The organism is Fibrobacter sp. UWEL (genome assembly GCF_900142535.1).
In the GTDB taxonomy this organism is placed as follows: Bacteria; Fibrobacterota; Fibrobacteria; order Fibrobacterales; family Fibrobacteraceae; genus Fibrobacter.
In genome coordinates this window covers 1-57671 of record NZ_FRBE01000013.1, presented here as the reverse complement: position 1 = coordinate 57671, position 57671 = coordinate 1, and the positions used below count along the sequence as shown (strand labels likewise).

Here is a 57671-nt window from a genome sequence, read left to right as displayed (position 1 = left end):
CCGTTCCAAACGATGGTCTTGGAGGACTTGATAGCGTCAACGAAGAGCTTGGTGGATTCTGCACCAACGTCCAGACCCATCCAGCCAGCGGGGATACCTTCAGCGTCAGAAACAGCCTTGGTAGCAGCGTCAGCAGCGAACTTGTCAGCAGCAACGTAGTCAACCGGGAGGATGATTTCCTTGCCGGCAGCCTTAGCCTTGGCAATGAGTTCCGGAACCAGCTTTGCGCCTTCTTCGTCAAACAGAGAAGAACCGATTTCGATGTTGTTCAGAACCTTCTTGAAGGTGAATGCCATGCCACCGCCGATGATGATCTTGTCGGCCTTGTCCAGGAGGTTGTTGATGAGCTGGATCTTGTCAGCAACCTTAGCACCGCCGAGGATAGCCAGGAACGGACGCGGGGGGTTGTTGAGAACAGCGTCAAATGCCTTGAGTTCCTTGTTCATGAGGAAGCCAGCAGCACGCTGCGGAAGTTCAACACCAGCCATGGAGGAGTGAGCGCGGTGTGCGGTACCGAAAGCGTCGTTGACATAAACGTCGGCGAGCTTGGTGAGAGAAGCGCGGAATGCCTTGACAGCTTCCTTGTCAGCCTTGATCTTTTCTTCGGTGCCGTCAGCGTTCTTGATCTTACGCTTGCCTTCTTCTTCGATGTGGAAGCGGAGGTTTTCGAGGAGGATGATGTCACCCGGCTTTGCAGCAGCGCAAGCAGCTTCAACTTCTGCACCAACGCAATCAGAGAGGAACTTAACCGGCTTGCCGATGAGTTCTTCGAGCTTCTTAGCAACCGGAGCGAGAGTGAACTTGGGGTTCACTTCACCGTTGGGGCGGCCCAGGTGAGAAGCGAGAACAACGGAAGCACCCTTATCAAGAGCGTACTTGATGGTGGGGAGAGCAGCTTCGATACGCTTGGTGTTGGTGATTTCACCAGTGACCTTGTCCTGCGGAACGTTGAAGTCGACACGGATGAACACGCGCTTGCCAGCGAGTTCGAGATCTTCAATAGAAAGCTTTGCCATGATTAGCACCTTCTGGTTAGAGTTAAATTTACGCGCCATAATATAGTAAACGTAGGTCAACCCGACAAAGGGGACTTTACCAGCCCTATACTCAAATCAGTCATACAAATAGCATTAAAAACACCGTTATTCAAAACGTTTGTAAAAATTACTAAACAATATTATCCCGCAGAATGCAAAAGTCAGTGAGTTTGAAAACACTTCGGGAACATAACGTTCCACAAATGAAAATGATGTGAGATACTTTTGGCTTTTTTTTATATATTTCGGGAAAAATTAGTCTATGGAGAATTAAATGAAACGTTCTATTCTGTGGGCCCTCTGCCTGTCTGTTGTGTCGGCTTTCGCCGGCTCCTATGACATCAGCGAATTCGAAGCAAAGGAATCGGGTTCCCCTGATGAATATATTACTGCTGAATTTGGTGGCGAACTGAAGGTCGCTCCTGCAGACGAAGTCGAATCCCTCCAGAATGGTCGACTGGTCGTCCGTCAGAAGTTCGAAGATCCGTTTGACGCTGATGCAACCACTTACCAGCTCTACCAGGGCGGCGCAGGCGATCTCTCTTCCATGACCGCCATGACCGCAGAAGGTGTTGATTACTCCAAGTTGGTTACCGCAAAGGTTTACGCACGCCGCGGTATGGATTCCAACAAGGACGTTGAAAAAGTTTACTTTGACGGCAAGTCCGTGTTCGCACCGGGCCTTTCCTCCGCAGTCGTGTTCATCGACGGCGAACCTGTAACCCTGAAGGGCGATGCTGCAGAAGAACCGGTCGCAGCAGCAACCGCATCCAGCAGCAATGATGACGAATATTGCGATGACGATGATGAAGATTGCGAAGACGAAGACCTGAGCAAGTACAAGACTTCCGCTCCGGTTGCAAACTCTGATGCCGACGACCGCGACTACGCCGCAAGCGAAGCTGCTGACGTAGGTGACCGTTTCGGTATCGCTGACGAAGTCCGCTTCTGGTCCGCAGTGGGTCTTTCCGCCCTGGCTGCAGCAAGCATCGTCCTCGGCATTACCCAGCACAAGAAGTCCAACGAAGCTAAGGACGCCTATGACACCATGGACGAACTTTACTCCGGCATCATGGACATGTGCGGCAACGACAAGGGCTGCCAGCAGGCCGTCCTTGAAAAGGGTGTAAGCGGCGTCTGGACTGTCCAGAACCTGAAGAACCGCATGGACACCAACAAGAAGACTCAGGACTCCTACGCAACCGCACGTAACATTTGGTTCGGTATTGCAGGCGCCTCCATCGCCGGTGCAGTCGTTCTCTTTGTATGGTAATTGAAGCCGGTAAAATCTCCCTGAAGGATCTTTCCTTCGATTGCATCATTGGCACCCTCCCCTACGAGAGAACCAACGAACAACCGATCGTACTAAACGTCTCCCTCTGGTTGGATTTTACCCTGGCTGCCCGTAACGAAGATCTGGCACATTCCATAGACTATGCCCAACTGGCGGAAGACCTGAAGAGGTTTATCCGCCTTTCTTGTTTCCAGCTGGAAGAAACCTTGGTGGTAGAAACAGGCAAGTACATCATTGACCACTACCCCAAGGCAGAGATGGTAGAAGTATCCGTCCGTAAGCCTCTGGCTATTCCAGACTGCGTAGGAGCGGAATCCACCATTAGAATCCGCCGTTAACGCAATCCAGAAATTCCACGAGAAAGACGCCATTCAAAAGAATGGCGCCTTTTTTGTTGTAGGAAGAAGATCATTACACTCGGGAATACTTCTCAAGTCTACGACCGGAAGGAACGGTAACGGAGGGCTTCCGCCAGGTCGTTAATTTCAACCTGGGGAGCCTTCCGCAAGTCCGCTATAGTGCGGGAAACCTTCAACAGGCGGTAGTAACCGCGGGCGCTTAGGCCCATCTTGTCTGCCGCCGAAATGGCAAAGTTTTCCGTCTTGGAGGTTAGCCCGCAAGCCTCACGGGCAAACTCCGAGGACATCTCCGCATTGGACTTGAAGCCCGTACCCTTGAACCGTTCCCGCTGGAGATTGCGAGCCATTAGGACTCGTTCCCGAATCGCAGAGGAAGGTTCACCATTACCGGCTCCCGCAAATAGAGAAGCATCCACCGGCGGCACACTCACCTGAATATCAATACGGTCCAGCAAGGGTCCGGAGATCCGTTCCTGATACCGCTTTCGAGCCTCCGGTAAACAGGTGCAGGCACGCTTGGGATCCATAGAGTATCCGCAAGGGCAGGGATTCATGGCGGCACCCATCATAAAGCGGGCGGGCCACACCACAGTCCCGCTAATGCGACTGACAGAGATGGAGCCATCCTCCATAGGTTCTCTTAACGCTTCTAGCACGCTACGGTTAAACTCAGGAAGTTCATCCAAAAAGAGAACGCCATTATGAGCAAGGCTAGCCTCTCCCGGCCTAAGCCTGTTACCGCCCCCAACCAGCGACACCATGGACGCTGAGTGGTGCGGGGAGCGAAAAGGACGGACGGTAACAGGCCGGAACGCAGACAGATCTCCAGAAGTTCGTGCACAGGAATGGATGCGGGTAGTCTCCAGAATTTCATCGTCCGACATCTCGGGGAGAATTCCCGGAAGACATTTAGCGCAGAGAGTCTTACCCGCACCAGGAGATCCCACCAGGAGAAAATTGTGAGCTCCTGCAGCGGCCACTTCCAGCGCCCGCTTAACCCCATCCATTCCCACCACGTTCTTGAAATCGGGAATATCACGACCGCATGCAGCCACATCGGTACGGAACTTCAAGCCCGCAGCCCACACGGCACGACGATCCGCACCCACCTCTAGAATTTCAACACACTCCTTGAGGGATGACGCACACACATAACGCAAACCCTCCACAAGGGAAACCTCAGGCTCATTCGCAGATGGAATCACAAGGATATTATCGGACTTCCGGTCCATAGCCATTGCGATGGATAAGGCCCCACGAACAGGCTTCAGCAAACCATCCAGAGACAGCTCTCCCGCAAAAACCAGCTTATCCAAATCGGGAACTTCAATTTCACCTGTAGCCACCAGCAAGCCTATCGCTAGAGGCAAATCAAGAGCGGAACCTTCCTTCCGCAAATCCGCGGGCGACAAGTTTACCGTGGTACGGAAACCTGTCACCACCTTGTCGATGGAACGGATGGCGGAAACCACACGCTCTCTCGACTCCCTTACCGCATTGTCCGGCAATCCAACCAAAGTAAAACCCGGCAATCCCTGACTTGCATCCACTTCAACGCAGACAGGAACGGCCTTTATCCCAAACAAGCAATAAGAACGGATTCGACGGAACAAGGTCTACCTACTAAGCGATTGCAGCCTGATACTTTTCGAGAATGCAATTCTCGATATGTTCACGAAGCTGACGGGTAATGGGATTGCAGATGGTCTTGAAGTCTTCGCCCTTATAGAAAGGATCATTGGGATAACCCACGAACAGACCATTTTCACCATCCATCACGCGCAGGCCGCGAATCAACATCTGATCGTTCAGAACCACAGACGCAAGCCCCTTAATGTGGCCCAGGCTCGGACCTTCCTTAAAGGGATAGACGTTTACGCTAGTAACGGCAAGGCAATCAAATGCAGAGGATGCCGCCATTTCTTTCTTTTCTTCAGCCATAAGGCCTCCTTGTTTGTTTATTGGATGCACCCCTAATGCAAATCCTGTGCCAATTTTAAAAACGGCGAAATCACGACAGAAACGGCAGTTTGTTAGTTTATCTTTACTGATCACCGCTGATTAATCACTGATTAATCGCTAATAATCACTGGTTTGTTTTGCTATTATTCAACGTATGATCTTGAATGCAAATTTGAATTGGACGGCCAACCAAGGGATTCAACTTCCCGTGGTTCTTGCAGATGTGAGCATCTCTGCAGATTATCTAGACGTTACCTTTTCCGTAGAAGAACCGGAGTCATGTTTTCGTTCCGAAGTTCGAGAAGACAACGGCCGAAGCTGGGAAGATTCCTGTGTAGAAATTTTCCTACAGAATCCAGCAAACCCCGAAGAATACTTCAACTTCGAGACCACAAGTCGTGGCTACCTGCTAGCAGCCCATGGTCCGGACCGCAACAACCGTCAAGTTCTCCCTCAGGAACTCATTGACAAAGTCATTCGCACCAAGCAAATTGCAAGCGTTGCCGGCAACCTGATTTGCTGGGGAATGAACGTGAAAATTCCCGCCAGCCTATTCGGCTTGAAATCCTTTGAAGGACTTACCTTACGCGGAAACTTGTACAAATGCGGGGACAAGTCTTCCACACCGCACTATCTAAGCGCCTTCCCCATAGCTACTGAAAAGCCGGATTTTCATCGTCCAGAATTTTTTCAAGAGTTCTAAATAAACTCTCATAACGCAAAAAGGGTTGCGGGAAAACCGCAACCCTTTTTTAATGGTTTAAAGTTAAACTACTTCACCAGAATACGCTGAGAAAGGCCTTCTGCACGTACCATGTAGACGCCAGCCTGAACCTTGGAAAGATCCATGGAGGTTCCGTTAGTAGAAGCAATCACCTGGCCCTGGAGGTTAACCAGTTCAGCCTTCACAGCCTTACCAAAGGAGAGAGTACGGCCATTGAGCTGAGCCTTGAGAGAGCCCAGAGAAGCAATCGGCTTGATTGCATACATAGCGCATGTTCCCTCGGAGCCAATCTCATTCAGGAGGAAGTCAGAGGAAGAAGTGAACTTCAGCTTGATAGCCGCGATCTTGGTCAAAGCTTCAGCCTGGTCAACCTTCTTACCCCAACCAGTTTCCTGTTTGAACTTAGCCCAACCAATACTAGTACCGGAGTTAGAGGCCTTAGCAACAGTAGCCTTGTAGTTGTTGTATTCAGTGGTATTTGCTTCATCTTCAATACCTAACTCAATAGCAAAACCTCCAGTGGAGCTGTATTTCAGACAAATCCCTCCCCAAGAGGTAATGTCAGCACCTTCCTGGTTTTCGGAAACGATGTTGAAGCCGAAACCTGCGAAAGCGTATTCGTAAGCGGTACCGATCTGAACGTCAGCCTTGATACCACCGTATGCTTCGGCCAGAGGACCGTAGAAGTTACCATAGGTATTCGCTTCAACATCGGACGGGAAAACGATCTTGGAGTCGCCGTCGTTGTCCTTATCGGTATATTCGTACCAGTAACCAGCGGTTTCTTCTTCAGAACCGGTAACCACCTTACCTTCAGTATCGGAACCATCCCAATGCATGGAGGTAGAGGTGAATGCAGATGCAGCAACAGCTGCAGCCGCAAGAGCTGCAAAAGTCAGTTTCTTATTCATAATATCCTCTCTCTTTTTAAATTTTTCCCATTCTATGGAACGGTTTAAATAAAATATACCTCATTATTTTGTAATGAGGCATCTTCTTCAAGATTATGTAACGTAGTTCACATAAAAATGCAACTTGACTACATCATCCTGATTTTCATTTCAAATACAGAACGATCACCTTCCTGAATTTTCATATAGGTAGCGCCGTTGTGTTCTGCACGAGAGACGGTCAACACCTGCCCTTCCAGGGATTCACCCAGGAAATGAACTTCCAGTTCCGACGGAGTGCAAACAGCCAAGTCCTCCACGCTAAAGACGTTTAGAGCGAGCTTCACGTATTCAATATTGTTCATGTGGCGGGACATGTCAATATGCTGGGGCAAGACTTTCTGCTGGTAGATTTCCTCATAGCGGAGGGCAGTTTCGTTAAACTTATCAAAACCGTCATCCATAAAGGGAGTAGGCGGATCCTGTGTGGGGAATTCTACCGCGGACAATTTCATGGGGCGATGGCGATCAATACTCAGGCAGCAGGCTTCCTGGATGGCAATGACAATCGGTTCACCATCAGGCGTGGTAATCGCCGTATTTTCCACCGTACGGATCAAGGATGTATGGGCTGGGAAAGAAGTGGTCACCACCTTATCCCCCCAAAAGGGGCGCTTCAGGAACTTGAACTTCGCCTTGGAAATGGCCCAGTAGCCTCCCTTAGATTTCACGAAAAAATTGTCCTGCTTAATCTTGCCGAAATTTTCGCAGAAGTTATCCTGCACCATCAGGACCGTATGGGCAATGCCCATCTTTCCGGACACGTCAATGTAGGCAGACGTAATGGTACGAGGCTTCTGGAAAACCAGAGGATGATTTGCGAGAGAATAAATATCAATCATAGCAATGAACAATATAGTCTATTTTTCCTAACAAAGAAACGCCGACGGGTTTCGTCGACGTTTAGAATTGCTAGATCCCCGATCAAGTCGGGGATGACAGCGGAACTAGCCTTAGATTCTCTTAAGAACCAGCAGGTGGCCGGGGGCCTTAGCCGGATCAATGCGGACGAAGTTCTTGCTGCCGCGCCAGACGAAGGATTCGTCGGTGAGCAGGTCCTTCAGGAAGTAGAAGGAATCTTCGTTCAGGCCAAGCTTAGCCATGTCCAATTCCACCATGCCTTCCTGGGCGTTGTCCATATCCATGTTGCAGACGAACAGGAGAACGTCTTCGCCAGATCTCTTGGAGTAAACCATGAGCTGGTCGTTGGCACAGTAATGGAAGTCCAGGTTGTCATATTCCTGCAGAGCCGGATGTTCCAGGCGAGCGGTATTCACGCGGCGGACGAAGTCCTGAATGCCCGGGCCAGCCCAGTTGTGAACCTTGTACTGGTACTTTTCGGAATCCTGCAGTTCTTCCTTAATGGGAGACGGAATATTTTCGCAGAGTTCGTAACCGTTGTACATACCAGTGAGGCTGCTCAAGGTACCAGCCAAGAAGTAACGCTGCTTAAAGGCATTTGCACCCTTGTAAGCAAGATACTTGGGGAAGATATCCGGGGTGGTCGGGAAGAAAATACCGCGCATATATTCCTTAGCGTCGGACTGGGTCAGTTCCTTCAGGTACTGCTCGAATTCCCACTTGGCGCTACGCCATGCGAAGTAAGTGTAGCTCATGTCAAAGCCGGACTTTGCCAAGCGATGCATCATCTTGGGGCGAGTGAAAGCTTCTGCCAGGAACACCAGTTCCGGACGTTTTTCCTTCACGTCGGCGATGAGCCATTCCCAGAAGGGGAAGGGCTTGGTATGCGGGTTATCGATACGGAAAATTTCAACACCCTTGTCGGCCCAGAACAGGATGATGTTTTCGATTTCCTGCCAGAGAGCCTTGTAATTCTTGTTGTAGTAGTCGAAGGGGTAAATGTCTTCGTACTTCTTGGGCGGGTTTTCTGCAAACTTAATGCTGCCATCGGGTTCGTGGTAGAACCATTCCGGATGTTCCTTTACGTACGGATGGTCCGGAGAGCAGTTGAGAGCGATGTCCAGAGCCAGGCGCAGGCCCTTGGAACGAGCGGCCTTGGCAAAGTGTTCAAAATCCTTCATGGAACCCAGTTCAGGGTCGGTTGCATAGTGACCGCCGAACTTGTTACCTACGGCATACGGACAGCCCGGTTCCAGGGGTTTGCCCTTCTTGTCGGTCTTGGCGTGGAGAGCATTGTTTGCGCCCTTACGGTTGGTGACGCCAATGGGGTGAATGGGAACCAGATAAACAGTATCGAAACCCAGGTTAGCAATGTAGTCCAGCTGGTTTTCGCAATCCTTCCAGGTAGCGCTCTTGGTAGGATCGGTGCCTTGAGACTTGGGCCACATTTCGTACCAGGTGCCGGTACGTGCGTAGGACGGGTCCACGCGAAGCTTCATCACCGGGCTTTCGGTGGGAACATCCTTAGGTTCCACAGTCCAGGCGCAAACCTTATATTCGTAATAACCGATGTTATTGACGGTGAAGGAGCCTTCCCAAAGGTCGTTATCCACGAATTGCATGGGAGCCTTCTCCCACTTGACAGCGGCGGGCTTTGCGGCCTTGGCAGTCTTTGCAGTCTTCTTGGCCTTGCCTTCTGCGGGGACATGGCGGTAGAAGATGGCGGCATCATACTTTTCGTGGCTGTGGCGGAAGATATCAGCCTGCACGGTGACGGTGTCGCCCGGTTCGCGCTTGATCATGAAACGGCCGCCCTCGATATTGGGGCGGATATTCTCGATAACGAGATTGTCTTTGAGGGTAGGAATAGTTGCCATAGTACTGTAAAAAATAGAAAACGCCGCCAGATTTTACTAGCGACGTTTCTGAATTTTCATTGCTTTAAACCAGTGATCTAATTCTGGCGAAGGACCTGAACATCCTTAATCTTGAACCAGCGTTTCTTCTTGCCCAGATTGAGTTCAAAGCGAGCAAAGGGATCCGTCACTTCGGGTGTAAATTCGATTTGGATGGACTGTCCCGTTTTGCCCACATAGACATGCTTAGAGAAACCAACCGTCTTGTAGGTATCGTAGGAACCAATACGTGCGGTAATGGAATCCGCCACATCGGACCAGATGGTGAATACACACTGGTACTTGACTCCTGCAATGAGTGCCACATTTTCCTGAAGAAGCTGCACACTGAAGGAACTGTCACCACCTGCAGTGACATCCACCTTCATGATGCGATCGCCATTCTTTTCCACAATCACAGAGGAATCAGCCTTGCCGCCAAACTGAGTCACCAAAATCCAGTCCGTAGTGAAGGGAGACTTGAAGTTTCCATTGATCAAGGTGTTCTCACCCACATCAGCCGCAATGCCCTTCCAGATGTCAGCCACATAGGCTGTACTATCTTCGTTTGCAGCATTTACATAATTGTAGCGCAAAGGCTGGAAGCTAGGCACAAATCGTTCATTCAGCTCATCCCAGATATCCGAGTTGTTCTTTCGGTCGATGTAGATTACGCCGTCCTCAGAAATATTCGCCTTGGAGAAATCAACACCTTCAGTAAAGAGCTTGGCGCGGAATACCACAGACAAATTAGCGACCTTATTCACAGAATCGATTGCAATCTGAGAATAATGATAACGCAACTGCAGAGACTGGAAGTCAGTCAAATCATAGACGAAGGGAACATACTCTCCATCAATCATGACGCGGCCGTAGATATCGTCAGCCACATAAGGCGCAAAGGACACGCCGATTTCCTTCAGGTAGCCGCCATCCATCAAGTCGATATTCTTAAAGGCATCGTCTACGTAAGTTTCCTTCGTAAAGGAGATTAGGAGTGCAGAAGAATCTTCCAGCGGTTCCTCGTCAGAAGATGATTCAACCCTTTCAGGCCATACGCGCATACCCTTGGTAGCATCGTAATCATCCATGTACTTATAGTAGCTTGCATAAGTACGCACTTCTGTCAAATTAAGATCGAAGGAATCCAGCAGTACAGGTTCGTCTTCCGCAGCAGCCTTCAGCAGGGACTTTGTAGCAACCACAGTTCCAAGTTCTGCGTAATCCACTGTAAAGTCCGCGGTCAAGGGAATACCAGACACAACGACCGGCCCCTCGGGAGAACCTACATCGGTCGTATCCTTATCCGCTATATCCGGATTTCCAATCTCGATGCCAGCAGTCTTGTCCTCGGAGCAGCCAGAAAGGACTCCGGCCACAAGGGCCAGGCCTGCTAGTACCGCACTGGGAAATTTTGGCAAAAAGAATCTCATCACACTCCTCGGGTAAGAGGGAACAGCTGTAGGTTGATTTGGACAACGTCTTCAGCTTCTCCAGCTTTTGCAGAGAAATCTAGTAGTTCTTTTCGCATTAGTTGTAAATGTTTTTTCAAATTGGCGAAATCCGATCGCTTAATTCCGAAAGTAAGGGCAGAAACGTCTCTTTCGGGCCCCGGAAGGTCATTCAGCATGCGTGCGGAAAGAGCCAGCATCTGGTTATGATACATTTTCACCATAATATCCTGGACCTCGTCGTCGGTAGTAATCAGGGGATCGCTCTGACGATAACCGTTGGCAGTCTTCACCAGAAGACCCAGTTCCAACAGCAGGTTCAGGGATTCAGTGGCCTGTGCGGGAGTGATAAGACCGCGGAGGCGCTTGGAAATCTGGTCAGGGATAGGACGGAAGTCCTTGAGACCCACCATTTCCAAAATTGCGGAATGATGCCATTCCTTAAAGATACGCAGCTGGGCCTTGTCCATCTTATGAAGCTTGGAACGGGGGCTAGCCTTTACCAGCTGGGCGTAGTAAACTTTCTTGTCTTCGTCGGTAGTTGCCTGGTTAAAGAATACCAGACTTTCAAAATAAGCAGCGCGCTGATTTTCAAGACCAAGTCCGTGGATCAGCTTAGTCACCGTGTTCTTGGTGATATTTCGTTTGCCATCGATGGTCAGCTTCAAATGGGCATGACTGGAAAGACCAGCCTTTTCCGCAAAGAAGCGAAGACTGAAGGCGGCTGTTGTCGACTTCTTGTATTCGTAATAGTCCCGAAGGTACACGCGATAGTTCGTGTACTGCAGCACATCGGGCTCAGTTAAAACCTTCTTTTCTCCATTTTCCATAACTTAAAAGATAGAAGCGAAACGGCCGAAATCGCAAAACTAATTAAAGAATCCCGTTTACCCAAGTAAACATTTGTAACCACTAGGAACCACGAGATTATTCGTCCCGAGCCAGGCGAGAAAAACGACAATGATTCACAAAAATGCCGTTTATTCGTTCAAAATCGCGACTTATTCCTTCTTCAAGGAAGCCGCAGCGGGTAGCAAGAGCACGACTTTTTTCGTTCGTCACGGATACAGAAAGCTCCAATCTATTCAGTTTTAAAACGACAAAACAGTATCGGGAAAGAGTCCTCACGGCATCCGTCATAAGACCGCGACCTGTATAATCCTTAGAAAGCCAGTAGCTAAGGGCTGCGGAATGATTTTTCAAGTTGAATTCCGCCATGATAAAGCCGGCCAATTCATCAGACTTACCGCAGGTAGGCTCCGTCGCAGGAACCTTCGGGAATATGCCCCAGCAACCGCCCTGTCCGTATTGTTCCGCAAAAATCCAGCTGCGCATCCGCTTGGCGATCTCGGGGACGGTAACGCCCCGCACCCACGGGAGGTGTTCCGCCAGGAAGTCTTCCGAGTTCCGCACCAGCTGGAATACAGCCTCCGGCGACATCGGGCGATTCTCCCGATGGCCCATACCTCGGGACTCGTCGCAGCATTCCGTTTCCCGCAGGTCCGACAAAGAAATCCCTACCAGGCGGCAACAGCCACCCTCCAGCGTTTCCGTAGAAAACGCCTGGGTGAAGAACTCTTCAAAACTATCGTCCGCAGGATTCATAAAGACAAAGCTAGAAAAAGCGCACCGCTAATGATAAGCAAAGCGCATCATTAGCTGGGGTGGGAGTCCAGAGGGCGGGGACAGCCCCCGCCTTCCTCAAGAAATGCCCAGACGAAACATCCCGAAAACACCGCTAATGATAAGCAAAGCGCATCATTAGCTGGGGGCGGGAGCTCGAGGGCGGGGGACAGCCCCGCCCTCTGCATCTCGTTTTTATATAAAAAAAACTCATCGTTTCCGATGAGTTTTTTCAGTGCGGATGAGAGGACTTGAACCTCCACGACCTTGCGATCACTAGAACCTGAATCTAGCGCGTCTACCAGTTCCGCCACATCCGCAGGTTAGTGTGCCAAATTTTGTAATTTTTTATGATTTTGTCAAGGGGCGAAGACCAATTTTTCTTAAAAAAGTTTCAAAATCCAGTCTTTATGGTTGTTTTTCCAATACAACCAGTCATGTTCACCCTGCGGATCATACTTCAGGTCGCATTCCACCCCCACATTCCTACAGAAAGTTTCAATCCAGGGAACAGTTTCCTGAGAGGGGTAAAGCCGGTCGGAACCACCCTGAAGGAAAAGCCACTTGCCCGTTTTGGCCCGCGGGTGCTTCGCGACAGCAGAGGCCTCCCCCAGCATTTTCCCGAAGGAGCTAATCAACGTGCGGGAATTGACCTTACGGCGGCCGTTCATGGAATAGGCAATTACACCTAACGCACCATCGGAAACGCCAATGAGGTTTACTTCGTTCACCGGATTCTTGCGACTTGCGGCAACGGAATCCAGAGCAGCGTCCACCCATTCCATAGCCGTAGGTGCAACCCAGTGTTTATCCCTGCAGGCGGAAGCGCTGATAACGGTATACTTCGGCAACAAGAGGGAAAGATCGTCTCCGGCCACCAGCCCCTTCTGGCAGTTTCCACTGGTCATGCCCCCATGAAACCATACTGCCACAGGAGCGGTCTTGTTCCCGTTTTTCCAGAAGCCCACCTGACTTTCGGCCCCGCTGGCAGCGCGAACCACCAGAGTATCCTTTATGGTTGCGCCCCAACAGTGAATCGCAACGAGAAGTACGATCGCGATATAATATGTTGTTCTAAACACGACGTTTCTTGGGGAATAAAAAAATACTAGCGGCGTCTTACTGCGAACCAAAGGATCAGCAGAGCCACCCCCACTAGCCCAAGGCCAAGAACAAGAGTCAAGCCCACAAAGGCGTAGTAAAACTGGTAATTCACCACCAGGGATTCCACATCCATCTCCCCATCGGTAGAGGCGAGGGAATGAACCACATAGGTATTGTCATCCAATCGGGCAGCCCTAATTTCCAGAGGAACGACACTTGCGTTTACGGCGCCAAAACTAAACCATTCGGACATTTCGTCCAGCATTTCCTGAGAAGCGTAAAGAACAAAGTTGGCGTTTTCATCCTCGTTAATTTGGAAATTCACCTTGTCAAAAAACGGAATGTCGGTACCGCCAAAAATGCTGGGAACCGTAGCACGAGTCACCGTACCAAAGAACAGCTGGTCTTCCATCTCGAAGTCCTTCAGCATGAATCCGTCACTGGAAAGCATACCCTTTATGGCAGGGGACATATAGGAGAAAATCCAGCCCGCCACAAAAATAAACAGAAGGCCAAAATTTAAAAATACAGGTTTACGGCGAGAGAAAAAGGACACGAGAACCTACCGACGGGCGTAAAGTGCAAAGAAGAAAGTAGACAAGAGCAACACGAGGGACAAGAAGTAGAATGCCATGGGAATCCTGGACTTCAAGGACATTTCATCCAAACTTTCCTGCTGGAAGAAACGACCCATGTCTTCACTATAGGCGGCAGCCATGTCATTGTCAAAGCTTCGCCAGGCCATGGAAAGCTCTTCATTTTCTTGGAAAAGATTCGCCATCGGCCCCCGGACGGAATCCGGAAGAGCCTGCAATTCCTCGGGCCCCACCACGACAATACGACCGCTTCGAGCCATGTGTAGCGCCTCGCGGAATCCATCGCGGACTCGAGAATCCTGCTGTTCTCCCACGATGCGTTCCAGCTTGGTGCAAGATTCAAACCACAGGGTGCGACGATGGGCATAACGGCGAAGGCTGGCCACCTTCCCAAGCACTTCCTTTTCAAAACGATTTACGGTCTCATTAGAGGGAGCACGCTCTCCAAGATTGCGAAGCTGGTCCACCTCGCGAGAATAGGAAACCGCCATTTCACGAAGCGTCATGGACTGGGCCTGTACTGCAACGGTGTCCACATCAAATCCCACTCGGACGCGATCCATCAATCGCATCACATGCGCCTCCTGAAGGCGGTAATCCGACAGGGCCTTCGTGAAGCTGGCGTACACGATTACCTGAGGTTTCTGGGAAACGTAAAACAGGATTGTAAGGCCTACTGTAATGGCAAGAACAAGCCATACCCAGGAGGTACGGATTTTAGTATTGAATGTACTTGCAATAGATTTGTTCTTTTCGTCCATTTCCTCTAGAAATTAAATATTTTCTACTTTCAGTTGTATGCATACCTCTCGTTTTATCGGTCTTTTTTGCACTATATCCCTGCTTTGGGGATGTCATTTCGTGCGTTCCGAAGAACAAGTGGTGGAAACATACGCCGACGGTTCCAAAAAAACTTCGTTCTGGGTCTATCCCGATGGGGAAATCCAAAAGCAGAACGAATGGTACAATAATGGCATCAAGAAAAGAGAAGTAGAATTTAAGGACAACCTGCCCCATGGTCTTGTGAGACAATGGACCTATCTGGGAGATGTGGTTCTGGAAGGCTACTACCAGAAAGGAAAGCGGGAAGGCGAATGGAACACCTTCTTTAGCAGCAAGAAAAAACAGTCCACCCGCTATTATAAGGACGACCATGAGGTTGGGGATTGTTACGGCATCTTTCCCGACGGCTCCCCCGCCTTTGAAGAACATTACAGCGACGAAGGAGATTCCATCGGAGTCTGGAAGAAATGGCACAACAACGGAAAAATTGCCGAAGAGAACAGCTGTTTTAGAAAAGTTCCGGAAGGCGTCCTAAAAAAATATTCCTTTGACGGGAATCTCGAAATCGAAGATCATTGTCGTAATGGATTCCCTGGAGGACTACATCTAGAGTACTATCCCAACGGGAAGACTGTGAAAGTACTGGAAAATATCCAGCGTTGCATCGCCATGGGAAAAAATGAAACGCAAATGGATTGCAGTCACAAGCACGGTCCCCGAACGCTTTTCTATGGGAACGGCAAGATTATGAAGCAGGAGTTTTGGAAAGGAGGTATTCGAGATTCCGTATGGACCTGGTTCGATAGCGAAGGTAACAAGATTGTCGAAAGCCTTGAAATTCTAGACGAAAACGGTTCGAATCACCGTCAGGACTACGGCGTATGCGGAAAGGAAGTCTGTGCGGAATCCACCTTCGTGAAAATGAAATCCAGTTCCATGTCTACAAGTCCGGAAGAATTTGTTCTGAATGGGACCGTGAGATACAAACGCGAAGGACACGACTTAACATACGAAGAAACATGGGTCTATGGCGAGCACACCGAAAGTCGCAGTTTCTATAATCAAGATTCCACCAGTAACGCAAAAGGGATCCTCCCCCAACTCGCCTCCGAAGGGACCTGGAAAAACGGAAAGCGTAACGGCATCTGGCGTAACTGGTACAAGAACGGCGTTCTGAAAGACTCCCTCACCTACATAGACGGTGAACGTGTAGGCGAGCAATTCGGTTACGACTCCACCGGCGCACTCACCATCCACAAGACCGAGAACGGCAAGAACAAACCCGTAATCGTCCACATCCTCGGCGCAAATTAAATACCGAGCGTAGAACCGGTACTTGTGCCCGGCAAGATTTTTCTATCTTTTCCCGCACTATGGAAGCTATTAATAACGTTAAGCAGGCATTTGACGCAGAACTTGCGCAAACTGACCTTACGAATCAAGAAGCGGTGAACAATCTCCGCGTGAAGTATCTGGGCAAGAAGGGTCTGGTCACCGACCTGATGAAGCAGATGGGCACTCTTCCTCCCGAAGAAAAGCCGGCTTTCGGTAAGCTGGTCAACGAACTAAAGGTTGCCGTCTCCGAAGAAATTGAAAAGGCTATTGAAACCGCAAACGAAGCAGCCCTTCAAAAGAAGCTCTCCAGCGGTAGCGTGGACACCACCCTTCCTGGCGCAGGCATTCCCGCCGGTTCCACTCACCCGCTGTACGACGTCCGCGAAGAAATCATCGACTTCTTCAGCCAGATGGGCTTTGAAGTGGACTTCGGTCGCGACATCGAAACCGACTGGTACAACTTCGAAGCATTGAACACTCCTCCCGATCATCCGTCCCGCGACATGCAGGACACCTTCTACGTGGATGACAAGGTGATGCTCCGTACCCACACCAGCGGTACCCAGATTCACTACATGGAAACCCACAAGCCGCCTTTCCGCATGATTGCTCCGGGTCATGTGTTCCGCGTTGACAACGACGCTACCCACGCCCCCATGTTCCAGCAGTGCGAAGGTCTTGTTGTGGATGAAAACATTTCCTTTGCAGACCTGAAGGGCGTTCTTCAGGTATTCATGAACAAGCTCTTTGGCGAAGGTGTCAAGACCCGTTTCCGCCCCAGCTTCTTCCCCTTCACGGAACCTTCCGCTGAAATGGACGTGAGCTGCGTGTTCTGCGGTGGTGAAGGCTGCCGTCGTTGCAAGGGCACCGGTTGGATGGAAATCGGCGGTTGCGGTTCTGTTGATCCCAACGTGTTCAAGAACTGCGGTATCGACGGTGAAAAGTTCACTGGCTTTGCATTCGGCTTCGGTCTGGACCGTATCGCCATGCTGCGCCATGCAATCCCGGAAATTGGCTTGCTCACCGGCAACGACCAGCGCTTCCTCGATCAGTTCTAATAATGACCGCAAAGTTCTAAACGCAGGTTTAGAACCTACAAATGAACTTTGCTCTCACTACAAAGCCTCGTTAATACGAGGCTTTTTCGTTCACAAAATGACCGCAAAGTTCTAAACGCAGGTTTAGAGTCTATTGCAATAAAAAAAGGCCTCGCTACAGCGAGGTCTTTTTTTCATCCAGATTCTTGGGAGCGAGACCGCCACCGAACCAATAGGTAAAACCGCCCTGGAACTTGAATGTCTGTGAAGGAATGTCATAGCCCACTTCATCTTCGTCCATCACATCGGTAATCATATAGGAGACACGAAGGCTCATTTCCAGGTTATCTGTCATCTGCAATGCGAGATTCGCCGTAAAGCCCAATTCAAAGTCGCTTACTTCCTTAAGATCAGACCACTTCGGCTTTTCCGAGTAATGGGTTCCATAATACTTAGCCAAGACATTCATGCCAAGAACGGGACCACCTTCCACGACAACGGTGGGAGATGCGTGGGTACGAACCAACACCGGCAATTCCAAATAAAGTAAAGACGCTATGACGTCATCGGTCCTTTCTTTGCCGTCTAAGGTAAACGATTCGGTGCCGCGATAGTCACGGTATTCCGCAGCAAGGCCTGCGCGCAAATTCATATCCGCAAAGAACGGAAACATTCCGTCCACACTGAACGTGCCACCCATTCCACCTTCGCCGGGAAGGATTCTGGGACCGCCTGACTCGCTAAGGCCAATCAAGTTAAAGACGCCGCCCACTGCAGAAACACTCACATTGAAGTCATCGTTAGCTACAGCAATTCCCGTCAGCAAGCAAAAAGCAAGCGCAATTTTAGAGATAGAGCGATTCATTACCTTTTCCAAAACATTTTCCATTAAGCTAAATAAAAAACAGGCAGTCTGTTCACTAAAACAGACCGCCTGTGATTTCGCTCAAACCATCTTACTTGCAGCGATGGAAGTCATCTTCCATACGGATGATATCGTCTTCGCCAGTGTATTCACCCACCTGGATTTCAACGATGACCAGCGGGAGGCGGCCTTCGTTCTGGAGGCGATGGACTTCGCCAACAGGAATGTAGGTAGATTCGTTGGGACGGACGTAGAACACCTTGTCGCCTACGGTAACAGTAGCGGTACCACTGACAACCACCCAGTGTTCAGAACGGTGCAAGTGCTTCTGCAGGGAGAGGCGCTTACCCGGCTTCACCATGATACGCTTCATCTTGTAGCGGTCGGTGGATTCCAGCACGGAGTAAGTACCCCAGGGACGATTCTCCGTCTGGGGAACGCTGATCAAGTCAGAGCCACGAACCTTCAGTTCTTCCACCACCTGCTTTACCTTCTGGCTGCTGCTGAGAGGAGCAACGAGAAGTGCATCCGGAGTATCCACGATCAACATCTTGTCCAGATCGATGGTAGCGATAGCTCGCTGGGAACCCATGACCAGGGAGTTCTTGGAACCCACTGCAATGTGGCGGGGGTTCACGTTGTTGCCGTTTTCGTCGTGGGGATATTCACCATAGAGGCTATCGAAGGAGCCCAGATCGCTCCAGCCGATATCGCTGGGCACAACCTTCACGATGCTGGACTTTTCCATGACGGCGTAGTCGATGGAGTTGGAAGGAATAGCCTTCATGTCATCCATAGAAACGCGGATGGGTTCGCCAGCTTCAATTGCAGTGTTGGCGAGAGCACCCTTTGCAGCAGAGAGAATATCCGGAGAGTGCTTAGCCAGTTCAGACAGGAAGGTCTTTGCGGTAAAGCAGAAAATACCGGAGTTCCAGTAGAAGTTACCTGCCAGCAGGTACTTTTCTGCAGTGGCGCGGTCCGGCTTTTCCACAAAGCGCTTTACGTTTTCGCCATCGGCCTCGATGTAGCCATAACCAGTTTCCGGGCTAGTGGGAGTGATGCCGAATGTGACCAGGTTGCCTTCCTTGGCAAGTTCCTGGGCGCGGAGAAGAACCTTCTTGTACTCGTCCTTCTTGCGGATAACATGGTCGGACGGAGAAACCAGGACGATTTCTTCGGGATCCAGAGTCAAGCAAGCGAGTGCAATTGCGGGTGCGGTATTGCGGCCCACCGGTTCCAGAAGGAACTTGCTGCCATGCTTCCCTTCGGCTTCCAGCTGGTCCTTAGCAAGGAAGAACTGGTCGGCATTGGAAACGATAAACTGAGATTCGCAAACTGCGGAGTTGGTCACCACAGTCTTGCGGAAGAGGGACTGGCCGTCAAAAAGCGGCGCAAACTGCTTGGGCATAAGGGAACGGCTTACAGGCCAAAGGCGAGTGCCATTACCGCCACAAAGAATCAAGTTAATCATAATTAATCCTTAAGAGCATGAACCAAGTTATTGGTATTAACACCAGTAAGGACACCGTAGTAGACACCCATTTCAGTCGGGGAGATCAAGCTAACCAGACGGTTCCAGGTTGCGAGACCAGAAGCGTCCACGTAAACGATATCACGGGGGTTCAGATCAAAACGATCGGCCATTGCAAGAGCCATTGCATTCTTGCCATTCAGGTGGAAGACATCAATCTGCTTTTCACCAGAGTTACGAAGAACGTAGATGGAGCTAGCAGAAGCGTTCAAAGCCTGAAGACCACCGGCATTAGCCAAAGCTTCCACCAGGGACAGAGAACCGTGGTTCAAGTTCACCACACCCACGCGGCCAACTTCACCCAGCACATAGACCTTATTTTCCTTCTGTGTTTCAGAAAGAGCAGGAACGAACAGCTGGTCATCCGGATTCAAGACGATGCGATCCAGAGGCAAGTTATTCTTGAAGGCGTCCATGTAGTTGATGCTATAAACCTTGTTTCCACGACGGAGCTGGATGCCTGCGGGATCAGCCTCTTCGGAGAAGCCACCTGCAGCAGCCACTGCCAGGGGAAGGGTCATTGCGGCTTCAGAGAAGGAGATGGAACCCGGACGGTTCACTGCACCAGTCACTGTTGCACGGAGGCTATTATAACCCGTGACACGAACGTCCACCTGGGGATCGTTCAGGATCTTGTTGGAAAGACGGGTCGTAATTTCCTTGCGGAGTTCCTGGGCGGTAAGACCGGCAACCTTGATTTCACCCGCATAAGGATAGAAGAGTGTGCCATCGGTGGTCACCTTCTGGCCAGCCGGCTGATACTGACCCATAGGGGAAGTCAGTTCCGGATGTTCCCACACCACCACCTGGACCATATCCAGAGGACCGATGCGATATTCCAGGGCCGGCAGAGAGTCGACCATCAATTCCTTCAGATTGCCAAGGTCATCTGCCTGTTCACCATTGGCAGCGACAGTCTGGCCAAAGTCTCCCTGATCAATAGAATGAACTCGAACAGTCAGTCCATTGAATTCAGCAGAATCTGAAGGAAGATCCATTCGCATCTGAGGAGCAAATACGCAGCCATTCATGAGAAGGGCTACAGCACCGCAAAACAACACGCTCAAACGTTTCATATTCACCTTATGGGGTTATTTTTGTTCGCTTTGTTTAATCTTTTCGACCCAATACGGGGTCAACTTCGAGATAAAATTCCAAGCCAGGACAAAAGCACTTTCCGGACGACGGTACGGGTCAGGTACATCGACCCTCTGCGGATCGCCATAACGGAAAACCTTACCCTCCAGGAAGGGATACTTGGCAAGAAGTTCCTGCTTATGGCCATTTTCCATCGTCAGGACCAGGTCAGCCCACTTCAAGATGTCCAGGTTGATCTGGCGGGCGCGGTGGGCGCTCATATCCACACCATGTTCCATAGCAATCTTCTGACTGGTTTCGTGGGCGGGATGATCCACCAAGGCGCCAAGACCTGCGCTCATGACGTTGAAGTCCGGACCAAGCTCCTTTTTCAAGAGGTATTCGCCTGTAGGACTACGGCAAATGTTGCCTGTACAAATTACAAGAATATTTTTCATCGCGGTAAATGTAACATTTTCTTACGATTCAAAGAAGCTATCTTTATGATATGACCGAAAAAAATGCCGTCCTTTTGAAAGATTTCTTACAAACAAACAAATCTGGAGAAACTCCCTCTTCCGAAGAACTTCTGGAATCCTTCCTGAGTTGGGCGGAAGCCAAGGGAACAAGCCTTTATCCGGCCCAGGAAGAAGCAATTCTGGAACTTTTGGACGGGAAAAACGTCATTCTGAATACCCCCACTGGCTCCGGAAAGTCCATGGTGGCCCTGGCTCTACATTTTGATAGCCTGGCCCATGGCCGTCGAAGCGTCTACACCTGCCCCATCAAGGCCCTGGTCAATGAAAAATGGATGGCCCTCTGTAAGGAATTCGGCCCCGAAAATGTAGGCCTTTCCACCGGTGACGCCACCGTCAATCGTGACGCGCCTATTATCTGCTGTACCGCAGAAATTCTTGCCAATATGGCCCTCTGCGAAGGGGAACAGTCTACCATTTCCGACGTGGTCATGGACGAATTCCATTACTATTCCGACAAGGAACGCGGTGTAGCCTGGCAGGTTCCGCTTTTGACCATGCCCAACACCCGCTTTTTGCTCATGAGCGCAACCGTAGGCGCCACGGAATTTTTCGAGAAGGAAATGACCAAGCACACGGGCAAGGAATCCGTCACCGTGCGATCCACCCAGCGCCCGGTTCCCCTGGACTTCACCTACTCCGAACAGGAACTTTCCAACACGGTTCAGCGACTGGTGAACGAAGGCAAGGCCCCGGTCTACGTAGTTCACTTTACCCAGGCAGCGGCTGCCAGCAACGCCCAGAATTTCATGAGCCTTGACCTATGCAGCAAGGAAGAAAAGCAAGCGATTAACGAGGCCATCAAGGAAGTTCGTTTTAGTAGTCCCTATGGTCCCGACGTCAAACGCTGGCTAAAGCAGGGCATTGGCATCCATCATGCAGGCCTGCTGCCCAAATACAGAATCCTTTGCGAGAAGCTGGCACAGAAGGGATTGCTGAAAGTCATCTGCGGAACAGACACTCTGGGCGTAGGCGTGAACGTGCCTATCCGTACGGTGCTGTTCACCCAGCTTTGCAAATACAGCGGTGACAAGACAGCCATCCTTACAGCACGAGACTTCCACCAGATTGCAGGCCGCGCGGGACGTAAGGGATTTGACGATGTGGGATTCGTCGTAGCGCAAGCTCCCGAACACGTTATCGAGAACTTGAAGCTGGAAGCAAAGACGAAACAGACCGGCAAGAAATTCCAGAAGAAGAAACCTCCTGAACACGGTTACGTTCCCTTTGACAAGAGCACTTACGAACGTCTCATCCAGGCGGCTCCCGAACCGCTGACATCCAGCTTCCAGGTATCTCACGGCATGCTGTTGAACATCCTGAGTAGACCTACGGATGGCTGCCGCGCCATGCGCAACCTCCTGAAGGACTGTCACGAAACCGCGGCCAGCAAGAAGAAACTGGAGAAGCGATCCTTCCAGCTGTTCCGTTCCCTGGTGGAAGGCCACATTATTGAATTTGCCCCGCAGGTAGCCCCTGGCTACAGCAAGGTCCGGGTGAACATGGACCTGCAGGATGACTTCTCCATGAACCAGCCCCTGTCATTATACCTGCTGGATACGCTGCCCCGTCTGGACAAGGAAAGTCCGGAGTACGCCCTGGACGTCATTACTTTGTGCGAAAGCATTGTGGAAAATCCCGAAGCCATTTTACGCATCCAGCAGAACAAGGCCCGCAACGCCCGTATGGACGAACTGAAGGCGCAGGGAATGGAATTCAACCAGCGTGTGGAAGAAGTGGAAAAGGTGGAGTATCCCAAGCCCCTTCGGGATTTCATCTACGACACCTACAACAGCTTCGCGGAAACCCACCCGTGGGTAGATGTGAATGTGGAGCCCAAGTCCATCGTTCGAGAAATGTTCGAGAACTTCACCACCTTCAGCGGATACATCAAGCAGTACGGCCTCCAGCGCATGGAAGCCATCTTGTTGCGTCATCTGAACTATGTATACAAAGTTCTCCAGCAGACCGTTCCCGAAAGCTACAAGAACGAGGAACTTCACGAGATGGAAGACTACCTGGGCGATATGATTCGTCGTACGGACTCTAGCCTGCTGGAAGAATGGGAAAAGATGGCCCATCCGGAAGATTACCAGAAGCGCATGGACGCAGCAGGCGCCACCGAACTGGAAACCGCCTTCGGCGCAGACAAGGCCGCCGCCGACATTACCTACGACAAGAAGCGTTTCGTCAAGATGGTTCGCCAGCGCATTTTCCAGCTTATGAGCGCCTTGCAGAAACAAGCCTATGGCGATGTGCTAGACCTGCTGGCAGACGATCTTGCAGAAGGCCAGATGTTAGTGGACGGCAATGGAAAGCCCTGGACCGAAAACGGCCTGATGGAAATCATGGCAGGCTACATCGCAGAACACCACACGTTCCGTATGGACGTAGAAGGACGCGCCATTCAACATAGCATCATTACCTACGAAGGGAACAAGATGCACATCCAGCAAATGCTTCAGGACGAAGAAGATTTCAACGACTGGAGTATCGATTTTGAAATCGACCTGGACGAATGTAAGGAGGCAGGAATGCCTCTCATCAAGATGTTGAGAATCGGCGAAGCTTAAATACAGGCGCTTGTGCCCTGCGGGGTAAAATCCGCTGTTTACAGCAGGGGATTATTGTTGACTTCGGTATCAGTAGTGCCGAAGTCAATTTCTTCGTCCAGGGTATCCTTGATGGCAAGGCCGCTGTTGAAAATCAAAAGCAACACGGATACCACAGTGGAAACGATTGCAGGAACATAAGCACTGCCACCGGCTCCGGCAGCAGTTTCAGCAACGACTCCAGCCACGGAAGCGATCAGGATAAACACGATCTTCTTGGAATTCTTGTAGGGGCTGAACAGCGTAAAGAGAAGGGTCAGCACGCCGCTGAGAATTGTCCCCGCCAGGAAAATCACTGTGAAAATGGAATAAATCGAATTGTTGCCTTCGGAAATCAGGTTAGCCTTGCTCCCCACATTCACGAAGATTGTCACCAGCATTGCAATGAGCATCAGCACCATGGTAATGCGGGCGCCCCAGTGATTTCCGGAACCTTCTTCGGATTCAACGGTTTCGCCAAAAGGATTCTGGGCATCATCTTCAATAACGATGGAATCGCCGAAGGGATTAATGGAGCTCTGCTTAGCAACTTCCACAGAGGAGGTTTCCAGCTTCGTTTCATCCGACTGGAGGTCAATTCGAGGAGTCCTAAACTTAGAGGGAGCGTCCTTTACGTTCTTCGCATCCTTTACGTTTTGGGGATCCTTGTCAGCGGGAGGATAAGGCCTACTCTGGTAGGGCATTGTGGGAGGGGCAAACTGGAACAACATGGTTCCGCAGCTTTTGCAAAAGCGGACGCCATCCTCATTCTTTTCGCCACAATGGGAACAGTACATATTACCTCCGAAGCTGATCCTTCTGTTATATACTTACCACACTCGAGGCAAATTTAGAAACATTATCTAGACATCACGGACACAGCGTACGGAAAATGCGTCAGTTCTGTAGGAATAATCGCAACTAACCCGACCTCCCCGGCAACAGAGGCTGCGATATTTGGCATATTCACGACCTTCCGAGTCTGAAGTCCAGAAGTAGGCGTGATGTTCAGCGTCATGGAAGTACCCCATGCTGTAGCGGCCACCCGCAGGTACAGCCGCAAAGCCCGAAGAATCGGTCCCTACAGACAAGCCATACTTTTCTTCCCAGAAGGAAGCGGCCTTCATGGCATTTCCTGGAAGGTCCTCCCCGAGAGAGGCCAAATAATCACAAAGCACGCCCCATTCCTCATCCGAGGGTAGATGCCAGCCTTCGGGTGCCACCTTCAGGGCGGCGTCCCATGTGTATAGGCGGCCATACTTATCTACGTTGGATTCCACCTCCCCATAGACAAAGCTGCCCTTATCGTCATCGGCCACACCGCCAATACTGACATACCGGAGGTTCTCAGCCATCCATACTTGATTTCCAATCTTTACGGTACAGTAAATTTCGCCATCGCGATCGTCCACCAAGGTTCCATATTCAAACTTGGGAGCATTTTTCATCAGGTAGGAACCTAACTCGCTATCTTTTACATTTCTTGTACTGGCTAAACCATCCGTAAGCATAAAAAACCACTTATTTTTACAAATTCTGTAATTTTTCAAATCTTTGTTGATTTGAACGCTTTACAGGTTGCAAAAGACGTGCCAATTAAGTTATGAATTACGAGATATGAGATATGAGTTACGAGATACAAGATATGAGATATGAGTTCCTAAGCACTTTTCTATATTTGGCGGCATGACTGCAGAAGAACTTTACAATCGTCTTAAGACTATCCAGCCTGGCGCTGTCCTTTGCACCTACTCCATGGAAAAATGCGAGCAGATGCTCCCCCTCATCAACGAAATCAACGAACTGAAGAAGGAACGGGACGCCGTGATCCTGGCCCACAGTTACGTTGCCCCGGAAATCATCCTGGGTGTTGCCGATTACGACGGCGACAGCTTCAAACTGAGCCAGGACGCCACCAAGGTGAACGCCAAGACCATCGTGTTCTCCGCAGTGCGATTCATGGGCGAAACCGCAAAGATCCTGAACCCCACCAAGGACGTTCTGATCCCCGGCCCCCTCACCGGTTGTAGCCTGGCCGACTCCATTACCGGAGCCGAAGTCCGCGCCCTCCGCGAAAAGTATCCGGATCACACCTTCGTCTGCTACATCAACACCACCGCCGACGTGAAGGCAAACTGCGACGTTTGCGTCACCAGTTCCAACGTGATGAAGATCGTAAGCTCTCTGGAAAACGATAAGATCGTTTTTGTCCCCGATGGTCTCATGGGTCAGAATTTGATTGATGAAATGAAGAAGCGCAACATCAAGAAGGAAATCGTCCTCCATAGCGGTTGCTGCTATGTGCACGAAACCTACGATTCCGAACTGATCAACTTCTTCCGCAGCCAGAACCCGAATTTGAAGGTGGTGAGCCACCCCGAATGCCACCCGGGCGTAGCACTCCTTAGCGACTACGTGGGCAGCACCGGCCAGATGGTTACCTACATCAAGGAACAACCGGAAAACACCCCGTTCCTGCTCCTTACCGAATGCGGTCTGAACGCTCGTATGCAGTACGAGTTCCCCAACAAGACCTTCATCGGAAGCTGCAGCATGTGTAAGTACATGAAGTCCAACTCTCTTGAAAACATCCTGGAAACCCTCCGTCACCCGGAAGCAGCCCAGCGCGTTGAAATGGACGAAGAGACCCGCGTCGCCGCCAAGAAGTGCATTGACGCCATGTTCTATTACGCAGCGAAGTAGAGACTAGAAACTAGGGTATAGGGTACAGGGTCTAGAATTTAAGAACCTAGCCCCTAAAGAATATGAAGAAAATCGCATCCATTCTCTTGTTGCTTGCAGGTCTGTTCTGTACGCAAGCCTGGGCTGAAGATTACTGGCCCAAGTCCTACTTCGTGAAGGCAGGTTTTAACGTTGCCTACAGCAACGGGGACTTGAACGAACGGGCCATCTCTCTGGAAGATACCACTGGCGAGAAGATGAAAGTATATCCTCCCGACTTAAGCCTCATTCCCTCTCCGGAAATTGAGCTTGGCGTGAACATGCGTTTCTTCTCTCTTGCAGTAACGTTCCAATACTCCTCGCTCTCCGAAAGCTTAACCGATTACGAAGATCCAGACCCCACCGCCATTTCCCTGTGGCGTTTCGGTTTTGAGTTTACCTACAACCTCAACTGGCCGGAAGATTTCCAGGTGGGACTCGGTCTCGGTTATTCCTATACCACTATTTACGTCGGTAATTCAGCTTATATGGACGGTGAATCATACCGTTCCCGACTGCTTGGTTCCGGCGTTGGCTTTATCTTGAACGCCCATTATTACTTTACAGATCACATCGCCGTTGTACCCTCTGTAAAAATCTACGAGAACTGGTTCAAGAACGTCTACACTGGGCCCTCTGAGCTTTGCGATCTGGATCCCTACAAGTGGCAAACCTTCTTTACCGCTGGTCTTTCCATCCAGTACCAATTCTAAGGAACTTCTATCATGAAACTACTCAAGGGTATTTCCGCTCTAATTTTCCTGCTTGCGCCTACCCTTTGGGCAGCACCTAAGCCGGTCACTTTCTTTGGACAAGCGGGTTTTGGACTTCTCGTATCCAAAGGCGATATGAATGATTACGTCCTGAAAGTGGAGGACAAGAATGGAGTCAAAGGTAACCTCCACCCTTCCACCTTGTCCGTCCTGGGCAGCACCGATTTTGCCCTTGGCGTAAATATCAAGGAAATTTCCCTGGCACTGAATCTCCAGTACTGGACTTCGGAACAGAACTTGACTGCCTATCCGGACCAGACCTTGGAAAGAGACACCCGCATTATGCGCCTGGGTGTGGAATTCATCTACAACATTTTCTGGCCAGAATTTTTCCAGGCGGGCCTCGGTGCAGCAGCCTCTCTTGTAAGCATCAAGACCGACGACAACCTGTTCTATGGGGCAGATACCTATGACGCAGACTTTACCGGCATAGGCTTCGGTTTTATAGCCAACATCCACTACTTTATTACGGATCATATTGCCATGGTCCCCGCATTGAAGTTCTACCAGAATTGTTTTTTTGATGTAGATGCCAAGCGCATCGAAGACGATGCCATGAATCATGATATGTGGCAGACAATGATTTTGGTTTCACTTACCGCTCAGTATCAATTCTAAAGGTTTTCATCTAAAAGACTGGATCGTATGAAAAAGCTCGCAAAACTTTCTTCTATCGTCGCCCTTCTCGCTTCCGCAGCATCTTTCGCTATGGACGACCAGGGCTGGGCATCCACCTATGAATCCCTGGCTGCATTCGACAGCAAGATTCCCGTATACGGCAACCGTCCCGGTTACGTAAAGCCCATCATCACCAATCTGGGCAACGTACTGAACAGCAACTGGTTCGTAAGCGCAGAAGTGGCCAAGAGCATTAGCTTTGAAGCGGGCCTTCCCATCTCCATCATTCCTATTAACGATGATGACCGCTCTTTCAAGGAAAAGAATGCATTGGGCGTAGCCACAGACAATCCCACCATCTTCGGCGAAAACCACGATATGACACAGCCCTATGATGGTCGCGTCTATGGTAATGAAACCTTGAACGGTCTGGGCGTATTTACTTATCCGTACCTGCAGATTGGTGCTAGCATGTTCCACGCCCGCGCAGTCCTTCGCTGGATGATGCTTCCCGCCATTAGCGAACTTCGCGGTTTCAGCGATTTCGGTTTCGGCCTGCAATATAGCTTTGGTCATTTCTTCCAGTACATGCTTCCCCCTGCGGCACAGGGCCTGAACGTAAGCCTTGGCTTTGGATACAACACCAGCAGCATTAGCTACCGTCCCGAAGATTACAAGGGCCAGCTGGATCTGGACATCTCCACGCTAAACATCTCCCTCATTCTCGGTTACAAGCCTGTTAAGTTTGTTGAAGTGATGATGTCTCTGGGATACCAGTCTGCTGAAATGGCTTCCAGCGGAAAGCTGACCTGTATGGCTCTGGACAAGAACACAGGACTTACAAGCGCCTTCTACGGCCAGACCATCAATCCCGACTTAACCGTCAAGGGCAACAACGGCTTCCGTTTCGGTCTTGAAGTCGCATTCCATCTGGGCGCATCCTTCAACCCTGTGGTGGGCTTGGATTACGCAGGCAAGACCAGCTACACCACCAACATCCTTTACTTCAAGCAGCAATTCGGCACCGACAAGACTCCGGATGAAATTGCCAAGGAAAAGGGCTACGTTCGCGGAGGCAATCCTGAACCCGCCGAAGACAAGAACGCAAGTGTACGTGAAAAGGCAGATGAAGCCTACGAAGAAATGAACGAAGAAGAATAACCGAAAAAAGAAGGCATCAAAATGATCACATTCCTGATTGGCGTGGCTATCCTCATTGGCGGCTACTTTACTTATGGAAAGTTCGTAGAACATGTGTTCGGCCCCGATGATCGCAAGACCCCCGCTACCGAAAACCCCGACGGCGTGGACCGCCTGGTTCTCCCTCATTGGAAGAACATGCTGATCCAGCTTTTGAACATTGCAGGTATCGGTCCTGTGATTGGCGTGATTCTGGGCATTAAGTTTGGTGCCATCGTCTTCATCCTTCTCCCTCTGGGAAACGTCTTGGGCGGTGCCGTCCATGACTACTTCAGCGGTATGGTGAGCATGCGTAACAACGGTTACAACGTGCCAGCTCTTTCCCGCAAGTTCCTGGGCAAGGGCCCCTCTAAAATTGTGATGACCTTGATTTCCGTGGCATTGATCCTGGTGGGCGCCGTATTTACCAATACTCCCGCACAGCTCATTAACACCCCCATCCTGGTGGGCAGTCATGTGTCTCCCACTCTGTTCTGGGTGGCTGTGGCTTGCATTTTCATCTACTACTTCCTGAGCACCTTCTTCCCCATCGATAAGATTATCGGCCGTATCTACCCCGTGTTTGGCGGTCTTCTGATTCTTGCATCCCTGGCAATTCTCGTGGGTATCGCCCCCAACCTAAACGTTCTGGACAACATCAGCTTTAGCGACTTTGGCAGCAACTTCAATAAGCATCCTGCAGGTCAGCCCATTCTTCCCATGCTGTTCGTCACCATTGCTTGCGGAATCATTAGCGGATTCCATAGCACCCAAAGTCCTCTGGTTGCCCGCACCGAATTTTCCGAAAAGACAGGCCGTCAGACCTTCTACGGCATGATGATTCTGGAAGGCCTCATTGGCATGATCTGGGCTGCCGGCGGCATGTACATCTACCACAAGTTCCCGGAACTGATTACTGGCGCAAGCGGCGTCAAGGTCCTGAGCACTCTGGTGAACGACGTTCTGCCCTTCGCACCCATTTCCGTCCTGGTGGTCGTCGGCGTAATCGTTTTGGCAATCACCAGTGGTGATACCAGCCTTCGCAGCCTTCGCCTGACCATTGCAGAACTGTTCGGCATCGATCAGGCTTCTACCAAGAATCGCCTGCTGTTGACAGTCCCCATGTTCGCTATCTGCCTGGCCATTATTTTCTGGAGCAACCTGGACAAGGAAGGCTTCAACATCCTGTGGAATTACTTCAGCTGGAGTAACCAGCTCATGGCCGTCTGTAGCCTTTGCGTTACCGTGGCTTATCTTCGTAGCAAGAACAAAAATTTCTGGATTGCACTTCTGCCTTGCATGTTCATGGTGTTCATCACCGCCTTCTATATTCTGTGGGTGAGCCCCACTAACCTGAAGGGCGCTCCCGTTGGATTCGGCCTGGAATACAACACCGCAAGAGCCTTGGCAGTCTTTATCGCCGTTGGCCTTGGCGTGTGGCTTGTGAAGCGCGGCAAGAAATTGACCACCATGGCCAACTTCGATCCGGACAAGTGGAACTCCGAAATCGACGAAAAGAACAAGTACCAGCCGAAATAAAATTCGACGCACATGGATCTTCAGGGGACCATTAAATCCATCACTTTCCATAGTCCGCAAAATGGTTTTACCGTCTTGCGCATTATGGATGCAGAGTCCAAGAAAGTGGTCATCGTGACCGGAACCCTTCCCGCCCTAAACGTTGGCGAAAACGTCAAATTCCAGGGTGATTGGGGAAGCCACCCCAAATACGGAAAGCAATTCAAGTGCACCGGTTTTGAGCTGATCGCCACCAGCGATGACAGCGACGTGGTCACCTTCCTGGGAAGCGGAATCTGCCCTGGAGTCGGTCCCAAGACCGCGCAGAATATTTACGACATCTTCGGCGAAAGCACCTTCGATATTTTGGACAATCATCCGGATCAGTTCCTGGAGCAAAAGATTAAGGGTCTGCCCAAAGCCAAGGCCATGATTTTTTTAGCACGTTGGCATGAAGTCCGTCATAGCCGCGAGACCATGATGTTCCTGTACAGTCACGAGATTGTAGGAAGTGTAGCCAAGAAAATCTGGATGAAGTTCGGCCAGGGCACCATCGAGAAGATTCGTGAAAATCCCTACATTCTCTGCGAGGAAGTTTACGGCATCGGGTTCCTGAAGGCAGACGAAATCGCCATGAAAGTTGGCATCCCTAAGGATAGCCCCATGCGATTGCAGGAAGCCCTCCTGTACACCCTGCAGGAAGCCGCCATGAGCGAAGGCCATACGTACCTTCCCAAGGACAATCTGATTGGCCGCACCTTAAAGAATCTGCGTATCGATTACTACGATGATGATTCCATCAACACCTTGATGGATCTGTTCGAGGACGCCTGTGCCACGGGACGCATCCGGCGCATTGACGACGATTGCTTTTTCCCGCCCCTGTTCCGTGCGGAAGAAAAAATCGCGACGGATCTCCTTTGCCGTATTAACGACCAGGAAGAATTCATCAGTCCCGAATACATCAACCGAGAACTGATCGACTGGGAACGCGACCATAAATTCGCCTTCGATCCCATCCAGCGGGAAGCCATCACCAAGGCACTTTCCCATAAGGTTTTCATCATTACAGGCGGTCCCGGCACCGGAAAGACCACCATCCTAAAAGGCATTCTCCATCTGGCGCGGAAAATGGGCGAAAGCATTTTGCTTGCAGCCCCTACAGGTCGCGCCGCCAAACGCATGGGAGACTGCTGTGGCGAAAAGGCAAGCACCATCCATAGGCTTCTGGAAGTGGATCCTGTTTCCCGAAAGTTCGTGAAGAACTCCGAGAACCAACTGCAGTGCAAACTCCTGATCGTGGACGAATTCAGTATGGTGGACACCTGGCTAGCATCGTCCCTGCTGGAAGCCGTTGGCGAAAGCACCCGCATTGTATTTGTGGGGGACGCAGACCAGCTGCCCAGTGTCGGCCCCGGAAACGTCCTGAACGACCTTCTCCGCAGTCCAAAAATTCCAAGCGTCCGCCTACAGCACATTTTCCGTCAGGCTGGCGACAACGATATTGCCGCAAAATCCGCCCAGATTAACAAGGGCATTACGCCGTCCCCGCTGGATGGCCCCAACTTTCACTTTATGCCCTTCGAGACTCCCGAGGAATGCAAGAGCTACCTGCAGGACCTGATCGCAAAAGGCATCAAGAGCAAGCTGGACATTAACCTCATCGAACAAATGCAGGTTCTTGTTCCCATGCGGAAAGGCCCTCTGGGAATTTTCGAATTGAACCCCTTCCTGCAATCATTGCTGAATCCTGCCGCACCACGCCATAAAATGCAGGGCGTGGAATGGAGCAACGGCGATCGCGTCATGCAAATCAAGAACAATTACGAGAAGAACGTATTCAACGGGGACGTAGGCATTATCTGGCGTGTGGACGCCGCCAACAAGAAAATCACCGTCTTCTTTGACGACAAGACCGTGGACTACGAAGAAGACGAACTGGAAGAACTGACTCTGGCTTATGCATGCACCATCCACAAGAGCCAGGGTAGCGAATACCCCGCCGTCATCGTGGTTCTGGATAGCAGTCATTCCATCATGCTCCAGCGAAACCTGGTCTATACCGCCATCACCCGCGCCAAGGGCCATGTATGGATTCTCTCGGCCCCAGGCGCCTTTAACCAGGCGGTTCGTAACAGCAGAAGCAACAAGCGTTTCACCCGCCTCACAGAAAGACTCTCGTAAGCCGCACAAAACCAGCCAGCAAAAAAGCCCGCGACGTTCATCGCAGGCTTCTTTTAGATTCTTCGACTTCGAACCTTACGGTTCTTCGCTCAGAATGACATGGCGAGGCAGACCTCGCTCCAGATTACAGGTCAACCACTTCAGTCCAGCCGAACGGGTCTTCACATTCAGCAAACTGGATTGCAGTGTACTTGGTGAAGAGTTCGGTGCACACAGGACCCGGGTTCACGCCATCACCATAGGTGAAGGTCTTGTTTGCAACGGGGTCCACGATCTTCTTGATCGGGGTGATCACAGCTGCGGTACCGCATTCTGCAGTTTCAGAGAATTCAGCCAGTTCTTCGAAGGTCACCGGGCGCTTTTCAACAGTGTAGCCCAGGTATTCAGCAAGCTGCTGCAGGCTCTTGTTGGTGATAGACGGCAGAATAGATTCGGACTTCGGGGTAACGTAGGACTTGCCCTTGATACCGAAGAAGTTTGCCGGACCGCATTCGTCGATGTACTTCTTTTCCTTGGCATCCAGATAGATGGTGCTGGAGTAGCCAAGCTTCTTAGCTTCGGCAAGAGACTGGAGGGAAGCAGCGTAGTTACCGCCAACCTTCACAGTACCGGTACCCTGAGGAGCGGCGCGGTCGTAGTTACGGCTGATCATCATGTCAACGGGCTTGAAACCATCCTTGAAGTAAGGACCCACGGGGCAAACAAACATCATGAACAGGTATTCGTCAGCGGGCTTCACACCAACTTCTGCACCGGTACCGATGAGGAGCGGGCGGATGTAAAGGGTTGCGCCATGGCCATAAGGCGGAACAAAGCGAGCGTTCAGCTTGGTCACCAGGTGAGCCATTTCGCGGAACAGTTCGATAGGCGGAACAGCCATGAGGACGCGGTTTGCAGTGTTCTGCATACGCTTTGCATTTTCGTCTACGCGGAACAGACGGACCTTACCGTCCTTGCCGGTGTAAGCCTTGAGGCCTTCGAAACCTTCCTGACCGTAGTGGAGGCAGGTTGCGGCCATGTGGATGCTGATGTTCTTGTCGGAGGAGACTTCAATCTTGCCCCACTGACCATTGCGGTAGTAGCAACGAACATTGTAATCGGTGTCGGAGTAACCGAAGGGAAGAGTCTTCCAATCCACGTTATTCAAATCAATCTGCATATTGCGACCTTTTATAAGGCGTCACAAGGCGCCAGAGTTAAAAATTTCTGCTTGAAAAAATATAAAAGTCTCGGGGAAATGAGCCGGTATTATTGAGAAAAAAGGGTAAAATTGCGGGCTTTTAACGTTCCGCCATTCGTCCGCTAGAAAGCCCCCTCACAGGCACCATGGTGACATTATCCTGGTCATCCACAATAACGGCGGCCCCCGCAAGAAAGTTCGGCCAGTAATATTCATCACCGTACTTATAGTAGTCCATCCCGATTTCTCCGTCCGTAATGGAAATCATCAAAGGCGCCACAAAAAGATCATGGGTAACGGCAAAGGTGATATCATGCATTTTGCCGTAGGTAAAATGATTACGAACAAACTCCATAGTTCTTTCCTTGGCATTGTAAAAAGCAAGATCGCAATAGTAGTCATCCACCTCATAAGCCATCTTTGTATACGCGGCCATATTGTTTCCAGAGGCGCACATGCTCATGTAGGAGCCATCTTTTAAGTACCAGTCATAACGTAAGTCGTCATTCCATTCATGAACAATGCTATCACAATTTTCCCTGGTAAACTCCTCCACCTTTTGCCCCTTGCCTTCAGCAATGCGATAACCTGTTTCCAAGGTCCGGAGATAATCCGTATGCATGAAATAGAAATCCGAATAATCCTTCAATCTGCGCCCTAGCTCACGAGCCTGCTCCGCACCATTCGCATTCAAGGTATCGTCATAACCGCTTTCACCGGCATTACGTTCCCCATGTCGAATGATAAAGGCAACCTTCTCGTTTTCCTGTACGCACGGGAGAACATTTTCTATGGGAACGAAGTCATTTTTTGTGCTACGAATTTCTTCGCAAGTCGCGCTGGAACTACTTGATTGTTCCGCGTCCGCGCTACTTTCTGCCGCGACGTCACTGGACAACGAGTCCCGTTCATCGGATTGGGAACCGTCCGAAACGCTGTTACTGCAGGCCACTAGCAAAACCGCGGCAATGGAGATCACAACTTTCAAAATCATACTACTAAAATATAAGCGTTTTTTTTCGCATTAATATTGCCAATACATCAGCAACACCTAATGCAAGATAAAGTAATGTGCAAAGAATAAACCGCCCGGATTTTCGCCAAAAAGTTCTATAAAATCAAAAGATTTTTAGAATTCGTGAAAAACAAGCCAAAAAGATTTTCATTTTTCGTGATTTTTCAGCAAGATTTTTATTTTTCGTGAAAATACCCTCAGCTAAAGCTGAGGGATATGTTCATCATCTACACAAAGAAAAATACGATTAGTCTTTAATACAGCGAACGGAGTAGCCGTTGTTCTTGAAACTATCATTCGGATTAACATACTTGGCGTAGTAATACAAATATATGAGGTAGGCGCCACGTACATCAGTCTCCGTAGCACTCCAGAAGCGAGAAAATTTACCAACACCGTCGAAACTGCCACGACCTTCTTTGTAGCCTACTGGGAGAGCCGAGAAACCATAAGTATCTATTCCGTTACCATTGTTGTACCAGCCACTAACAGACTTTAGGGCCCTGCCCGCAACATCCTCACCGCCAACCGCGGAAAGCAACGTGTTCAATTCGGCATAGCTAGGCAAGTGCCAGTCGTTGGGGCAAATACCCTGAATAGATTTTTCTGCGAGAGCGTCTGCAGTAAGTCTGTCGCACTCCACTCCAAATCCACAGGTCTGAGGATTGTCAACGTCGTCGGCCAAGGCAACAGAGTCAATGGCCGCAGCCCAGGTGTAAAAGCGACCATATTTTACGCAGGAGTCAACATAGCCTTTATAGCACCAGCTACGTTCCTTAAGGCTAGTAGTCTTGATGGAATCCGCGTAATTCAAATTCTGGGCCATCCAGGTTTGGCAATTTGCATTGTCACTGTCGCAGATTTCAACAGTCTTGTACACCTGGTAATCGCGGGTATCCAACAACTCGCCGTAGGTAATTTTCGGATTCAATTGTTCCGTGGGGGCGTAAGTGCAGACATGTCCGGCTGGGCATTCCGTTGTGTAAGGAATGAGTTGTACAACTTCAGATGAACTACTTGCTACACTACTGCTAGATTCCTCGCTCGACGAGCTTGGAATGACACTCGAAGAGGAACTTTCGACAACACTAGAAGATGACTCTGCTCCGTCATTGCGAGAACTCGAAGAGTTCGTGGCGATTGAAGATGAACTAATGGAAGATTCATCATCCTTGGCGCTGGTTCCGGAGTCTCCACCACAGGCAACAAATCCTGCAGACAAAACCAAAGTGCAAGTCAAAACCGAAATCTTATAAATGATCCTCATAGCCCTCATTCCTTTTAACCGTTTAGGTTCTTACGCCCTAAAAGTGTAAAAAAACGAGACATTCGTCAATCGATAACAAGGCGAGAGCAGCGGCAACCACATAAAAAAAGGAACAAACCTGTTCGAGTCGGCATTGTCGAACTGCGTCGACAATCTAGCAAAACGCACTCATAAACGCAAAATATCTAGTTTTTTAGTATTTATAAATGCAAATTATTGACTTTTTGAGAAAATCCGTCTTTATCGACGAAGGTCAAAAGATCCCAAACCAGGGTCGCGCAGTCAAATTGCAGATCGATTCCCGCCCGAAAACTACGATGCGTTCCTGGGGGAATGAATCAACGATTTACACAAGTTGTTTCAACGCCGACACAACATCGGAATAGGTCAAGTTCTTTGCATATTCAAATTGTTGCGAATAATTCTTCCACAATAGCATCAAATCTTCACTAGACTCTATTCTTTCCAAAATTTCCTTTGAGTTTCCGATTCTTTCAGCAGATTCCCTGTGCTTAGAAGTCGCTTCCAAAGCCTTTTCAAAAACGGTTTTATCATACTTGCAGCTTTTCGTCAAGGCATAGACATCATAAAAATCTCTAGGCCGCGTATTAAAAACAGAGCGACTCAAAATTGTTTCCACTTTCTCCGCCAGAATAGTTTCCAGGTTATACCCCAGCAATCGTATTTTCACAGAGTCATCTATCGCGCCAGCAATCGTCACCCGTTCGGGCGAAGGAGTAATTGCATCTCCCGTTGAAACATCAATCGTCATCGGAACGTCAATGAATTCATATTTCGCATCCAAGAAGACGCGAAACCCTCCATAGAAATCATCTTCACGGATCGGCTCCAAGCGATTTACGCTCAAGGAAAATCCATCTTCTAAATCCATTGAGCATATTTCTTGCAATGTACTTTTCAGAACATCCGGATTCAAGTCCAGCCCCTGCAGGGTCATATCCAAATCCATAGTAGATCTTCGGCTAAGCCCAAGAGTTGCAGCAATCAGCATGCCGCCCTTAACAACAAACTTGTCCCTATAAGGAGACTTGCTCAAGCGCAGCATGAATCGTTCAAACATCAGATTTTGCAAAAGGACTTGAGGCGGAATTCTCAACTCTTTCGCCCTATTGCGAATGGAGGCCTTGAGGCTCATTGCATTTTTCAAAGCAAGACCTCCAAATAGCTCTTCAGGATTTTAGACACTCGAAGTTTTTTTGAATAGTCCGCAAGTTTATTTAAGTCCTTACCATTCCAGGCGGCATACGCTTTTACCGCAGACAAAAGCAATTCATTGCTTACCCTGGAGCGATTCTTGATCAGGTCGCATATAGTCCTTTCCAAGTCGTAGCAACGGACTAAATTTCCAAAGGGGGTTTTTAGCTCGGTCACGCCCAAATCAAACAACTCTGACTTGCAGGTAAAAACCTTGCAAGTTCTTTTTATGAGCGTAGAAGGGGCTCGCCCATAGGGGACAGTCACGGAATGTTCAAAAGGAGTCCTTTCAGAAAGACCATGTAAAAAGAGAGCAGTCTCGTGCGATACGATCAAATTTTGGGAACGGCTCGCAATCATGAAAATTTCATCAGGAACAGCATCTGGCAAAACATACTGTCCCTGGGCAACGCGCACCAACTCCCCTAGCTTACACAAAGAAGACAGTTGCGCTCGAGAAACTCCCGCGGATTCAGCGTTTGAATTAAGCACCATCCCATTGTACTGCGCAGACACATCCTTCAACAAATCAACTTTTGACACGCAACCCCCAACAAAAAACATTCGTCATAAAAATATATTCTATTTTATGATATTTGTCAAGTGCTTTTTGCGGGTATATCAAGCTAGGAAATTACCAATTCGTCAACGGCAGTCAACAGTCTTGACACATTCGGAATTAACGCAACAGCAATTTCTGATTGATTTCGATTTCAAGGCCTACGTAACAGCCCGTTTTATGGGGGTCAAACTTTTTGCGGAGAGCGGTGCAGAGGCCATCGGTTTTGCCCTGGTAAGGATAATTGCGACGGACTTTGTACTGGGGGAATCTTACGCGGATTTCGGCGACGATGATGTCAGCAATTTCTCGTTCTGCAGGGCGACTAGGGTCGTAAAGGATCCCTATATCGGCTTTGCGGGTGCGGCCATCTAGTATAGGAGTAAAACTGTGAATGGCCAAGTGCACGATTGCAGGCAGGACACACCCTGCTTTAGAAGGATCCTCACTGATTTCGGGTAAGTTCTGCACCACGAATTTTTCCACTTCACCCCAGTAGGATTCGTGATAGGCGATTCCCGCGGGGCTCGCAAACTTGTTGTTCCGCAAGCTACGATTCAAGTCCACAAAAAGTCGGGAGTAGCGCCCGGAGCTGTAAAAATCCGGTTTGAACTTTGACACAAGTTCTTCGTACACAGCGAAAGCACCGATGTCGTAACCTCGGTGAGAATCGAGATCTTCTTGGGAGATTCGCAGATCCTTCACCCGGGCTGGCAATTCGTTGCTGGCGTGCTCGCAGGTGATCATTAATTTGAAATCATTTTGAGACATGCATTAGATCCTTCGACTTCGCGCTCCGCGCTTCGCTTAGGATGACACTCTTCATCTTTCATTGTTAATTGTTCATTGTTAATTGTTCATTCCTCTATGTCATAGAGTTCGTTCTCGGCAAGGCAGCGGGAAAGGCGTCCGTATTCGCATACGAAATCGTCGCGGCCCGGGTCTGCGCCAACGTTCTTTACCAAGGCGCTGGCGAGGGTCCCGCGCTTGAACATCTTGCGGAGCAATTCCTGGGAGTGTCCAGAGATTTTTCCCTTAACCACCTGGAAGATATGCTGTACCACTTCGCCTGCGGTGATTTCGTTTGCGTTAATACCCCACACGTTGAGGAAGGCCCGATCGCTAACAACTGTCTTTTCAGCGAAGCGAGTGCAGTCCAATAGAATCTTTGCCAGCGCCGACGTATCCAAACTGCGAACGGCCGCAGAAACCGATCCCAGATTCGCGCCACTAAAGGCGCCCTCCACCAGGCCCTTTAACGCAGCAACTTCCCACTCCGCAATGGCGATATCCGCATCGGGGCATTCCTGAATATCCACCAGACGAATCTCAATGGCACCGCGGTCAAAGCGAGCGATGGCCCCGCGACTATTCAAGAAGAAATGATTCAGCAAATGCTCCGGATCGTAGGGCGCAATATCCGCCTTCACCTTCTCGAAAATCTGCTTGTTGTACTCGTCATAAGTGAAAGCCGCCTCAGGAATGACTTGCCCCGCAATACTGGGAACTCGGTCCTGATTATGGCGGTAAGTTTCTATGCGGCCATCACGAAAACCGCAGTACGCGCCATCCAAAAACGGGCTGGATGCCGCAATGGCGGGAATCAGCGGCAGCAAGGCACGAATGGCAGCATGCAGTTTTCCGAATTCCTCATCGCCATTAAAACTCAGGTTAATATGAGTACTCTGCAGGTTAGCCCAGCCATGGCCCTTGCAGTTAAAAATGCGGTCGTAAGTCTCGTAAATTTCATTGCAGTCATAAGGCCACAACTGCATCGTCGCCGGATCCATAAAGGGATGGGCCGCACTTGGCAAAAGCATGGCGTTAATAGATTTCAATTTTTCGTTGGCCCGCAAAATTTCCTTATGGAATTGCCCGCCCAGATTTTTAAGATTATCAACCGGTGATGCGCATTTCAATTCTAGCACATGGCTCACCAGCTCGTTGGAAAGTCCGATGGGGCCGTACTCCACATCGGAAAGTTGCTCGCCGTTCTTGTCCTTTCCCAGAGGCACATCGGCACGAGGGAGAACATCTAAAGTATCCCGGTCAACGATCATGTATTCCATCTCGATGCCGTATTTTTGCCATAACTTGTAGTTGGTCATAATTATTCTCCAATCGTCATCCTGAGCGGAATGCCGAAGGCATGGAGTCGAAGGATCTAGATCCTTCACTTCGCTTCGCTACGTTCAGGATGACATCGTTCGTTGATACGTTCAGGATGACGTATGCGGTACGTCCTATGGTCGTTATAAATAAAACTCTCTTTCGTGTTGTAGAATCTTCTGCTGCGCAGCATTCAAGCGGTCTTCGATGCGGTGGCGCAAGGATCGCATGATTGCCGTATAAAGTTTTTTCTTTCCCACCTGATCTTCAATGCCCGCGTCAATGCTGGGATTGTCATTGACCTCCACCACAATGGGCTCCCCCTTCCACTCCTTCAGATCTACACCATACAGGCCATTACCGATCATGCTGCAAATCTTCAGCGCCGTTTTCACCACGCCGTGGGGCACACTTTCAATAGGCAGGCAATCAAAGTTTCCGCAGATTTCATCCTTATCCTTACTTTCCCAGTTGTAAATCTGCCAGTGATCCTTGGCCATGTAATATTTGCAAGCGTAAATGGGCTTTCCATCCAGCACGCCAATACGCCAGTCAAAATCCGTAGGAGTAAATTCCTGGGCAATAAGCAGGTCGCTATGTTCAAACATCTGATCCAGAATCTTCTCCAGTTCCTCCTTATCCTTAGCCTTTTTCACGCCCATAGAAAAACTGGAATCCGGCGACTTGATAACCATAGGGAATCCGATTTCCTTTGCCAGAGTATGGCGATTTTCGGAATGAGCAATAATGGTCTTGGGAGTATGAATTTTTGCAGCCTGCATCAACTCCTGCAAATACACCTTGTTAGAACAACGTAATATACTGTCAGGATCATCAATCACAGCAATACCAAGGGATTGAGCGCGACGGGCAAAACTGTAAGTATAATGATTCACGTTAGTGGTTTCACGAATAAACAAAGCGTCAAACTCCCCCACTCGTGCATAATCTTTCTTGGTAATCAGTTCCACACGAAAGCCCGTTTCTTCGGCGGCTTTCACAAAATTCTGAATGGCCTGAGCATTGCTGGGCGGCTCCTTCTCATCGGGATTGGTAAGGATGGCCAAATCGTACAAGTAGTCTTCATCAGGGGCGCTGGCGTAACGGTTCTTTGTAAAGTATTCCTGGGCAAACTTGTTCACCATTTCCATGTGGGTCTCAGGAATTTCATCCACACAAATGGGGCGAATACTTTGGATAAACCACTTCTGCTTAAACACGAATTTGGCGCGGAGCAGCGGGGCCTGGAAAAGTTTGTAAAGTTCCTGGGAAAGTTCCAAGTACTGGGGGCTCACATTCTGGCCGAAATAAATACTTAGAACAAATTCTGTTCCCGTTAGTTTGTGCAAACTATGCTGGATCAGATTATCAATTTCATCGGAAATATGTTTGATCACCGCCGTGGTCTTGAAATCGCGCATGTTCTTGACCCCGGGAATCACCTTATGCCCGCGAGCCTCCGCCAGCAATGACACATAATAGCCCTTGCTTTGATAGGAGTAATCCCTGCAAAGGTTAAACACGCGAGTGTTTTTTTCTCCAACGTACTTTTGGGAAATCAGGTAATCCTGTGCGGATACCACATCAACGCCTGGAACATTCAATTTCCAGTTCTTCGGGTTATTCACCACGATTATTTTTTTCATGATTATGCCTTTTCAATCACAAGCACGTTGCCGTCGTAGGTCATGACGCCAAGCAAGATGCTATGCAAAAATCTGAATTTGTCGACCTTATAGTAAGGGTTCTTATGTAAGGGATTGGTGCAGTCCGGATCCGCCACCATGAACTGGTTCTTTTCATCTAGCCCGTAAGCCACCACAAAATGGCCGCAAGGATCCCCGTGAATATCGTCGAAAACGGACTTGTCATTTTCGTCGGTAAATTCACGCATGCACTGGTACAAATAAGTGGCCGAAAGACCGCAAAGAACAGGAACGTTCTTCTTGAAATACTTCTGGAACATGGATGCCCGCAAGTCGGACATGGCCACCGTTCCGCCCAGGTCAATAAACCGGATGTACGCCTCGATGGCCTTCCGCAGCTTGGGTGCCGTTTTCGCGCGACGTAGCAAAACCAGTTTTTCCCGGAGGGCAGGCATTTTCAACCCGTTCCAGGTGGGGTCGAAAATCTTCAAGTTGTAGGAATGGATGGTCGCCTTGAACCCGCGCTTCAGAGCGTCGATTCCCAGGAACACCCCCAGGGTGCCACCTTCTTCCAGGAACTCAATTTCGGAAATAAGTTTTTTAAGGGGTATCTTGTAACCAAGATGCTCGTACACAGCGTGCAGGCTCGTGGGGCCGCAAGTGACATCGTCAGGCTGCGGCAATATTTTGATGTCCATCGTATGCCTTCTTTTTAAGACAGTCGGCGTCAACAAATTGATGCGGGCGCTGGCCTAAACTGGCGGCTGTCGGGACGTTTTCCCGGGTCGTCGATTGGACGCACCTAAAGCTAGGTATTTAAAAAATTAAGGCAAGGGGTGGACAGAGGAAAAATGAAGGAACAATTGCTGAATATGATAAGTTCCTAACCGCCGCCCATCCCTCAACGTTTCCCGTCCCTAAAATCACATTTTACTTACAAACAAATATTGTAATACGGTTTGTGAAAAAACTGCACATTTTTTGGTTGTTTTGCGGTTTTTGAAAGGCTCGCCTACCTTGCGAGCAGGTCCAAAAAAAACTAAATTGCCCTCGGTTTAAACATATTTTTCAACAGGACACGAAAAATGAACTACAATCCTCTCGCAGTTGCCTTGAACGCCGAACTTTCTGCAAACGGTTGCAAGGTCCTCGATATGCTCTCTGAACAGGGCAAGGCCATTTTCTTCCCCCGCAAGGGTATTCTTGGCCAGGGTGCCGAAGCTAAGGGCTCCGACATCAACGCTACCATCGGTACTGCTCTCGAAGACGACGGCAGCCCCCTGGTTCTGGATTGCGTTCTCAAGTCCCTGAATCTCCCCAAGCAGTCCTTCCTCTATGCCCCCAGCTTCGGTAATCCGGACCTGCGTAAGGCTTGGAAGGAACAGGTCATCAAGAAGAACCCGACCCTCGCCTCCAAGCAGTTCTCTAACCCGGTCGTGACCTGCGCTCTGACCCACGCTATCAGCTGCGCTGGCTACATGTTCCTGGACGCTGGTGACGAAGTCATCATTCCGGACCTGTACTGGGACAACTACGAACTGGTTTTCGAAAACGCCCGCGGCGCTAAGATCCGCACTTTCAATACCTTCAAGAACGGCGGTTTCGATACCGAAGCCCTCAAGGCTGCTCTCGCTGCAGGCAAGAGCGACAAGAAGGTCGTGCTCCTGAACTTCCCCAACAACCCCACCGGTTACACCGCAACTGAAACCGAAGCTGTTGAAATTGCAAAGATTTTGACCGATTGCGCCGCTGCAGGCAACAAGGTCGTGGCCCTCATGGACGACGCCTACTTCGGTCTCGTTTACGAAGAAGGCGTTACCCGCGAATCCCTGTTCGTTAAGATTGTGGACGCTCACGAAAACCTGCTGGCTGTTAAGCTGGACGGCCCCACCAAGGAAGACTACGTTTGGGGTTTCCGCGTTGGCTTTATGAGCTTTGGCTTCAAGGGTGCTACCGAAGCCCAGCTGAAGGCTCTGGAAGACAAGGCTGCAGGTACTGTCCGTGGCAACATCTCCAACGGCCCGTCCATTTCCCAGAAGATTCTTCTGGCTGCCTACCAGTCTGCTGAATACGCCGACCAGAAGGCAGAAAAGTACGCTACCCTCAAGAAGCGCTACGACATCATCAAGGAAATTCTCGCTACCCATCCGGAATACGCAGAATCCTTCGAAGCAATGCCCTTCAACAGCGGTTACTTCATGTGCGTCAAGCCCAAGGGCGTGGATGCCGAAGAACTCCGCCAGAAGCTCATCAAGGATTACAGCACCGGCACCATCATGCTGTCCGGTCTTATCCGCTTGGCCTTCTCCGCAGTTCCCACCGAAAAGCTGGGCAAGCTGTTCGACAACATCTACAAGGCTGTAAAGGACCTGCAGAAGTAATCAGCCCGCCACGGCTTGGGCGTGAAACCATCCCACGGAAAGTTTACGCCCGAAATATGGCACAAAGTTTGCTACAATTAGCATGAGCCTTTTTACAAGGCATGTAACTTTAACTGGAGGATCAATGTCCGACAACGCAATACTGAACTATGCCGGAAAGAGCTACGAGCTCCCCGTCACTGAAGGTACTGAGAACGAACACGGTCTCGATATTTCCAAGCTCCGCAAGGACTCTGGACTTATTACGCTGGATTACGGCTACCTGAACACCGGTAGTACCAAGAGCTCCATCACCTACGTGAATGGTGAAAAGGGTATTCTGCGCTATCGCGGTTACGCCATCGAAGACTTGGCAGAAAAAGCCACCTTCCCGGAAACTGCATGGCTCCTGATTTACGGCGAACTGCCCACATCTCAGCAGCTGTCCCATTTCCGTACCCTGCTGACCGAAAACGCACTCCTCCACGAAAACCTGCTGAACTTCTTCCGTCAGATGCCGCCTAATGCCCACCCCATGGGTATCTTGAGCTCCATCGTGAACGCCGTGGGTTTGTTCACCCCCCGTTTCTATGACGACGAAAACATTGCCAGCGCATTCGAACTGACTACCGCCGGCTTGATTTCCAAGGTTCGTACCATCGCTGCTTTTGCTTACAAGGCAAGCATCGGTGAACCGTTCGTGTACCCCGAAGCAGAACGCAGCTACTGCAGTAACTTCCTGAACATGATGTTCTCCAGTAAGGCTCGTCCTTACCACCCGGATCCCATCATGGAAAAGGCACTGAACACTCTCCTGATTGTTCACGCCGACCACGAACAGAACTGCTCCACTTCTACCGTCCGTATGGTGGGCAGCTCTCAGGCAAACCTTTACGCTTCTATCTGTGCAGGCATTTGCGCCCTGTGGGGTCCTCTCCACGGTGGTGCTAACCAGGCTGTGCTGGAAACCCTGCTCCGCATTCAGCAGAGCGGCATGACCATCGAACAGGTCATGGCAAAGGCCAAGGACAAGAACGACCCGTTCCGTCTCTCCGGCTTCGGTCATCGCGTCTACAAGAGCTACGACCCCCGCGCCAAGGTTCTTAAGAAGCTGATGTACCAGGTCTTCGAACGCGAACACGTTCACGACCCGCTGCTTGACATTGCTCTGAAGCTTGAAGAAGCCGCCCTGAAGGATGAATACTTCATCGAACGTAAGCTCTATCCCAATGTGGACTTCTACTCCGGTATCCTGTACCGTGCCATGGGTATCCCCACCGACATGCTCACCGTGATGTTTGCTATCGGTCGTCTGCCCGGCTGGATTGCCCACTGGAAGGAAATGCACGACGATCCCAACTCCAAGATCAACCGTCCCCGCCAGATTTATACTGGCTTCAACCAAAGACCTTGGGTGGACCGCGACAAGCGTTAACAGAAATGCCTCGCAGCGACAAACTGCGAGGTTTTCTTTTTGATTTTCATTTTATCCCAGCAGGAACAGCCCGCTGGGATTTTTTTCAAAGATCCCTGAACGCTAGCCGAAGGGCTATCTCAGGCGGCGCAATCCCTTGGGCATGGGCACCTCGGTTCCGTCTTCCTGCAGCAGGTAGATGTTGTCCAGACTGATGTAGCCCACACCGCTATGACGGGCGCGGAAGTTGATGGTCTTGATCTTGGTAGGATCCAGCTGGGGGATTGTCTTGCCCCAACCTTCCTGGGCCATGTTTTCCCAGATGAGGGTATCGCGCATCCAGTTGCCGCGGGTGGTTTTCAGGCGGACCATGAATTCGTCGTAATCCTTCACCTGGTCGCTCTGGACCTGCACTTCGATATAGCCATCGGGATTGTTGTGGTTGGTGGCATAGTCAAACACCACACCTACAGACTTCTTGATTTCCGGAGGAACCACATAGTAAGCGCCAGAGTAGTTGGGCCAACCCTGAGTAGGCGGCTGTTCGATGTGGAAGTCATGACGGATAAAGCCACCATGGGGCGGATTTCCGTTAAAGACCTTGGCGTTCATTTCTGTATTGCCTTCGCCCACCACCGGGAACCATTCCACAGCGTCCAGGCCGTTATCGAAGTTCTGCAAAATACTTGTGGTACGATACTTGCCACGAATGCGGAACGGAATCTTTTGGACAGTCTTCTTGCCGCCCAGGCCAGTAACGGTCAGTTCCATTTCAGTACCCTTGGCACCAGTGCCCTGCACCACTACGGGAGTAGCCTTTGCATATTCCGGCACGGGAACCTTCACATGGAAACTTTCGATGGCGGCATCCCACTTGCCATCGTCCGGTGTAATCTTTACAGTTGCTGCAGCGCCGTTCTTTCCGAAACCAGGAACCTTGAGGGTTGCACCAGTAATCTGGCCATCCTGCTGGGAAACCGTTCCAAACAGATCCAGCGTATCGCCAAGCATCATCACCTTCTTTTCGAGGGCGGCTGCCAGAACAACAGGAGCACCTGCGTTCTTAGAAACATTGGGATTGATCTGTGCGACAACTACACCAAAAGGAGGAATGGTAATGTCCCGAGATTTCTTCACGTCAAGCTTTCTGCCACTAGGGCCCATCTTCGGATAAGGATAGGCATTCTTCTGGTCGCCCACCCACTTGAACTGTTCTTCACCGAAAACGTCCACTTCGATGGAGGCATTGTCAGCGCCTGCGCCCACGGAAGCGCGATCAATCTGCACCACCTGAGCCACGTCGCTTAAGTTTGCAAGCAAAACGCGAGCGGAATTTGCGGCGCCGTTTTTGCCCGCAGGAGAAGCCAGCGCATAGGCCACCACATCGGGATTATTGCTTTCCGCAGGAACCACAGCGAAACCCTCTTCCAGGAATCGCTTGAAAGTCATATACAGGCCGTAGTATTCTGCGGTCGGCTCCAAAGACTTCCACTTGTTCCAGGAACCTTCCTTCAAAAGGGCCGACATACTGATAGTACCCCAAGTGTCATCGGGGCTCTTGAAGAGATTACCGAATGCATCCCAGGGCAGCACCTGTAAACGGTCGCCAAAGCGCACCGCATGCTGAGCAAAAATCATGGCCATGGCAGTTGCCTGGGGGTAATCCATGAGCAAGCTATAGCCCTGAACGTTGGTGCTAAATTCAGAAAGGAACACGCGACGCTTATCTTCACCAGAAGCTGACGGGACCTTGTCCACACCCGGCAAGTGGCGCTTCATCCACACGTCCAGCGTATCCATATTGGGGCCCACATCAAGCATGGCCTTCAGCATGTCCTTGGCGTTGGCGCCGTTGGGAGTCCAGTACGGATAGTTATGCAAGTCCATCGCATCCAGGTAGCGCTTGCCGTCGGCCTTTTCCGCCTCGCCCACAATGCGCAGGAATTCTTCCATCCAGTATTTTCCATCAAGAATGCCGGCACCCTTCTGCATCATCTTGTGGGTACTGAGCAGCGGACCGTGAATAATAATCGTGGGGTCCACCGCCTTCATGGCGCGAGCGTATTCCAGGAATCGTGCGGCGTAATGGCGGGCAGAAATGGGGCCGGATTCTTCCCATTCGCCGTCCAGTTCGTTACCGATTTCCCACTGCTTAATATTGTAGCCCTTTACTTTGTTGGCGTACTTCACCCAGGCGGCAGCTTCCTTGGAAGTACCGGTACCGGCGTTCACACAGATCACAGCTTGAGCAGGCTTGCCATTGGCAGACTTAGGCAAGCCATTGATATAAGTCATGAATTCTTCAAAGTGCCAGGGAATGTTAGTCCAGTCGGTGCGAGCCTTGTCGCCGTTGCGGGTAGACATAGCGTACATTTTGTACTCGTTGCCAGCCAGCAAATCCTCACCATTACTGAACATTTTCATTTCGCGGATCTGTACACCCTTGCCCGGCAAATCCTGCAACTTAAAGCGGATTGCCACATAACGAGTGTGCACTGACTTGCCCTTATAAATGGTTTCAGGGCCGGTCACCTTCACCTTGGCTTCCAACTTTAAGTCGTTGGTGAGAGCCTGATGGACACCCGGATACTCCGCATAATCTGTAGTCCAGTATTCATACTGGAAAGCCTTGGGGCGCAGGTCACCCCAGCTAATCTGCAAGGAGTCAATGTTCTTCTTTGCCGGGAATTCCACCACCACCCAAGGCGGGTCATTGGGGTCCAGAATTTCGCCCCACCAAATGGTATTCATGTTGCCATCAGCCAAGTGGCTGCGACGAACAAAACCGTAGTTGTCCTTGGTGGTGCCGCGGTAAATCGTTTCACCCAAAAAGCCCGGAGCATACTTGCCTTCTTCTTCAGTAGAAATCCAGAGGCCCGTGCTATCATACTTACCAATGCCATTCCAGTGGTAATCATTACTCAAAGAACCATTGGGGAAACGGTACAGCTGATAACCGCCATCCACAAAGGCGTCGGTCAAATCGTAGTAACGGCTAGGCGGATTCCAAATGGCCAAGTCAGCAGCCATCATCATATCTTTCTTGATCACAATACCCGGCTTAGTATCGTCGACCTTGATAACATTCTGTGCGGCCTGTACGGCAGTTGCCAAACCAAGGGCAGTAAGCATTGCGGCAGACAAAGCAAATTTCTTCTTCATAAAAACCTGAGGAGAAAAGTTCCAATTCAATCTTTCAGTAATATAAAATAAAGACCGCGGTATAGTTCCGCAGTCCTTATAAAATAAGCACTCAGTGTATCGAATGTGGCAACTATCGATTCACGTAATGGTTCCCGAAAACCAAGGTATTGTCCTTGGCGCCATTCAGGTTCACTAGACGATTGGGCTCGTAACGCAGGCTCTTGGCAATGCCATTTTTCAGCATTTCCTTGCGTTCGAAGAACTCCTCGGGAGTCTGCGCCGTAAGCAACGTCTGGCGAACTTCCATAGCAGCAGAAACGCCTTTAGATTCTTCGACTTCGCTCAGAATGACATTTTCGGAGCCTGCGGCATCCTCAGATCCATCCACAAACCCTTTGCACAGTCTTGCAGCCAGCTGTTTCAAGCGGCCCATAGCTCCCAGTTCCGTACGGCCTTCTTCCTCCAGGAACTTGTAGTAAATGGAGAACACGTCCAGAGCTTCTTCCGCGGTAATAATATGGGCGGGCTTACCTTCCCAGGCGTCGGCGATTTGCCCGAAAATCCAGGGGTTGTGCATGGCGCCCCTGCCAATGCTTACGCCGGACACGCCATAGGTATTGATGCGTTCCAGGGCGCATTCCACGCTGTTCACGTCACCGTTACCTACCACAGGAATCTTTGCGGCGGCGGCCACCTTCCCGATCCAGTCCCAGTTGGCCAGACCATTGTAGCCCTGCAGGCGAGTACGGCCATGAACCACCAGCAGTTCCACGCCCTCGCCCTCGGCGATTTTCAGCGTTTCCATCACGTTGATGGATTCATCGTCCCAACCGATACGGCACTTCAGTGTCAGCGGAATATTCACATCACAAGAATCTAGAGCCTTACGGGTATCGTGGAGAATTTCTTGCAAACGAGGCAAATCCCTAAGCAAACCGGAGCCGCTCCCCTTCCCCGCCACCTTGGGTGCCGGGCATCCCGCGTTCACTTCGATATAGTCCGGATGCAATCCGTCTGCGATTTTTTTGGCCGCAGCGGCCATCTTATCCGGATAGCACCCGAAAATTTGAATGCCAAAGGGCTTCTCCTCGGGGTAAAACTTCAGCTGTTTGTGCCCCGTCAGGCTAAAAACCTCGTCCGCATTGGTAGGTACAAACTCCGAAACCAGGAGACCCATGCGATTTCCGGACAAAACACGGCATAAACGGCGGAAAGGAGCGTCCGTCACCCCATCCATAGGGCTGAGGATGGTATTGGGGAAAATCTCTAAGTTTCTAAGCTTAAAGGTCTTTTTCAAATTTTCAACATCTTTCAACATTCTACCCACAATTATCCACAAAAAGTTCGCAATAAGAACCCGAAAAAAATATTTAATTTCGTTTACTTATACACGCTAACTCGTTGATAAACCTATATTTACGTCGTGCCTAATATTACTAAACAGACTCTCATTCAAGAAATCGCCAAGTCCACCGGATTTGTGCGCAACGATATTAAAACCGTCATCGAACAGTTCCTCGACCTGGTAGGCGAAAAGCTGATCGAAGGCAATACTATCGAAATCCGCGGTTTCGGTACCTTCAGTTGCAAGCCCCGCAAGTCTCGCCCGGCTCGTAATCCTCGTACCGGCGAAACCGTCATGATCGAAGAACGCATGGTTCCTTCCTTCAAGTTCAGCAACGACATCAAGGACAAGATCAACTCTCTTGAAGCTATTGTCGAAGGCGTCAACGCCAAGCTGGAATCCGAAGACAAGGACGTCATGATCTCGGTCAAGTCCGAAGAAGACGCCTAAGCGATCTTGAACGATTCTCAAGTTCCGTTTGCCCAATAAAGTCAAGCGGAACAAATTTAGCTATACTCTGAAAGTTTTAAAGCCCCGGTTCTAAACCGAGGCTTTTGTTTTTACTTAGGAATGTCTCAAAGCGTTACTTCGTCAGCGAGGCAACTTCTTCTTCAGTCATGAAGCGCCAGCCGCCGCTGCCCAAAGTTTCGTCCATAGTCACAGGGCCGATGGCTTCTCGGGTCAAGGTCATCACATGGTTGCCCACAGCGGCGAACATGCGGCGAACCTGATGGTACAAGCCTTCACCGATGGAAATGACCACCGTATCGACTTCTGCGCCGTCCACCACAATGCGTTCCTCGGAAAGCTCACGGGCCAACACCGGGCGGCGTTCGTCCTTCAGCATCACGCCCTTCAGGAGTTCTTCCTTCTGGGCGGCCGTAAATTCACGAGCCAAGGTCACACGGTATTTTTTCAGGTAGCCTTTCTTGGGGCTTTCTACCTTATGGATGAAATCACCCTGGTTAGACAGCAAAATCAATCCGGAGGAATCTGCATCCAGACGGCCCACAGACTGCAGGCCCATAGCAGTGAAACGATCCGGCAGAATATCATAGATGGACTGATGGTCGCGAGCGTTATGGCTGCATTCCACATCCAGAGGCTTGTCCATCATGATGTACAGTTTTTCAACCGTGGGAGTTTCTTCCCCATTCACGACGATGGTTTCGGGACGGGTCTTAAACTCAATAAACGGATCATCCAGAACGTTTCCGTCCAGTTCCACCATGCCGGCGCGGATGAGAGCGCGGGCTTCCTTGCGGGAGCCAAAGCCAATTGATGCAATCAGTCGTTCCAAAGTCAAAGCCGGCATTATTCCTCCGCCATCATTTTCACAATTTTCGTTCTAATCCAGCCCAGTTCAGGCAGTTCACCCGTTTTCAGCACCTGGGCTCTACGACGCCAGAAGCTCCACAGCACAATACCGCCATAGAACAGGATAATCAGGATCAAGCCAATCAAGCGACAAAGATTCACGCGAATTCGGGCATGACCTTCACCGCGCAATTCGTGATCGCCCGTCCAGTCCATACGGAAGTCCCAGTCCCCAATGTAGGGATAAGACTTCAGGAAAGCATTGAGGGAAGCCAACTGTCCCATGGTGGCGTATTCAAAACGAATCCCTTCCACAAAGCAGTTCATAAACTTCAGGTGGCACAGTCTGCAAAATCCCACCAGGAATTTCTTTACAGCCCACCAGGCTTTCTCGTCAAATTCAGGTGTCAGGAGAATGGTCCAGAATTCCGTTTCCGTCAGGGAACGCTTTTCCTTTTCCGCTCCCTCCGGCGCTACTGCAGACTCCGCTTCCGCGCGGAACACTTCCGGATTTTGTTCAACATGCTTTTCTCCGGCGGGCACAGCGGACGGTTCCGACTCCGCAACATCCTGCGGCATTCCGGCAACATCCTCTTCGCCGAAAACTTTTTCCACCTCAAAAAATTTCTTCTTGAAAAAGTATCCCCAGGCTTTCGCCATCCGTTCATCGATTTCCCCATGCACCCAGAAGGTAAACGGGAAAAATAAAACAAGGGCTGCCAATGCGCATAGAATTATGCACACGATCAGCCCAGTGTCAATGAACCCGAACAGGATTACTTCTCCGCGTCGTCAGCCTTCTTGCTGATAACGTCAATCAGTTCTGCGAAGCTCTTGGTCTTAAGAATCTGGCTGAACTGGTCCTTGTAGTTACGGGCGGTAGACAGGTCGTCGATGACCAGGTCCCAAGCCTTCCAGTTACCATCCACCTGGCTCATCTTGTATTCCAGGACAGATTCCTTACCCTTGTTCCACAGGTGAGCGATAACGCGAGCGTCCTTGTCACCCTTCATCTTGGCAGGTTCATAAATGGTAGAGTCTGCGCGATACACTTCAAGACGCTTGGCGCTAGAGTTACGAACCATGCGCTGGAATTCTGCAACGAACTTCTGCTGGGAAGCGGCGTCCTGAGCCTTCCATACATCGTTAGCCAGAGACTTGCGGGCCAGTTCTTCGAAGTTGAAGGAATCATTCAGCAAGGCCTTCACACGTTCAGTTTCCTTAGCGTTGCGGCTGGACTTCTTCAACAGAGCCTGCAGTTCCACGTCCTTCTTCTTGATTGCAGCGACGGGATCATCAGCAGCAAAACTCATCACGGAAGCGATAGCCAAAGCCATCAAGATTTTCTTAACCATAAACACCTCTTTAATTATTAAACACGCTGTGGAATTCTTTCAGGGAATAACCCATGGTAAAGATCAGCTGAGCGAATTCCACATTATACTTGCAGACGGCGAAGTAGTAATCCTTCTTCATACTGACATTCTGAGTGTAAGCGGAAACCAGGTCGCCGGTCTTCGACTTATCCAAATCATACTGCATGGCAGCGCCCTTCAGGATAGATTCAGAAGCACGGAGGCTTTCCTTGAGTGCATCCATCTTTTCCTTGGCAGCCTGCAACTGGTAGTACTGTTCTTCCGCCTTAGCAACCAGGCCTTCCTCGGCATAACGTTCCTTCAGCTGCAAACCCTTATATTCCGTACGGCTGGCACGGAACTTTTCCCAGTTCTTCCAGAAGTTCAAGTTGTAACGGAGGCCAACACCGATCAAGCCATCCAGCTTATTGACGGCATCTTCCGCAAAGGCGTCCTTCTGCATAATCTTGCGGTTACCGGCCCAGCTCTTCACGTACTTGAACTGGCCCATCACGAAAAATTCCGGAGCAAGCTTTGCTTCAGCCAGATCCATCTGGACTCTGCGAGCCTTCAAGCCCGCTTCCAGCTGTTTCAATTCAGGATGAGTAGAAGAAGTCAAGGAACGAACTTCTTCCAGCGTGGGCATACGTTCCGTACGCGGCAACAGGAGAGAATCTTCCGCAACAAAAGTTTCGCCCTCCTTCAAGCCCAGAGAGAAGCGAATCGCCAACTGCACACGCTTCATACCCAGATTAGCATCCACAACACCTTCCTTAACCGTATGCATCTTAGCCTTCAGATTCAGGAAATCCATCTGGGAGACAGCGCCATCGTCTTCGTCAAGAGCTTCTTCCATCTTGTCGTAGGCATCATCCACACGCTTCTTGGCGTCTTCCGCCAAGCGGGTCATCTCGAGAGCAAGCAGGTAGTTATAGTAGTAACTCTGAAGTTCCACTTCCTTCTTGTTCAGCTTATTCTCAATTTCAAAAGTTTTCTGCTGCAAGTCAGCTTCCAGAGCCTTCTTACCAGAATTGTACTGACCAAAATTCAACGGCTGGATAAACTTCGCTTCCACCCCCCAGAACGGTCCCATCTTGGAAAAGTCATACACAGAAACCGTATCGTCCCCATCCAATTCATCCTTCAAACCGGGAGCGGGGCCCACCATCATGGTCACATAGAAAGTTGGGAGAATTGCCTCAGCCTTCAGGGCGCGAATCTTGTCCTTCTTGGTCTGAGTTCCCTGCCTCGTTTCTTCCAGCTGGGGATCATTCTGCATGCCCTGTTCTACAAACTGAGAAAGGTCATAGCGAACTTCACCCGCCATGGCAATACTCACAAGAGACAATAAGAACAAAACACGCAACATAGTAGAGATAAATTTACAAAAAGGCGAACATTGCGGCAATTAAGTTTATTTAATTTGCCATAATTGAGCCGCCGTAAATGCAAACGTAGTTTGCCATTTACAAAAAGGCGAACATTGCGGCAATTAAGTTTACTTGATTTGCATCGCAATTACAAAAAAGATAGACTCATTAAGTCGTTGTACTTTGCAATCACATGCTCATAGTAATTGGTGGGCAAAGGATTCCCCTGTTCCAATAGGCGGTCCACCGCCGAATGTCCCAAATTATAAGCCACCAGAGCGTCTTTCCAATTCCCGTACTTGGCGATCAGGCGGATCAGATAAGCCGTACCCACCGTCACATTGATTTCAGGACGAAGCAAATCCTCTTCCTTCTCGATTTTCAAGCCAAATCTCGCGCTCATGGATTTTGCAGTTTCAAGTTTAATCTGCATCAGGCCCAGCGCCCCCGAAAACTTTCCCGATTTCACTCGACCGCGGGCATTAGGATTGCCACGGCTTTCCTGGGCTACCACCGCCAAAATCAGCAAGGGATCCGTGGCATAGGACCTGGAAATCTGCCAAAGCTGTTCCGTAAGCATCCGTTTCTGCTCGTCCGTTAGTTTATTCTTGCTCAGGTGGTTCAAAGCCTTGTCTATCTTCACATAGTCAATGGTCCACCTGCCATAACCACCCAGCTGTTCAAGCTGGTTACGAAGTTCAGTTTCCTGCGCAGCAAGATTGTCTAGTTCAGTTTTTTGATTAAACCAAAGGGTCACAAAGAGCCCTAGGCTTCCAAACCAGAGCACAAAGAAAAGTCCCACCCAAATAGGTGATATGCGGACATTACCTCTCACGCCTGGTATTCTCCAGGTATTCAAGATATTCCACCCAGCTACTAATCAAGCCGAAGGAACTAAGCATCGTAGTATCCTGCACTACACCCAGCTTACGCAAGGGGCCGATGGAAGCCTCCAGCTTGTCGATTTCCTGGATGTATCGGGACTTCTGATTCTGGAGAGCAATAATTTGAGCCTGCTTATCCGCCAGTTCAGCCCCCTGATTGGACACGATAATAAACAGCGTAATGATCCATCCCAGCAGGAACATCAGGAAGGAAACCGCCACACCCGGGCTCACCGTAATGCCAGAGCGGACACCATAATGCATCCCAATCTGCAGCAACTGTTTCTTGGTGCCGGACTTCTTGTACGCTTCACGATTCTCAAAAATTTGGAAGATATTCTGATAGCGGGCGAAGTAGTTGTACATCTCCTCGGAATCGAAAATCAAGATGAATGCGGCCTTACGGGCCTTAGCGCCATTCAACAATTCCAGGAACAGGTCCAAGTACTTGTCGCTGGTAAAGTGAGCCTGCTTCAAGTTCATGTAAAAGAAACAGCCGGGGCCGTCCAATAACATGGCAAGCTTTTCCTTTACTGCGGAGTATTGGGCAAAGCCAAGAGATCCGGAAAGGGTAATTTCAACGTCATTATCCCTGGATTCCACCTGGATGTTAATCATATCGGATTGCATCTAGGTTACCTCTTGGAAAAATGGACTTGAACGTTCACATCGAAAACCCCAAGACTTTCCATAGCCGTCTTCCAGAAGGGGAACACGCGAATGCCCTGCAGTGCGTCAGGTGCAGCAGAGGAACTGGATGCACCGAAAATGGGAGACAGCAGGATACTGGTAGGCTTGTCAAATTCCAGATGAAGATGACAGGAAGAGTAAGAGTCCACAATTTCAACCTTGCGGGCTTCCGGATAAATCACCCCTTCCCTAAAGCTAAAGGGAATCTTCTTACCATCCACCAGTACAGAGCTTTCCCTACGTTCGCAAGCTGCCAGGCCAGTTTCCAAAAGGAACCCAAAGAAACCCTTCTGGAGGGTAAAGGCAGTGTTTTCAACATGGTAGGATAGTTTAAAGTCTGAGCCCGCAGAGGACAAGGCAAAATTCTTCTGGATCTGAAGTAACCCCAGTTTTTCGCCGATGGATAATGGCTGTTCAGACAAAAGCTCGATGTCCGTGCCAGCCTCATGACGCTTAATCTGATAGTCGTAAGGTGCGGTCAGTGCATGCTCACGGTCAGCCAGAAGTTGATCCAGCTTAGACGCGTTGTAATCCATATTGGGCAGGAAATAATCCTGAAATCCCACAGCAGCTTCGCCATCGTCACGCCAGGAACTTAGGACATTGCAAGACGTAATCTTGGAATTCAAGTAGCGCAGCACGCCACCACCAAAGTAGTCCAGCAGGAACGTAAAGGTATGGTTCTCTGCCGTAATCAACTTTCGTCCTTCCAGGAGAACATCCGCAATCTCCAGACGGATGCCATCAAAAGAAAGATTTTCTGCCAAAAATGCAGAAGACTTCGTCACGAAGCAATTCCCCCAGTATCGAACCTGGGGAGAACGCATACCCTCGGAATCCTGCAAGTCACGATAGAATATGGGAGACACGGAAGGATACAAAGTCTCCAGAAACTTCTGTCGGGTCTTGTCCTTCAGGCCAGCGTTACCGCGGCGGAACAAGGAAAGAAGAATCTTGTGGAATAAGTTAATCTCCGGACGACGCACCAGCAGTTCGCGACATGTCTTGGCAGTGGCCGGCAGACCAATCCGTCTACCCGCAGAAACCAGGAAGCTGAGACGACCTTCAGAGTTCTGGTCGTTCACCGCAGCGCCCACCGTCTTCGTCGCGATGTCGTTGGTCTCGATAAAGTCAATCAGACGTTCAAAGAACGGCACAATATCGCCGGGAGCAGGCGGCATATCCAGGACAACAACAGCAGATCTACCGTCACGGCAGTATGGTTCTGCAATTTCCAGCCAGTTAAAATCATCGTTGGCAATAGCCTGAGAAAGCTTTTCAGATACAGGAACCACCCTCAGGATAGAACCCTTATCTTCCACAGAATACCAGCCCGACACAGACGTAGAACGTCCCAAGGCATCCTGCAAGGCCGATTCCTGCACGAGAGCATATTCAAAACGGTTCTTCTCCAGAAGTTCCGTCATCTCCATTTCCCAAACCATAGAGGAATTGTAATAGCCCGCAGGTTCTAAGCCAAAAAATTTCTGTACCAGCTTGCGGTGCTGTTCCAGCTGCAGCGACTGCAAGTCCGTCGGGAACAAGGGCAGCATGGGATCCAAGAATCCACCGCCTAAAATTTCAAGATAACCATCTTCAACAGCCTTCCTCAAGCGGCTAAACGCAAGAGGACGCGCAGCACTATGTGCAGCTTCCAGAGTAGGACCATCTAGAAAAACAGTAAAGCGCACCTTGCCGGATTCCAGCATCTTGCTGATACCCATAAGCAAGTTCTTCGCAACCGCATCCAGCATCGAATACGCTGTAGAAGGCGGTAGCTGTAACACCATTGAAAGAGTCGGTTTCATACCTCAAAGGATAGCAATTTTTCCAGCGAAAAGCTCAAGAAAATTAAGCCCGCCGACCATTCCCAGCAGACTTTCTCGACCTTCAAAAAAATACAGAATACATCCACCCGAAGGTTTTTCATCCAGTGCCTAGCAGGGCAAGGCGCGCGCCAAACATTCTCCAGACGCAAGCCCGATACGTTTCCGTCGGATGGCCGAGGGATGCGAGGCGCGAGTGCCGCAGCCGTACGGAGACCCCCGCCCGACGGTTTTTCGCTCAGTGCCTAGCGATGGAAGGAGCCGTGGGCCGAAGGCGTACTCAAGACATTTCCCGCGGGTATTTTTCTCGGGACCAAGCAGGACGAGGCGCGCGCAGCGAAGCCGTAGCACGCTACGGCGAGAGGTTTGCG

At 50.1% G+C, this 57671-nt stretch carries 51 protein-coding genes and 1 tRNA gene (1 of these 52 running past the window's edge); 15 read left to right on the top strand and 37 right to left on the bottom strand.

The features are described from left to right. A protein-coding gene (gene pgk / locus BUB59_RS09535; RefSeq protein WP_073229298.1) for a phosphoglycerate kinase crosses the window boundary here: on the bottom strand, positions 1-1016 show its 5' portion. Its footprint begins 241 nt before the window's first position; the window shows 1016 of its 1257 coding nt (coding positions 1-1016); its start codon is at positions 1014-1016; its stop codon lies off the left edge, out of view. 295 nt (positions 1017-1311) lie between these two features. Between pgk and BUB59_RS09530 the strand changes: the two genes are divergently transcribed. Together BUB59_RS09530 and BUB59_RS09525 are read left to right on the top strand one after the other, a co-directional pair. Next, positions 1312-2310, top strand: coding sequence for a hypothetical protein (locus BUB59_RS09530; protein WP_073229150.1), 999 nt, complete (start codon positions 1312-1314; stop codon positions 2308-2310). After that, complete coding sequence (locus BUB59_RS09525) at positions 2304-2669, top strand: dihydroneopterin aldolase (protein WP_234980016.1); 366 nt, start codon at positions 2304-2306, stop codon at positions 2667-2669. Before BUB59_RS09530 ends, BUB59_RS09525 begins: the two co-directional genes overlap by 7 nt. A 98-nt stretch (positions 2670-2767) precedes the next feature. On the opposite strand, the gene BUB59_RS09520 is transcribed toward BUB59_RS09525, so the two are convergent. Continuing rightward, the gene (locus tag BUB59_RS09520) at positions 2768-4303 is read right to left on the bottom strand and encodes a YifB family Mg chelatase-like AAA ATPase (RefSeq protein ID WP_073229148.1); all 1536 of its coding nucleotides are present in this window, start codon (positions 4301-4303) and stop codon (positions 2768-2770) included. Positions 4304-4313: 10 nt separating this feature from the next. Then, entirely contained in the window at positions 4314-4631 is a 318-nt protein-coding gene (locus BUB59_RS09515; protein ID WP_234980015.1) for a SpoVG family protein, read from the bottom strand. Positions 4632-4806: 175 nt separating this feature from the next. Here BUB59_RS09515 and BUB59_RS09510 point away from each other — a divergent pair, with 175 nt between their 5' ends. Next, positions 4807-5355: a carbohydrate-binding family 9-like protein gene (locus BUB59_RS09510; RefSeq protein WP_073229145.1), complete on the top strand. Its 549-nt coding sequence runs from the start codon at positions 4807-4809 to the stop codon at positions 5353-5355. A gap of 68 nt (positions 5356-5423) precedes the next feature. Here the strand turns inward: BUB59_RS09510 and BUB59_RS09505 are convergent, their stop codons facing one another. The 10 genes from BUB59_RS09505 to BUB59_RS09460 all read right to left on the bottom strand — a co-directional run bounded on the left by BUB59_RS09505 (position 5424) and on the right by BUB59_RS09460 (position 14617). After that, positions 5424-6287 (bottom strand): T9SS type A sorting domain-containing protein, encoded by an 864-nt coding sequence (locus BUB59_RS09505; RefSeq protein WP_073229142.1) that lies wholly within the window; start codon positions 6285-6287, stop codon positions 5424-5426. Positions 6288-6415: 128 nt separating this feature from the next. Continuing rightward, entirely contained in the window at positions 6416-7168 is a 753-nt protein-coding gene (locus tag BUB59_RS09500) for a hotdog family protein (RefSeq protein ID WP_073229289.1), read from the bottom strand. A gap of 111 nt (positions 7169-7279) precedes the next feature. Then, the gene (locus BUB59_RS09495; RefSeq protein WP_073229139.1) at positions 7280-9064 is read right to left on the bottom strand and encodes an alpha-1,4-glucan--maltose-1-phosphate maltosyltransferase; all 1785 of its coding nucleotides are present in this window, start codon (positions 9062-9064) and stop codon (positions 7280-7282) included. A 77-nt stretch (positions 9065-9141) separates the two neighbouring features. After that, the gene (locus BUB59_RS09490) at positions 9142-10503 is read right to left on the bottom strand and encodes a carbohydrate binding domain-containing protein (protein ID WP_159433357.1); all 1362 of its coding nucleotides are present in this window, start codon (positions 10501-10503) and stop codon (positions 9142-9144) included. 11 nt (positions 10504-10514) lie between these two features. Continuing rightward, positions 10515-11363, bottom strand: a complete 849-nt coding sequence (locus BUB59_RS09485; protein WP_073229134.1) for a TIGR02147 family protein — start codon at positions 11361-11363, stop codon at positions 10515-10517. Between the two features lie 97 nt (positions 11364-11460). Continuing rightward, the gene (locus BUB59_RS09480) at positions 11461-12138 is read right to left on the bottom strand and encodes a GNAT family N-acetyltransferase (RefSeq protein ID WP_083540269.1); all 678 of its coding nucleotides are present in this window, start codon (positions 12136-12138) and stop codon (positions 11461-11463) included. A 254-nt stretch (positions 12139-12392) separates the two neighbouring features. Continuing rightward, a tRNA-Leu gene (locus BUB59_RS09475) sits at positions 12393-12476 on the bottom strand. Positions 12477-12539: 63 nt separating this feature from the next. Beyond that, positions 12540-13238 (bottom strand): hypothetical protein, encoded by a 699-nt coding sequence (locus BUB59_RS09470; protein ID WP_143160319.1) that lies wholly within the window; start codon positions 13236-13238, stop codon positions 12540-12542. Between the two features lie 26 nt (positions 13239-13264). Further along, positions 13265-13732: a hypothetical protein gene (locus BUB59_RS09465; protein ID WP_143160318.1), complete on the bottom strand. Its 468-nt coding sequence runs from the start codon at positions 13730-13732 to the stop codon at positions 13265-13267. A gap of 90 nt (positions 13733-13822) precedes the next feature. Further along, positions 13823-14617 carry a hypothetical protein gene (locus BUB59_RS09460; protein WP_073229125.1) on the bottom strand — a complete coding sequence of 265 codons (795 nt, stop codon included), beginning with the start codon at positions 14615-14617 and terminating at the stop codon, positions 13823-13825. Between the two features lie 37 nt (positions 14618-14654). Between BUB59_RS09460 and BUB59_RS09455 the strand changes: the two genes are divergently transcribed. After that, complete coding sequence (locus BUB59_RS09455; protein ID WP_073229123.1) at positions 14655-15953, top strand: toxin-antitoxin system YwqK family antitoxin; 1299 nt, start codon at positions 14655-14657, stop codon at positions 15951-15953. Positions 15954-16012: 59 nt separating this feature from the next. After that, positions 16013-17032, top strand: coding sequence for a phenylalanine--tRNA ligase subunit alpha (gene pheS, locus BUB59_RS09450; protein ID WP_073229120.1), 1020 nt, complete (start codon positions 16013-16015; stop codon positions 17030-17032). Between the two features lie 154 nt (positions 17033-17186). On the opposite strand, the gene BUB59_RS09445 is transcribed toward pheS, so the two are convergent. The 4 genes from BUB59_RS09445 to BUB59_RS09430 all read right to left on the bottom strand — a co-directional run bounded on the left by BUB59_RS09445 (position 17187) and on the right by BUB59_RS09430 (position 20942). Then, positions 17187-17876 (bottom strand): hypothetical protein, encoded by a 690-nt coding sequence (locus tag BUB59_RS09445; RefSeq protein WP_143160317.1) that lies wholly within the window; start codon positions 17874-17876, stop codon positions 17187-17189. 91 nt (positions 17877-17967) lie between these two features. Next, positions 17968-19347 (bottom strand): mannose-1-phosphate guanylyltransferase/mannose-6-phosphate isomerase, encoded by a 1380-nt coding sequence (locus BUB59_RS09440; RefSeq protein WP_073229114.1) that lies wholly within the window; start codon positions 19345-19347, stop codon positions 17968-17970. Between the two features lie 2 nt (positions 19348-19349). Continuing rightward, positions 19350-20483, bottom strand: coding sequence for a polysaccharide biosynthesis/export family protein (locus BUB59_RS09435; RefSeq protein WP_073229111.1), 1134 nt, complete (start codon positions 20481-20483; stop codon positions 19350-19352). Positions 20484-20498: 15 nt separating this feature from the next. Next, the gene (locus BUB59_RS09430; protein ID WP_073229108.1) at positions 20499-20942 is read right to left on the bottom strand and encodes a low molecular weight protein-tyrosine-phosphatase; all 444 of its coding nucleotides are present in this window, start codon (positions 20940-20942) and stop codon (positions 20499-20501) included. Positions 20943-20992: 50 nt separating this feature from the next. On the opposite strand from BUB59_RS09430, the gene BUB59_RS09425 reads away from it, so the two are divergent. Next, positions 20993-23593 (top strand): DEAD/DEAH box helicase, encoded by a 2601-nt coding sequence (locus BUB59_RS09425; RefSeq protein ID WP_073229106.1) that lies wholly within the window; start codon positions 20993-20995, stop codon positions 23591-23593. Between the two features lie 38 nt (positions 23594-23631). Here the strand turns inward: BUB59_RS09425 and BUB59_RS09420 are convergent, their stop codons facing one another. Beyond that, entirely contained in the window at positions 23632-24408 is a 777-nt protein-coding gene (locus BUB59_RS09420) for a zinc ribbon domain-containing protein (protein ID WP_073229103.1), read from the bottom strand. A gap of 66 nt (positions 24409-24474) precedes the next feature. Further along, positions 24475-25122 (bottom strand): FISUMP domain-containing protein, encoded by a 648-nt coding sequence (locus tag BUB59_RS09415; RefSeq protein WP_083540268.1) that lies wholly within the window; start codon positions 25120-25122, stop codon positions 24475-24477. A gap of 175 nt (positions 25123-25297) precedes the next feature. Between BUB59_RS09415 and nadA the strand changes: the two genes are divergently transcribed. The 6 genes from nadA to BUB59_RS09385 all read left to right on the top strand — a co-directional run bounded on the left by nadA (position 25298) and on the right by BUB59_RS09385 (position 32604). Next, positions 25298-26314, top strand: coding sequence for a quinolinate synthase NadA (gene nadA / locus BUB59_RS09410; RefSeq protein ID WP_073229097.1), 1017 nt, complete (start codon positions 25298-25300; stop codon positions 26312-26314). A 62-nt stretch (positions 26315-26376) separates the two neighbouring features. Beyond that, on the top strand, positions 26377-27045 hold the full coding sequence (locus BUB59_RS09405; protein WP_073229094.1) for an outer membrane beta-barrel protein: 669 nt from the start codon (positions 26377-26379) through the stop codon (positions 27043-27045). 12 nt (positions 27046-27057) lie between these two features. Further along, complete coding sequence (locus BUB59_RS09400; protein ID WP_073229091.1) at positions 27058-27723, top strand: hypothetical protein; 666 nt, start codon at positions 27058-27060, stop codon at positions 27721-27723. Positions 27724-27750: 27 nt separating this feature from the next. Beyond that, positions 27751-28884 carry a DUF6588 family protein gene (locus BUB59_RS09395; RefSeq protein WP_073229089.1) on the top strand — a complete coding sequence of 378 codons (1134 nt, stop codon included), beginning with the start codon at positions 27751-27753 and terminating at the stop codon, positions 28882-28884. 21 nt (positions 28885-28905) lie between these two features. Continuing rightward, complete coding sequence (locus BUB59_RS09390) at positions 28906-30441, top strand: carbon starvation CstA family protein (protein WP_073229086.1); 1536 nt, start codon at positions 28906-28908, stop codon at positions 30439-30441. A 12-nt stretch (positions 30442-30453) separates the two neighbouring features. Beyond that, positions 30454-32604: an SF1B family DNA helicase RecD2 gene (locus tag BUB59_RS09385; protein ID WP_073229084.1), complete on the top strand. Its 2151-nt coding sequence runs from the start codon at positions 30454-30456 to the stop codon at positions 32602-32604. A 124-nt stretch (positions 32605-32728) separates the two neighbouring features. Here BUB59_RS09385 and BUB59_RS09380 read toward each other — a convergent pair whose 3' ends face one another. From BUB59_RS09380 to BUB59_RS09335, 9 genes are all read right to left on the bottom strand, one after another. Then, complete coding sequence (locus BUB59_RS09380; RefSeq protein WP_073229283.1) at positions 32729-33751, bottom strand: branched-chain amino acid aminotransferase; 1023 nt, start codon at positions 33749-33751, stop codon at positions 32729-32731. Positions 33752-33884: 133 nt separating this feature from the next. Continuing rightward, positions 33885-34778, bottom strand: coding sequence for a histidine phosphatase family protein (locus tag BUB59_RS09375; RefSeq protein ID WP_073229081.1), 894 nt, complete (start codon positions 34776-34778; stop codon positions 33885-33887). A 268-nt stretch (positions 34779-35046) separates the two neighbouring features. Further along, the gene (locus tag BUB59_RS09370; RefSeq protein ID WP_143160316.1) at positions 35047-36066 is read right to left on the bottom strand and encodes a fibrobacter succinogenes major paralogous domain-containing protein; all 1020 of its coding nucleotides are present in this window, start codon (positions 36064-36066) and stop codon (positions 35047-35049) included. Between the two features lie 346 nt (positions 36067-36412). Further along, a complete protein-coding gene (locus BUB59_RS09360) occupies positions 36413-37234 on the bottom strand; it encodes a nucleotidyl transferase AbiEii/AbiGii toxin family protein (RefSeq protein WP_200778826.1) in 822 nt (273 codons plus the stop codon). Further along, complete coding sequence (locus BUB59_RS09355; protein WP_083540272.1) at positions 37231-37824, bottom strand: type IV toxin-antitoxin system AbiEi family antitoxin domain-containing protein; 594 nt, start codon at positions 37822-37824, stop codon at positions 37231-37233. Before BUB59_RS09355 ends, BUB59_RS09360 begins: the two co-directional genes overlap by 4 nt. Positions 37825-37960: 136 nt before the next feature. Next, positions 37961-38611 (bottom strand): N-formylglutamate amidohydrolase, encoded by a 651-nt coding sequence (locus BUB59_RS09350; protein WP_083540266.1) that lies wholly within the window; start codon positions 38609-38611, stop codon positions 37961-37963. Positions 38612-38697: 86 nt separating this feature from the next. Further along, entirely contained in the window at positions 38698-39948 is a 1251-nt protein-coding gene (locus BUB59_RS09345) for a glutamate-cysteine ligase family protein (protein WP_073229064.1), read from the bottom strand. A 144-nt stretch (positions 39949-40092) separates the two neighbouring features. Then, positions 40093-41595 (bottom strand): RimK family protein, encoded by a 1503-nt coding sequence (locus tag BUB59_RS09340; protein WP_073229062.1) that lies wholly within the window; start codon positions 41593-41595, stop codon positions 40093-40095. 2 nt (positions 41596-41597) lie between these two features. After that, positions 41598-42293 (bottom strand): peptidase-C39 like family protein, encoded by a 696-nt coding sequence (locus BUB59_RS09335; protein WP_073229059.1) that lies wholly within the window; start codon positions 42291-42293, stop codon positions 41598-41600. A 387-nt stretch (positions 42294-42680) separates the two neighbouring features. On the opposite strand from BUB59_RS09335, the gene BUB59_RS09330 reads away from it, so the two are divergent. Continuing rightward, complete coding sequence (locus tag BUB59_RS09330) at positions 42681-43976, top strand: aminotransferase class I/II-fold pyridoxal phosphate-dependent enzyme (RefSeq protein WP_073229055.1); 1296 nt, start codon at positions 42681-42683, stop codon at positions 43974-43976. Positions 43977-44100: 124 nt separating this feature from the next. Next, positions 44101-45390: a citrate synthase gene (locus tag BUB59_RS09325; RefSeq protein WP_073229052.1), complete on the top strand. Its 1290-nt coding sequence runs from the start codon at positions 44101-44103 to the stop codon at positions 45388-45390. A 114-nt stretch (positions 45391-45504) separates the two neighbouring features. On the opposite strand, the gene BUB59_RS09320 is transcribed toward BUB59_RS09325, so the two are convergent. Both BUB59_RS09320 and BUB59_RS09315 read right to left on the bottom strand, forming a co-directional pair. Next, positions 45505-48531, bottom strand: a complete 3027-nt coding sequence (locus tag BUB59_RS09320; RefSeq protein WP_073229047.1) for a discoidin domain-containing protein — start codon at positions 48529-48531, stop codon at positions 45505-45507. A gap of 112 nt (positions 48532-48643) precedes the next feature. Further along, positions 48644-49831, bottom strand: coding sequence for a tRNA dihydrouridine synthase (locus BUB59_RS09315; protein ID WP_073229043.1), 1188 nt, complete (start codon positions 49829-49831; stop codon positions 48644-48646). Positions 49832-49936: 105 nt separating this feature from the next. Here BUB59_RS09315 and BUB59_RS09310 point away from each other — a divergent pair, with 105 nt between their 5' ends. Beyond that, positions 49937-50308 carry an HU family DNA-binding protein gene (locus BUB59_RS09310; protein WP_073229040.1) on the top strand — a complete coding sequence of 124 codons (372 nt, stop codon included), beginning with the start codon at positions 49937-49939 and terminating at the stop codon, positions 50306-50308. A gap of 133 nt (positions 50309-50441) precedes the next feature. Here the strand turns inward: BUB59_RS09310 and BUB59_RS09305 are convergent, their stop codons facing one another. From BUB59_RS09305 to BUB59_RS09275, 7 genes are all read right to left on the bottom strand, one after another. Next, a complete protein-coding gene (locus tag BUB59_RS09305) occupies positions 50442-51173 on the bottom strand; it encodes a pseudouridine synthase (RefSeq protein ID WP_083540265.1) in 732 nt (243 codons plus the stop codon). Beyond that, positions 51173-51790, bottom strand: a complete 618-nt coding sequence (locus BUB59_RS09300; RefSeq protein WP_143160315.1) for a hypothetical protein — start codon at positions 51788-51790, stop codon at positions 51173-51175. Before BUB59_RS09300 ends, BUB59_RS09305 begins: the two co-directional genes overlap by 1 nt. A 161-nt stretch (positions 51791-51951) precedes the next feature. Further along, positions 51952-52530 carry an MlaC/ttg2D family ABC transporter substrate-binding protein gene (locus tag BUB59_RS09295; protein ID WP_073229033.1) on the bottom strand — a complete coding sequence of 193 codons (579 nt, stop codon included), beginning with the start codon at positions 52528-52530 and terminating at the stop codon, positions 51952-51954. A gap of 10 nt (positions 52531-52540) precedes the next feature. Then, positions 52541-53899: a TolC family protein gene (locus BUB59_RS09290; protein ID WP_073229030.1), complete on the bottom strand. Its 1359-nt coding sequence runs from the start codon at positions 53897-53899 to the stop codon at positions 52541-52543. Positions 53900-54048: 149 nt separating this feature from the next. Further along, positions 54049-54657 (bottom strand): lytic transglycosylase domain-containing protein, encoded by a 609-nt coding sequence (locus BUB59_RS09285; RefSeq protein WP_073229028.1) that lies wholly within the window; start codon positions 54655-54657, stop codon positions 54049-54051. 67 nt (positions 54658-54724) lie between these two features. Next, complete coding sequence (locus BUB59_RS09280; RefSeq protein ID WP_073229025.1) at positions 54725-55414, bottom strand: hypothetical protein; 690 nt, start codon at positions 55412-55414, stop codon at positions 54725-54727. A 5-nt stretch (positions 55415-55419) separates the two neighbouring features. After that, positions 55420-57282, bottom strand: a complete 1863-nt coding sequence (locus BUB59_RS09275) for an alpha-amylase/4-alpha-glucanotransferase domain-containing protein (protein WP_083540264.1) — start codon at positions 57280-57282, stop codon at positions 55420-55422. Positions 57283-57671 lie beyond the last annotated feature (389 nt).

Excerpts from the sequence above, each read along its gene's own strand:
- BUB59_RS09530 (WP_073229150.1), top strand. The coding sequence starts at position 1,312 with ATGAAACGTTCTATTCTGTGGGCCCTCTGCCTGTCTGTTGTGTCGGCT.
- BUB59_RS09525 (WP_234980016.1), top strand. The coding sequence starts at position 2,304 with ATGGTAATTGAAGCCGGTAAAATCTCCCTGAAGGATCTTTCCTTCGAT.
- BUB59_RS09515 (WP_234980015.1), bottom strand. The coding sequence starts at position 4,631 with ATGGCTGAAGAAAAGAAAGAAATGGCGGCATCCTCTGCATTTGATTGC.
- BUB59_RS09510 (WP_073229145.1), top strand. The coding sequence starts at position 4,807 with ATGATCTTGAATGCAAATTTGAATTGGACGGCCAACCAAGGGATTCAA.
- BUB59_RS09505 (WP_073229142.1), bottom strand. The coding sequence starts at position 6,287 with ATGAATAAGAAACTGACTTTTGCAGCTCTTGCGGCTGCAGCTGTTGCT.
- BUB59_RS09500 (WP_073229289.1), bottom strand. The coding sequence starts at position 7,168 with ATGATTGATATTTATTCTCTCGCAAATCATCCTCTGGTTTTCCAGAAG.
- BUB59_RS09495 (WP_073229139.1), bottom strand. The coding sequence starts at position 9,064 with ATGGCAACTATTCCTACCCTCAAAGACAATCTCGTTATCGAGAATATC.
- BUB59_RS09485 (WP_073229134.1), bottom strand. The coding sequence starts at position 11,363 with ATGGAAAATGGAGAAAAGAAGGTTTTAACTGAGCCCGATGTGCTGCAG.
- BUB59_RS09480 (WP_083540269.1), bottom strand. The coding sequence starts at position 12,138 with ATGAATCCTGCGGACGATAGTTTTGAAGAGTTCTTCACCCAGGCGTTT.
- BUB59_RS09465 (WP_143160318.1), bottom strand. The coding sequence starts at position 13,732 with ATGTCCCCTGCCATAAAGGGTATGCTTTCCAGTGACGGATTCATGCTG.
- BUB59_RS09460 (WP_073229125.1), bottom strand. The coding sequence starts at position 14,617 with ATGGACGAAAAGAACAAATCTATTGCAAGTACATTCAATACTAAAATC.
- BUB59_RS09455 (WP_073229123.1), top strand. The coding sequence starts at position 14,655 with ATGCATACCTCTCGTTTTATCGGTCTTTTTTGCACTATATCCCTGCTT.
- pheS (WP_073229120.1), top strand. The coding sequence starts at position 16,013 with ATGGAAGCTATTAATAACGTTAAGCAGGCATTTGACGCAGAACTTGCG.
- BUB59_RS09445 (WP_143160317.1), bottom strand. The coding sequence starts at position 17,876 with ATGAATCGCTCTATCTCTAAAATTGCGCTTGCTTTTTGCTTGCTGACG.
- BUB59_RS09440 (WP_073229114.1), bottom strand. The coding sequence starts at position 19,347 with ATGATTAACTTGATTCTTTGTGGCGGTAATGGCACTCGCCTTTGGCCT.
- BUB59_RS09435 (WP_073229111.1), bottom strand. The coding sequence starts at position 20,483 with ATGAAACGTTTGAGCGTGTTGTTTTGCGGTGCTGTAGCCCTTCTCATG.
- BUB59_RS09430 (WP_073229108.1), bottom strand. The coding sequence starts at position 20,942 with ATGAAAAATATTCTTGTAATTTGTACAGGCAACATTTGCCGTAGTCCT.
- BUB59_RS09425 (WP_073229106.1), top strand. The coding sequence starts at position 20,993 with ATGACCGAAAAAAATGCCGTCCTTTTGAAAGATTTCTTACAAACAAAC.
- BUB59_RS09420 (WP_073229103.1), bottom strand. The coding sequence starts at position 24,408 with ATGTACTGTTCCCATTGTGGCGAAAAGAATGAGGATGGCGTCCGCTTT.
- BUB59_RS09415 (WP_083540268.1), bottom strand. The coding sequence starts at position 25,122 with ATGCTTACGGATGGTTTAGCCAGTACAAGAAATGTAAAAGATAGCGAG.
- nadA (WP_073229097.1), top strand. The coding sequence starts at position 25,298 with ATGACTGCAGAAGAACTTTACAATCGTCTTAAGACTATCCAGCCTGGC.
- BUB59_RS09405 (WP_073229094.1), top strand. The coding sequence starts at position 26,377 with ATGAAGAAAATCGCATCCATTCTCTTGTTGCTTGCAGGTCTGTTCTGT.
- BUB59_RS09400 (WP_073229091.1), top strand. The coding sequence starts at position 27,058 with ATGAAACTACTCAAGGGTATTTCCGCTCTAATTTTCCTGCTTGCGCCT.
- BUB59_RS09395 (WP_073229089.1), top strand. The coding sequence starts at position 27,751 with ATGAAAAAGCTCGCAAAACTTTCTTCTATCGTCGCCCTTCTCGCTTCC.
- BUB59_RS09390 (WP_073229086.1), top strand. The coding sequence starts at position 28,906 with ATGATCACATTCCTGATTGGCGTGGCTATCCTCATTGGCGGCTACTTT.
- BUB59_RS09385 (WP_073229084.1), top strand. The coding sequence starts at position 30,454 with ATGGATCTTCAGGGGACCATTAAATCCATCACTTTCCATAGTCCGCAA.
- BUB59_RS09375 (WP_073229081.1), bottom strand. The coding sequence starts at position 34,778 with ATGATTTTGAAAGTTGTGATCTCCATTGCCGCGGTTTTGCTAGTGGCC.
- BUB59_RS09370 (WP_143160316.1), bottom strand. The coding sequence starts at position 36,066 with ATGAGGATCATTTATAAGATTTCGGTTTTGACTTGCACTTTGGTTTTG.
- BUB59_RS09350 (WP_083540266.1), bottom strand. The coding sequence starts at position 38,611 with ATGTCTCAAAATGATTTCAAATTAATGATCACCTGCGAGCACGCCAGC.
- BUB59_RS09345 (WP_073229064.1), bottom strand. The coding sequence starts at position 39,948 with ATGACCAACTACAAGTTATGGCAAAAATACGGCATCGAGATGGAATAC.
- BUB59_RS09340 (WP_073229062.1), bottom strand. The coding sequence starts at position 41,595 with ATGAAAAAAATAATCGTGGTGAATAACCCGAAGAACTGGAAATTGAAT.
- BUB59_RS09335 (WP_073229059.1), bottom strand. The coding sequence starts at position 42,293 with ATGGACATCAAAATATTGCCGCAGCCTGACGATGTCACTTGCGGCCCC.
- BUB59_RS09330 (WP_073229055.1), top strand. The coding sequence starts at position 42,681 with ATGAACTACAATCCTCTCGCAGTTGCCTTGAACGCCGAACTTTCTGCA.
- BUB59_RS09325 (WP_073229052.1), top strand. The coding sequence starts at position 44,101 with ATGTCCGACAACGCAATACTGAACTATGCCGGAAAGAGCTACGAGCTC.
- BUB59_RS09320 (WP_073229047.1), bottom strand. The coding sequence starts at position 48,531 with ATGAAGAAGAAATTTGCTTTGTCTGCCGCAATGCTTACTGCCCTTGGT.
- BUB59_RS09315 (WP_073229043.1), bottom strand. The coding sequence starts at position 49,831 with ATGTTGAAAGATGTTGAAAATTTGAAAAAGACCTTTAAGCTTAGAAAC.
- BUB59_RS09305 (WP_083540265.1), bottom strand. The coding sequence starts at position 51,173 with ATGCCGGCTTTGACTTTGGAACGACTGATTGCATCAATTGGCTTTGGC.
- BUB59_RS09295 (WP_073229033.1), bottom strand. The coding sequence starts at position 52,530 with ATGGTTAAGAAAATCTTGATGGCTTTGGCTATCGCTTCCGTGATGAGT.
- BUB59_RS09290 (WP_073229030.1), bottom strand. The coding sequence starts at position 53,899 with ATGTTGCGTGTTTTGTTCTTATTGTCTCTTGTGAGTATTGCCATGGCG.
- BUB59_RS09280 (WP_073229025.1), bottom strand. The coding sequence starts at position 55,414 with ATGCAATCCGATATGATTAACATCCAGGTGGAATCCAGGGATAATGAC.
- BUB59_RS09275 (WP_083540264.1), bottom strand. The coding sequence starts at position 57,282 with ATGAAACCGACTCTTTCAATGGTGTTACAGCTACCGCCTTCTACAGCG.